This is a genomic window from Agrobacterium salinitolerans (assembly GCF_027498475.1).
Classification (GTDB): domain Bacteria; phylum Pseudomonadota; class Alphaproteobacteria; order Rhizobiales; family Rhizobiaceae; genus Agrobacterium; species Agrobacterium salinitolerans.
Window position 1 is genome coordinate 113,609 of record NZ_JAPZLN010000001.1, and the last position, 57,104, is coordinate 170,712.

The 57,104-nt window shown below is 60.8% G+C and carries 53 protein-coding genes (2 of these 53 running past the window's edge); 21 read left to right on the plus strand and 32 right to left on the minus strand.

All coding sequences use genetic code 11. The features are described 5' to 3' along the window. From O9X91_RS00540 to O9X91_RS00565, 6 genes are all read right to left on the minus strand, one after another. Positions 1-1,086 carry the 5' portion of a potassium transporter Kup gene (locus O9X91_RS00540; RefSeq protein ID WP_269833329.1) on the minus strand. It extends 834 nt beyond the left edge of the window, so only the first 1,086 of its 1,920 coding nucleotides appear in the window; the start codon lies at positions 1,084-1,086; its stop codon lies beyond the left edge, outside the window. Between the two features lie 15 nt (positions 1,087-1,101). Further along, a complete protein-coding gene (locus O9X91_RS00545; protein ID WP_162520479.1) occupies positions 1,102-2,079 on the minus strand; it encodes a magnesium transporter CorA family protein in 978 nt (325 codons plus the stop codon). A gap of 338 nt (positions 2,080-2,417) precedes the next feature. Further along, entirely contained in the window at positions 2,418-3,548 is a 1,131-nt protein-coding gene (locus tag O9X91_RS00550; RefSeq protein WP_269833330.1) for an Mrp/NBP35 family ATP-binding protein, read from the minus strand. Between the two features lie 122 nt (positions 3,549-3,670). Next, positions 3,671-4,894: a CmpA/NrtA family ABC transporter substrate-binding protein gene (locus O9X91_RS00555; protein ID WP_269833331.1), complete on the minus strand. Its 1,224-nt coding sequence runs from the start codon at positions 4,892-4,894 to the stop codon at positions 3,671-3,673. 78 nt (positions 4,895-4,972) lie between these two features. Continuing rightward, the gene (locus tag O9X91_RS00560; protein WP_142912831.1) at positions 4,973-5,713 is read right to left on the minus strand and encodes a helix-turn-helix transcriptional regulator; all 741 of its coding nucleotides are present in this window, start codon (positions 5,711-5,713) and stop codon (positions 4,973-4,975) included. Between the two features lie 211 nt (positions 5,714-5,924). Beyond that, positions 5,925-6,794: an IclR family transcriptional regulator gene (locus O9X91_RS00565; RefSeq protein ID WP_269833332.1), complete on the minus strand. Its 870-nt coding sequence runs from the start codon at positions 6,792-6,794 to the stop codon at positions 5,925-5,927. A gap of 71 nt (positions 6,795-6,865) precedes the next feature. Between O9X91_RS00565 and O9X91_RS00570 the strand changes: the two genes are divergently transcribed. From O9X91_RS00570 to O9X91_RS00585, 4 genes are read left to right on the plus strand one after another with little or no spacing between them, the layout of a single operon-like run. Then, positions 6,866-7,648, plus strand: a complete 783-nt coding sequence (locus tag O9X91_RS00570) for an SDR family NAD(P)-dependent oxidoreductase (protein WP_269833333.1) — start codon at positions 6,866-6,868, stop codon at positions 7,646-7,648. After that, positions 7,648-8,562 (plus strand): 2-dehydro-3-deoxygalactonokinase, encoded by a 915-nt coding sequence (locus O9X91_RS00575; protein ID WP_269834265.1) that lies wholly within the window; start codon positions 7,648-7,650, stop codon positions 8,560-8,562. Before O9X91_RS00570 ends, O9X91_RS00575 begins: the two co-directional genes overlap by 1 nt. A gap of 15 nt (positions 8,563-8,577) precedes the next feature. Beyond that, positions 8,578-9,207, plus strand: a complete 630-nt coding sequence (locus O9X91_RS00580; RefSeq protein WP_269833335.1) for a 2-dehydro-3-deoxy-6-phosphogalactonate aldolase — start codon at positions 8,578-8,580, stop codon at positions 9,205-9,207. A 4-nt stretch (positions 9,208-9,211) separates the two neighbouring features. Next, positions 9,212-10,099, plus strand: coding sequence for an SMP-30/gluconolactonase/LRE family protein (locus tag O9X91_RS00585; RefSeq protein WP_142912828.1), 888 nt, complete (start codon positions 9,212-9,214; stop codon positions 10,097-10,099). Positions 10,100-10,233: 134 nt separating this feature from the next. On the opposite strand, the gene O9X91_RS00590 is transcribed toward O9X91_RS00585, so the two are convergent. Together O9X91_RS00590 and O9X91_RS00595 are read right to left on the minus strand one after the other, a co-directional pair. Beyond that, positions 10,234-11,586, minus strand: a complete 1,353-nt coding sequence (locus tag O9X91_RS00590) for a putative bifunctional diguanylate cyclase/phosphodiesterase (protein ID WP_077982856.1) — start codon at positions 11,584-11,586, stop codon at positions 10,234-10,236. Positions 11,587-11,672: 86 nt separating this feature from the next. Further along, positions 11,673-13,283 carry a response regulator gene (locus O9X91_RS00595; protein ID WP_162520488.1) on the minus strand — a complete coding sequence of 537 codons (1,611 nt, stop codon included), beginning with the start codon at positions 13,281-13,283 and terminating at the stop codon, positions 11,673-11,675. 410 nt (positions 13,284-13,693) lie between these two features. Between O9X91_RS00595 and mutL the strand changes: the two genes are divergently transcribed. Beyond that, positions 13,694-15,526, plus strand: a complete 1,833-nt coding sequence (mutL, locus tag O9X91_RS00600) for a DNA mismatch repair endonuclease MutL (RefSeq protein WP_137410960.1) — start codon at positions 13,694-13,696, stop codon at positions 15,524-15,526. A 139-nt stretch (positions 15,527-15,665) separates the two neighbouring features. Continuing rightward, positions 15,666-15,887 (plus strand): DUF2093 domain-containing protein, encoded by a 222-nt coding sequence (locus tag O9X91_RS00605; protein ID WP_142912826.1) that lies wholly within the window; start codon positions 15,666-15,668, stop codon positions 15,885-15,887. Between the two features lie 111 nt (positions 15,888-15,998). Here O9X91_RS00605 and lpxK read toward each other — a convergent pair whose 3' ends face one another. The 6 genes from lpxK to O9X91_RS00635 form a co-directional block, all read right to left on the minus strand. Further along, positions 15,999-17,045, minus strand: a complete 1,047-nt coding sequence (gene lpxK, locus O9X91_RS00610) for a tetraacyldisaccharide 4'-kinase (RefSeq protein WP_142912825.1) — start codon at positions 17,043-17,045, stop codon at positions 15,999-16,001. Between the two features lie 148 nt (positions 17,046-17,193). Then, the gene (locus tag O9X91_RS00615) at positions 17,194-17,931 is read right to left on the minus strand and encodes an HAD family hydrolase (RefSeq protein WP_142912824.1); all 738 of its coding nucleotides are present in this window, start codon (positions 17,929-17,931) and stop codon (positions 17,194-17,196) included. Continuing rightward, positions 17,925-19,247, minus strand: coding sequence for a lipid IV(A) 3-deoxy-D-manno-octulosonic acid transferase (gene waaA, locus O9X91_RS00620; protein ID WP_077982861.1), 1,323 nt, complete (start codon positions 19,245-19,247; stop codon positions 17,925-17,927). The genes O9X91_RS00615 and waaA overlap by 7 nt, the downstream gene beginning before the upstream one ends. Before the next feature lie 215 nt (positions 19,248-19,462). Then, positions 19,463-19,702, minus strand: a complete 240-nt coding sequence (locus tag O9X91_RS00625; RefSeq protein ID WP_006313175.1) for a DUF4170 domain-containing protein — start codon at positions 19,700-19,702, stop codon at positions 19,463-19,465. A 61-nt stretch (positions 19,703-19,763) separates the two neighbouring features. Continuing rightward, positions 19,764-20,570 carry a 3'(2'),5'-bisphosphate nucleotidase CysQ gene (locus O9X91_RS00630; RefSeq protein ID WP_269833336.1) on the minus strand — a complete coding sequence of 269 codons (807 nt, stop codon included), beginning with the start codon at positions 20,568-20,570 and terminating at the stop codon, positions 19,764-19,766. Positions 20,571-20,663: 93 nt separating this feature from the next. After that, a complete protein-coding gene (locus tag O9X91_RS00635; RefSeq protein ID WP_137409839.1) occupies positions 20,664-22,010 on the minus strand; it encodes a TldD/PmbA family protein in 1,347 nt (448 codons plus the stop codon). 116 nt (positions 22,011-22,126) lie between these two features. Here O9X91_RS00635 and O9X91_RS00640 point away from each other — a divergent pair, with 116 nt between their 5' ends. Further along, positions 22,127-23,950, plus strand: coding sequence for a monovalent cation:proton antiporter-2 (CPA2) family protein (locus O9X91_RS00640; protein ID WP_077982863.1), 1,824 nt, complete (start codon positions 22,127-22,129; stop codon positions 23,948-23,950). A gap of 200 nt (positions 23,951-24,150) precedes the next feature. On the opposite strand, the gene O9X91_RS00645 is transcribed toward O9X91_RS00640, so the two are convergent. The 3 genes from O9X91_RS00645 to O9X91_RS00655 all read right to left on the minus strand — a co-directional run bounded on the left by O9X91_RS00645 (position 24,151) and on the right by O9X91_RS00655 (position 27,748). After that, complete coding sequence (locus O9X91_RS00645; protein ID WP_077982864.1) at positions 24,151-25,077, minus strand: patatin-like phospholipase family protein; 927 nt, start codon at positions 25,075-25,077, stop codon at positions 24,151-24,153. Positions 25,078-25,263: 186 nt separating this feature from the next. Continuing rightward, complete coding sequence (gene rsmD / locus O9X91_RS00650; RefSeq protein ID WP_137409836.1) at positions 25,264-25,821, minus strand: 16S rRNA (guanine(966)-N(2))-methyltransferase RsmD; 558 nt, start codon at positions 25,819-25,821, stop codon at positions 25,264-25,266. After that, the gene (locus O9X91_RS00655; RefSeq protein WP_077982866.1) at positions 25,802-27,748 is read right to left on the minus strand and encodes a pseudouridine synthase; all 1,947 of its coding nucleotides are present in this window, start codon (positions 27,746-27,748) and stop codon (positions 25,802-25,804) included. The genes rsmD and O9X91_RS00655 overlap by 20 nt, the downstream gene beginning before the upstream one ends. 71 nt (positions 27,749-27,819) lie before the next feature. Between O9X91_RS00655 and O9X91_RS00660 the strand changes: the two genes are divergently transcribed. Then, positions 27,820-28,278: a nucleoside deaminase gene (locus tag O9X91_RS00660; protein WP_077982867.1), complete on the plus strand. Its 459-nt coding sequence runs from the start codon at positions 27,820-27,822 to the stop codon at positions 28,276-28,278. A 46-nt stretch (positions 28,279-28,324) separates the two neighbouring features. Here the strand turns inward: O9X91_RS00660 and O9X91_RS00665 are convergent, their stop codons facing one another. The 4 genes from O9X91_RS00665 to O9X91_RS00680 all read right to left on the minus strand — a co-directional run bounded on the left by O9X91_RS00665 (position 28,325) and on the right by O9X91_RS00680 (position 34,198). Continuing rightward, positions 28,325-28,978: a hypothetical protein gene (locus O9X91_RS00665; RefSeq protein ID WP_077982868.1), complete on the minus strand. Its 654-nt coding sequence runs from the start codon at positions 28,976-28,978 to the stop codon at positions 28,325-28,327. A gap of 142 nt (positions 28,979-29,120) precedes the next feature. Continuing rightward, positions 29,121-32,042, minus strand: a complete 2,922-nt coding sequence (gene ileS, locus O9X91_RS00670) for an isoleucine--tRNA ligase (RefSeq protein ID WP_269833338.1) — start codon at positions 32,040-32,042, stop codon at positions 29,121-29,123. A gap of 279 nt (positions 32,043-32,321) precedes the next feature. After that, positions 32,322-33,302 carry a bifunctional riboflavin kinase/FAD synthetase gene (locus O9X91_RS00675; RefSeq protein WP_077982869.1) on the minus strand — a complete coding sequence of 327 codons (981 nt, stop codon included), beginning with the start codon at positions 33,300-33,302 and terminating at the stop codon, positions 32,322-32,324. 47 nt (positions 33,303-33,349) lie between these two features. Then, entirely contained in the window at positions 33,350-34,198 is an 849-nt protein-coding gene (locus O9X91_RS00680; protein WP_142912819.1) for a TIGR01459 family HAD-type hydrolase, read from the minus strand. Positions 34,199-34,566: 368 nt separating this feature from the next. Between O9X91_RS00680 and groES the strand changes: the two genes are divergently transcribed. From groES to O9X91_RS00700, 4 genes are all read left to right on the plus strand, one after another. Further along, positions 34,567-34,863: a co-chaperone GroES gene (gene groES, locus O9X91_RS00685; RefSeq protein ID WP_077982871.1), complete on the plus strand. Its 297-nt coding sequence runs from the start codon at positions 34,567-34,569 to the stop codon at positions 34,861-34,863. Positions 34,864-34,936: 73 nt separating this feature from the next. Further along, entirely contained in the window at positions 34,937-36,571 is a 1,635-nt protein-coding gene (gene groL / locus O9X91_RS00690; protein ID WP_077982872.1) for a chaperonin GroEL, read from the plus strand. Between the two features lie 661 nt (positions 36,572-37,232). Then, positions 37,233-37,652 (plus strand): hypothetical protein, encoded by a 420-nt coding sequence (locus O9X91_RS00695; protein WP_077982873.1) that lies wholly within the window; start codon positions 37,233-37,235, stop codon positions 37,650-37,652. A gap of 152 nt (positions 37,653-37,804) precedes the next feature. Further along, positions 37,805-38,251 carry a DoxX family protein gene (locus tag O9X91_RS00700; RefSeq protein ID WP_142912818.1) on the plus strand — a complete coding sequence of 149 codons (447 nt, stop codon included), beginning with the start codon at positions 37,805-37,807 and terminating at the stop codon, positions 38,249-38,251. Positions 38,252-38,309: 58 nt separating this feature from the next. Here the strand turns inward: O9X91_RS00700 and hisG are convergent, their stop codons facing one another. From hisG to hisS, 4 genes are read right to left on the minus strand one after another with little or no spacing between them, the layout of a single operon-like run. Further along, on the minus strand, positions 38,310-39,002 hold the full coding sequence (gene hisG, locus O9X91_RS00705; protein ID WP_137409830.1) for an ATP phosphoribosyltransferase: 693 nt from the start codon (positions 39,000-39,002) through the stop codon (positions 38,310-38,312). After that, positions 38,999-40,126, minus strand: coding sequence for an ATP phosphoribosyltransferase regulatory subunit (locus O9X91_RS00710; RefSeq protein WP_269826025.1), 1,128 nt, complete (start codon positions 40,124-40,126; stop codon positions 38,999-39,001). Before O9X91_RS00710 ends, hisG begins: the two co-directional genes overlap by 4 nt. 16 nt (positions 40,127-40,142) lie before the next feature. Further along, complete coding sequence (locus O9X91_RS00715; RefSeq protein WP_077983307.1) at positions 40,143-40,511, minus strand: VOC family protein; 369 nt, start codon at positions 40,509-40,511, stop codon at positions 40,143-40,145. 4 nt (positions 40,512-40,515) lie between these two features. Continuing rightward, on the minus strand, positions 40,516-42,039 hold the full coding sequence (hisS, locus tag O9X91_RS00720) for a histidine--tRNA ligase (protein ID WP_269826026.1): 1,524 nt from the start codon (positions 42,037-42,039) through the stop codon (positions 40,516-40,518). Positions 42,040-42,275: 236 nt separating this feature from the next. On the opposite strand from hisS, the gene relB reads away from it, so the two are divergent. From relB to O9X91_RS00735, 3 genes are read left to right on the plus strand one after another with little or no spacing between them, the layout of a single operon-like run. Continuing rightward, entirely contained in the window at positions 42,276-42,503 is a 228-nt protein-coding gene (gene relB, locus O9X91_RS00725) for a type II toxin-antitoxin system RelB family antitoxin (protein ID WP_077983309.1), read from the plus strand. Beyond that, on the plus strand, positions 42,487-42,756 hold the full coding sequence (locus O9X91_RS00730) for a type II toxin-antitoxin system RelE family toxin (protein WP_269826027.1): 270 nt from the start codon (positions 42,487-42,489) through the stop codon (positions 42,754-42,756). Before relB ends, O9X91_RS00730 begins: the two co-directional genes overlap by 17 nt. A gap of 6 nt (positions 42,757-42,762) precedes the next feature. Continuing rightward, positions 42,763-43,527: a hypothetical protein gene (locus O9X91_RS00735; RefSeq protein WP_142912815.1), complete on the plus strand. Its 765-nt coding sequence runs from the start codon at positions 42,763-42,765 to the stop codon at positions 43,525-43,527. A gap of 25 nt (positions 43,528-43,552) precedes the next feature. Here O9X91_RS00735 and O9X91_RS00740 read toward each other — a convergent pair whose 3' ends face one another. Then, a complete protein-coding gene (locus O9X91_RS00740) occupies positions 43,553-44,470 on the minus strand; it encodes a LysR substrate-binding domain-containing protein (protein ID WP_269826028.1) in 918 nt (305 codons plus the stop codon). 81 nt (positions 44,471-44,551) lie between these two features. Here O9X91_RS00740 and O9X91_RS00745 point away from each other — a divergent pair, with 81 nt between their 5' ends. After that, a complete protein-coding gene (locus tag O9X91_RS00745; protein ID WP_089153242.1) occupies positions 44,552-45,595 on the plus strand; it encodes a YeiH family protein in 1,044 nt (347 codons plus the stop codon). Between the two features lie 15 nt (positions 45,596-45,610). Here the strand turns inward: O9X91_RS00745 and O9X91_RS00750 are convergent, their stop codons facing one another. Both O9X91_RS00750 and O9X91_RS00755 read right to left on the minus strand, forming a co-directional pair. Next, positions 45,611-46,054: a hypothetical protein gene (locus O9X91_RS00750; protein WP_269826029.1), complete on the minus strand. Its 444-nt coding sequence runs from the start codon at positions 46,052-46,054 to the stop codon at positions 45,611-45,613. Further along, positions 46,051-46,680 carry a DNA-3-methyladenine glycosylase I gene (locus O9X91_RS00755; RefSeq protein WP_142912812.1) on the minus strand — a complete coding sequence of 210 codons (630 nt, stop codon included), beginning with the start codon at positions 46,678-46,680 and terminating at the stop codon, positions 46,051-46,053. Before O9X91_RS00755 ends, O9X91_RS00750 begins: the two co-directional genes overlap by 4 nt. A gap of 235 nt (positions 46,681-46,915) precedes the next feature. Here O9X91_RS00755 and O9X91_RS00760 point away from each other — a divergent pair, with 235 nt between their 5' ends. Next, entirely contained in the window at positions 46,916-47,692 is a 777-nt protein-coding gene (locus tag O9X91_RS00760; RefSeq protein ID WP_269833339.1) for a L,D-transpeptidase, read from the plus strand. 263 nt (positions 47,693-47,955) lie between these two features. Beyond that, positions 47,956-48,615, plus strand: coding sequence for an outer membrane beta-barrel protein (locus O9X91_RS00765; RefSeq protein WP_142912811.1), 660 nt, complete (start codon positions 47,956-47,958; stop codon positions 48,613-48,615). A 209-nt stretch (positions 48,616-48,824) separates the two neighbouring features. Here O9X91_RS00765 and glcF read toward each other — a convergent pair whose 3' ends face one another. The 3 genes from glcF to O9X91_RS00780 all read right to left on the minus strand — a co-directional run bounded on the left by glcF (position 48,825) and on the right by O9X91_RS00780 (position 53,022). After that, a complete protein-coding gene (gene glcF / locus O9X91_RS00770) occupies positions 48,825-50,126 on the minus strand; it encodes a glycolate oxidase subunit GlcF (RefSeq protein ID WP_191217038.1) in 1,302 nt (433 codons plus the stop codon). 3 nt (positions 50,127-50,129) lie between these two features. Further along, positions 50,130-51,344 (minus strand): FAD-binding protein, encoded by a 1,215-nt coding sequence (locus O9X91_RS00775; RefSeq protein WP_269826032.1) that lies wholly within the window; start codon positions 51,342-51,344, stop codon positions 50,130-50,132. 244 nt (positions 51,345-51,588) lie between these two features. Next, positions 51,589-53,022: an FAD-linked oxidase C-terminal domain-containing protein gene (locus tag O9X91_RS00780; protein ID WP_137409819.1), complete on the minus strand. Its 1,434-nt coding sequence runs from the start codon at positions 53,020-53,022 to the stop codon at positions 51,589-51,591. Between the two features lie 110 nt (positions 53,023-53,132). Between O9X91_RS00780 and O9X91_RS00785 the strand changes: the two genes are divergently transcribed. Next, positions 53,133-54,032: a LysR family transcriptional regulator gene (locus O9X91_RS00785; protein WP_077983323.1), complete on the plus strand. Its 900-nt coding sequence runs from the start codon at positions 53,133-53,135 to the stop codon at positions 54,030-54,032. A gap of 10 nt (positions 54,033-54,042) precedes the next feature. On the opposite strand, the gene O9X91_RS00790 is transcribed toward O9X91_RS00785, so the two are convergent. Continuing rightward, positions 54,043-55,317, minus strand: a complete 1,275-nt coding sequence (locus O9X91_RS00790) for a DUF3422 family protein (protein WP_191217040.1) — start codon at positions 55,315-55,317, stop codon at positions 54,043-54,045. A 395-nt stretch (positions 55,318-55,712) separates the two neighbouring features. On the opposite strand from O9X91_RS00790, the gene O9X91_RS00795 reads away from it, so the two are divergent. Both O9X91_RS00795 and O9X91_RS00800 read left to right on the plus strand, forming a co-directional pair. Continuing rightward, positions 55,713-56,486 carry a FadR/GntR family transcriptional regulator gene (locus O9X91_RS00795; protein WP_142912806.1) on the plus strand — a complete coding sequence of 258 codons (774 nt, stop codon included), beginning with the start codon at positions 55,713-55,715 and terminating at the stop codon, positions 56,484-56,486. Between the two features lie 100 nt (positions 56,487-56,586). After that, positions 56,587-57,104, plus strand: the beginning of a protein-coding gene (locus O9X91_RS00800) for a glycosyltransferase family 4 protein (protein ID WP_162520476.1). The gene runs 829 nt beyond the window's last position; 518 of the gene's 1,347 nt are visible here — the first part of the coding sequence; its start codon is at positions 56,587-56,589; the stop codon falls past the right edge of the window.

Sequence of the window (57,104 nt, forward strand, 5' to 3'; positions counted from 1 at the left end):
GAACAAGAGGATGGTGTTGACGGCCGGAAGGTAAATCTGCCCCGTATTGGTTTCCGAGGTGAAGAGGATTTCCATGCGCGGCAGATAACCGAGATGGATCGCCTGGCGCACGAGCGAAAACGCGCCCGTTATGACCGCCTGGCTGGCGATGATGGTGGCGGCGGTTGCCAGAATGACGGCCGGCAGGATCGCCCATTGCGGGAACATCAGATAGAAGGGATTGGACATCGCCGCCGGGTCTTTCAGCACCAGCGCGCCCTGCCCGAGATAATTCAGCGTCAATGCCGGGAAAACCAGACAGAACCACGCCCACTGGATGGGACGACGGCCGAAATGGCCGAGATCGGCGTAAAGCGCTTCCGCCCCCGTGATCGTCAGGAAGACCGCGCCGAGCACGACGACGCCGTAGAAACCTTCATTGGCCAGAAATTCCACCGCATGCCACGGATTGAAGGCGAAGAGGATGCTGAAGTCATCGGCGATATGAAGAAGACCGGCCAGACCCATGACGATGAACCAGACGGCGGTGATCGGTCCGAAGAATTTCGCCACCGTGCCCGTGCCGTGGGACTGGATGGCGAAGAGGCCGATGAGGATGCCGACGGAAATCGGAATGATTAAGGCGTCCATTTCCGGCGTGACGAGCTTCAGGCCTTCCACCGCCGAAAGCACCGATAGCGCCGGCGTGATCATGGCGTCGCCCAGAAACAACGCCGCGCCGATGAGGCCGAGCACGATGAGAACGCTGCGGTGGGTACCCGCCGTCTTCATCAGCAGCGCCAGCAGCGAGAGCGTTCCGCCCTCGCCGTCATTGTCCGCACGCAGAAGAAGCGTGATGTATTTGAACGTCACGATGATCGTCAAAGCCCAGATCATCAGGGACGTGAGGCCGATGACTTCTTCCTGCGTCACGCCGTCATAGGCGATCGGCCGAAGGGCTTCGCGGAAGGCGTAGAGCGGGCTGGTGCCGATATCACCATAGACGACGCCGATGGAACCAAGGATCGCGGCATAAAGCCCTTTGTTCTGATGCTTGTCATCCGCATCCGGTTTCTCGGCAACATCCTTGTCGACGATTTGAGACATGATGATCCTGGCTCCTCAGAGCCAGCCCTTCCAACGAAAAAAGAGAAACGGAATGATCGCGGACATCACCATCACGATCAGCGCAAGCGGATAACCAAATGTCCAGCTCAACTCCGGCATGAGCTGAAAGTTCATTCCGTAAATGGAGGCCACCAGCGTGGGTGGCAGGAACACCACCGACGCGATGGAAAAAATCTTGATGATGCCGTTCTGCTCGATATTGATGATCCCAAGCGAGGCGTCCAAGAGAAAGGTCAGATTGCCGGAAACGAAGGAGGCATGTTCATTCAGCGACTGGATATCGCGCCCGATCGACTTGCCCTGCTCCCGCGCGCCCTTGTCCTCGCGCACCTGATCGCTGGTGGACAGAAAGGTCTGAAGGCGCGCCAGCGATGCAAGGCTCACGCGGACCTTCGATATCAGCCGGTGATAGGCGGCGATGTTGCCGAGGCGGTCTTCGAGATAGCGTGGCGCCTTGCGTTTGGAACGAGCCTGGCTGCCGAGAATATCGGCGGCGAGATTGTCGATCCCCGTAACCGAGTTTTCGAGAATCTCCGCCGTGCGGTCGACGATGGTTTCGAGCAGCTTCAGGAGCAGCGCCGCGCCGCTGCGCATCTCATGCGGAACGCGCGTGATGGCGGCGGTGAAGAGATGGAAGGATTTCGGCTCGGCGTAACGGATTGTCACCAGACGCTTGCCGGCAAGGATGAAGGCGACGTCGGTGAGGCGGGGATCGTCCGAATCCGCCTTCCACACCAGAGAGGCGGTCATGAACACATTACCGTCTTCCATATAAAGCCGACTGGAAGGTTCGATATCCTTCAGATCCTCACGGGTGGGCAGATCGAGCCCCAGCAGCTTTTCCACATGTTGCTCTTCCGCCCTGTCCGGATCGACGAGATCGATCCAGACGATGTCGTCGGGGACCTGTCCGGAGCCGTCGTCTGACGACAGGCTGATCGCCTCGCAATTGGCGCGATAGGCTTTTATCAATCCGTTTCTCCGCTCCACATTGCAGGCTTCAGCCGCAATGCTGCTTAACATATCCTGTTTGCGCTCGGCAAACCTTTGGACGACACTTCAGGGACCGTCGGAACAGGCGGGATTTTGACAATCTCGCCGGCCCGATGGACCAAGAGCCAAACGGCGCAGGCGTATGCGCCCAAAGCGAGACGCAATCAAGCAATATTTTTTCTCGACAGCATTGCAGGCGAAGCATTTCTGGATCTCAAATCCGGAAATGCTTTCGGATACTCCCGTTTAATCTTATGTTTTCAAACGACTATCGAGGAAGAAGAAACCCTGTCCGGCTTTGCTCCATGGCTGGGGTGTTATTCGAAAACAATCCTCGGGGCGGCTTTTTGCTCGCTTGCACCGATGCGCGCCCAGACTTTTTGCGCGATATCGCGGTAGACTGCGGCCTGCGGGCCATCGGGTTCTGCTGCGACGACCGGCGTTCCGGCATCTGACATTTCGCGGATGGATATGGTGAGCGGCACTTCGCCGAGAAACGGAACGCCGATCCTTTCCGCTTCAGCCTTCGCGCCGCCATGACCGAAAATATCGTAACGCGCACCGGTATCGGGCGCGATGAAATAGCTCATATTCTCGATGACGCCCAGCAGCGGTACTTCCACCTTGCGGAACATGGTGACGCCCTTGCGCGCATCGGAGAGCGCCAGATCCTGCGGCGTGGAAACGATGACGGCGCCGGCGAGCGGCACCTGCTGGGCGATGGTAAGCTGCGCATCGCCGGTGCCGGGCGGCATGTCCAGCACCAGCACGTCCAGTTCGCCCCAGGCCACTTCGCGCAGCATCTGCATCAGGGCGGACTGCACCATCGGCCCGCGCCAGATCATCGCGGCTTCCTCATCCACCAGAAAGCCCATGGACATGACCTTCAGTCCGTAATTCTCCTTGGGGAGGATGATGCGGTCTTCCTGTTGCTTCGGACGGCCGGAAATTTTCAGCAGCCGCGGCAGCGAGGGGCCATAAATATCGGCATCGAGCATGCCGACCTTGAGGCCGAGCGACTGGAGGCCGAGCGCCAGATTGACGGCGGTCGTCGACTTGCCCACCCCGCCCTTGCCCGAGGCCACGGCGATGATGGATTTGACCCCCGGCACGCCGACCTTTGACGAGCCGGGCTGAGTGGTCGGCCGGCCGGTTGCGGCGGCGGGGCGCGCAGGCGCGGGCTGCTGCTGGCCAGGCTTGCGGTCGGCCGTCAGCGCCACGACCGCGCCGACGATGCCCTCAACGCCCTTGGCCGCCTGTTCGGCGGCAAGCCGCAACGGCTCCATCGCCGCAGCCCTGTCGGCCGGGACGGTGATCGAGAAATAGGCCTTCGCATCGGCGATGAAAATTTCCGAGACCATGCCGAGTGCGACGATGCTCTTGCCGCTGCCGGGATAGACCACCGCTTCCAGCGCCTTTTCCACCTGGCTCCTGCTGACATCTGCCATATTCCTGCTCCGCTTCATCATCCGACCGGGTATTGCGTGCCATCCATAGAGAAGCCGGAGCGCTTCGCCAATGCCAAAGCGCGACAACAGTCAGGCATTCGCGACGATTTGACGCTGCGGCTTCAGATCTCGTCGTCCATCTCCAGCGTTTCCGGGTCGAAAACATGACCGTCGAAAAAGAAGTCGGGGCCCAGCACCAGACCCGTGCGCGATGCGCCGACATGAACAGGCTCACGCAACGTGCCCTCAAGCTTCAGATTTGCGCCCGGCACCGGCGCAAAAAGCGGCTTCATCGCTTTGCGGAAAATATCCGGCCGGTAGGCGTTACGGGCCGCCTCCACCATGGCGGGATCGAACCGGTAATCGGCGGAAACCTCGCCCCAGCGCAGCATTTGGCTGAAGAACCACAGGGCCTGACTCTGCCATGGAAAATTGGCGGCCTTGGCGCTCGTCACGAAAAATTCCTGAAAGCGCTGCATGTCCTTCTGCGAGGTGGAAATATAGCCCGTCAGCGCCGGCAGCAGGAATTCACCGTTCTCATCCATATATTGAGGAGCGGCGAGGATGCCGGCCAGTTCCTCGATATTGGCGGTATTGGCGCACCATTCGCCGGCGCGGTAGAGGGCGCGCAGCAGCCCTTCCAGCAGGGCTGGGTTCTCCTCCGCCCAGCGCTTCTTCGCGGCCAGCATCTTTTCCGGCGCATTGCGCCAGATCAACGCCCCGGTGGTGACGATACGCCCCGCGCCGCCGAGCACCACGGCGCTGCCCGCCGGCTCGGCGGTACAGAGCGCATCGACCTTGCCGTTTTCCAGGAGCGCCGGCATGGCCTTCGGCAGCGCCTCGACGATTTCCATATCCCGGCCGAGCAGCACGCCGTAGCTTCCAAGCAGGTAACGCAGGGTATAAAAAGGCGTGGAGACGATATCTTCGACCGCAAAGACCGGAGGATTTCCGCCCGCCGCCCGGCGCGCGGCGCAGACACGGGCCATGGCGCGTCCAAAAGCCGCCGGGTCCGGTAACTTCAGCCCTTCGCGGTAGAGCTCGTTATAAAATCCGTGGGAAACGGTCGTCGCCGATCCGCCGAGGGAAAGCGTGAAAACGCCGACAATATCGGCGGGCAGATCGTCGAGGCCGACAGCCGAGCCGACCGGAACCGGGGCGGGCAGGTGCGCGACGTGAACGCCATCCTCGCCAAGCGCCGCAAGCACGGCGCGGGCGGACTGTTTTCGGAAAAGTTCAAGTTCTATGCCTTCATCGGCAGCAAAGCCTTTTTCGGCAGCGGCTATCAGCACGGCGCAATCGATAGTCGGAGAAAATCCTGCTTTTACCCTATGCCGTTCCGGCAAACGATTTCTCCTTTCCGGTGATTCGAAAAGAGGATCGCCCAGGAAACGGTTTATCACAATGATAAAATTACGGTTTCGCTATTTTATCAGGCCGACCCGCAGCGCTTTTGCGACGGCCTGGGTGCGGTTGACCGTGTCGAGTTTTTTCGTCGCGCGGTTCAGGTAATGATTGATGGTATGTTCCGACAGCATCATGATTTCAGCGATTTCGGCGCTGGTCTTGCCAGCGGCGGTCCAGTTCAGGCAGTCGATCTCCCGCTCGCTCAGTGTTTCGGGGACCCTGAGATCGAGCCGGCGGATTTCAGACAGCCGGGCGAAGACATGGCTGGAAATATATAAAAGCTCGGCAAGCCGGCTGGTGGTCACGGCCGTCCTGTTGCCGGAAAAAGATACCGCGCCGCGTCGCATGGTAATGTCGTGAACGGGAAACCAGACCGAATTGATCATCTCGAAACGTTCTAAAAGGTTGATCACGGTTTTCCTGGCGATTTCTCCCTCGCCTCCGACCAGAAAATCCATTGAGACGGAAAAGGGAACGGTCGATTTTTTCAACTGCGCCATCACCCGGCTGTTTTGCAGCATGCCCTCTTCATCGTAACGCTGCAGAAGCTCCGCCGGCCAGCTGGTGATGATCGTATATTGCGACAATTCGCTCGCCGCTTCCGACGACAGGTCAAGAACCATGAAAGCCTTGAATTCCCAGGCTTCCGTCAGCCGTTTCAGGAACCGGAATATATCGAATTGCGTGTTCAGACCGGCGATCTCGCGAACGCAATCAACACCAATCGACTGAACGGCGGCCGCCTCTGTTTTTTGCATCAAAGCTGTTCTTCGAGAATGAGAAATGCCGCCGCAAAGGCCTGCCCTTGCCCGGAAATTGTTGCGGATGTTACTCACCAAAACGATTCATGCAAACGAAAGTTGAAAACTTAATTCAGAATAGTCGAAAATAATATTGAACGTGCCTGAATGGGTGCAAGGCCGGCAGTTTCACCCCGTAAAATCCATGGGTCAGAAGTCTTCGTTTTCCTCAACCATCCGCCACCGGGGACAATCTGCACGCAAGATCGTCGGAAATTCTGTCGGCGGTTTCGCGCACCAGGGGGCCCCATTTGCGAAGCTGTTCCACATCCACGCGATAGGCCGGACCGGTGACGGAAATCGCCGCGCGAAAATTGCGGCCGGGCGCCCGGACCGGTGCGGCAACGCAGTGAATTCCGATCTCGTGCTCCTGAAGATCAAAACCGTAGCCGTTGTCTCGAATTGTCGCCACTTCCCTCATCAGCGCTTCCGGCGTCGTGACCGTGCTTTCCGTGAAGCGATGAAAATCCAGTTCCGCGGCCAGCTGCGCCAGATCGTCGGCGGAGAGCAGCGACAGCGCCGCCTTGCCCACGCCGGTGCAATAGGCTGGGGAGGTTTTGCCGACCTGCGAATGCATGCGCAATGTGTGCCGGCCCTCCATCTTGTCCAGATAGGTGACCTGTCCGCCGTTCAGCACCGCGAGATGCACCGACTCCTGCGTCACCGCCTGCAAGGCCGCCAGATGGGGTGCCGCGACGCTGCGCAGGTCGTTACCGCTCCAGGCTTTCGCGGCCAGTTGCAGCAACCTCAGCCCCACGGCATAGGTCTGATCGGCAGCGTGATCGACAAGGCCTTCGGCAACGAGATGGGCGAGCTGGCGGTGAACCGTGCCGCGCGGCTGGCCACAAGCTTCGACCACATCGGTAAAGCGCATCGGTTTTTCAGCAAAGGCGATCAGCTCCAGCAGCGAGACAGCTTTGCCGAGCGTGCCCGTCTCAACGCCGGCCTTCCGCTGCGTCAGCGGAACCGCATCAGGCTTTTGACGATTGGGCTTTTTATTATCGGGCATGGCAACATCCACCGTCATCTGCCTTGACATAAGCGTGACGCCAAGAGAATAATTCCATTTAGTAAAATCTAGTTCCAAATATTGGAACGAGCAAGCCTTTCATGGACGAGATGACGCCGATGACGCAAGCCCAATTTCCGGACCTCAAGGATGCGGGCGTGCTCGTCACCGGCGGCGGTTCCGGCATCGGAGCATCGTTGGTGGAAGCCTTTGCGATGCAAGGCGCGAAGGTTTCTTTCATCGACATCGCCGAAGAACCAAGTCTGGCGCTCGTCAAGCGGCTTGCGACAACGGCGCCGCATCCGGTTCACTTCTTCAAGACCGACCTTCGCAATATTGCGGCGATCGGAAAGACGGTGGAGGCGGCGGCCTCCGCCACCGGCGGGATCAAGGTACTGGTCAATAACGCCGCCTGGGACGACCGCCACGACATAGACACGGTGACGGAGGCCTATTGGGACGCCAATCAGGCGGTCAATCTGAAGCAGATGTTCTTCACGGTTCAGGCAGCCCTGCCCTATCTCCGGCAGGCGAAAGACGCGTCCATCGTCAATTTTTCATCCATCTCGTTTCTGCTCAATATGGGCGATCTGCCCTCCTATGCGGCGGCCAAGGCCGGTATCATCGGGCTGACGAAAAGCCTGGCAGGCCGGCTGGGCCCGGAAAATATACGCGTCAACACGCTTTTGCCCGGCATGATCGTGACGGAACGGCAGAAGGAACTGTGGCTGACGGATGAAGGCATCGCTGCCACCACGGCGCGGCAGTGCCTGAAGCGCACGCTCGTCGCTGCCGATCTTTCCGGGCCTTGCCTGTTTCTCGCATCATCGGCATCGAGCGCCATCACGGCGCAATCCATTATCGTAGACGGAGGCCTGTTATAATGTCCGAACCCGCTTTCATCGCCGTTGACTGGGGCACGACCAGTTTCCGGCTCTGGCTTCTCAGCCGATCGGGCGCGGTGCTTGCCGAACGGCGCAGCGCGGAAGGCATGACCACCGCCATGCGGACCGGTTTTGCCGACGTGTTGCAGGCGCATCTTGACGCCATCGGCGCGCCGGAAGATCTGCCGGTTATCGTCTGCGGCATGGCAGGGGCGCGGCAGGGCTGGGTCGAGGCGGGTTATATCGACGTGCCGGCGTCGCTTTCGGCGGTTCCGGGCGGCGCGGTTCGTGTGCCGGGCCAGGCGCGGGATGTGCGCATTCTGCCGGGGCTGGCGCAGCGGGACAAAACCGCGCCCGACGTCATGCGCGGCGAGGAAACGCAATTGCTCGGCGCTCTCGCCTCCTCGGATGCCGGTGAAAAACTCGTCTGCATGCCAGGCACCCATTCCAAATGGGTGACCGTGAAGGATGGCGGCGTGACCGGCTTCGCCACGTTCATGACCGGCGAGCTCTTCGAAGTCGTCTCGAAACAGACGATCCTTTCCCATGCGGTGACCGAGGCCGAAGCCTTTACCGGCGAGCATGAGGCTTTCACGGCGGCGGTGCGCGACATCTATGCCAATCCGCAGCTTGCGACCAATCGCTTTTTCACCCTTCGCTCCGGCCAATTGCTGCACGGCCTCACCGCCACCGACGCCAAGGCCAAGCTGTCCGGTATCATGATCGGGCTGGAAATCGCCGGCGCTCATTCGCAGGCGAAGCGGGAGACGCCGGTGGTTCTGATCGGCTCCGGCGCACTCGGCTCGCTTTATGAAGGTGCCTTCACCGCCCTTGATATCCACTATACGGTCATTGATGCAGACGAGGCCGTGCGGCGCGGATTGCTGGCCGCTGCAAATGCCATCTGGCCATAAGAAGAAAGATCGACCATGCGTATTCCCTTCCCTTCCATCCAATATCCGCTGATCGCCATTCTGCGCGGCCTGAAACCCGAGGAAACCGAAGGCGTCGTCGGCGCACTGATCGAAACCGGCTTCCGCGCCATTGAAATTCCGCTGAACTCGCCCGATCCGTTCCGCTCCATCGAGATCACCGCGAAGATGGCGCCCGCCGATTGCCTGATCGGAGCCGGCACCGTGCTCAGCGTTGAAGACGTGGCGTCGCTGGATGCGGCCGGTGGAAAGCTGATGGTGAGCCCGAATGCCGATGCGGAGGTCATTACCGCTGCGCGTGAAAAAGGCATGGTGACGATGCCGGGGGTCCTCACCCCCACCGAGGCGCTGGTGGCAGCGAAGGCCGGTGCGACCGGGCTCAAATTTTTCCCCGCCAGCATCATCGGCCCCGCCGGCATCAATGCCATCAGGACGATTCTGCCGAAGGATCTGGTCATAGCCGCCGTCGGCGGCGTCTCGGACAAGAATTTTTCTGAATATACCTCGGCCGGTATCGTGGCTTTCGGGCTTGGCACCAGCCTTTACAAGCCGGGCATGACGGCGGCGGAGGTGCGCGAACGCGCCACTGTCACACTTTCAGCCTATGATGCTGCCATCGGAGGATAAGAGCTTGGCCACTGTTTTTCCCTTTACCGGACGCGTTCTGGACGAAACGCCGATGCTGCTCGGCGAAGGCCCGACCTTCGACCCCGCGACCGGCACCGCCTGGTGGTTCAATATTCTCGAGCGTGAACTGCATGAGCTGCATCTCGCCTCCGGCCGCAAGACCGTGCACGCTTTGCCCTTCATGGGCAGTGCGCTCGCCAAGGTCAGCGACAGCAAGCAGCTGATCGCCTCCGATGACGGGCTTTTCCTGCGCGACACGGCAACCGGCGTGCTGACCCTGCATGCCGAGCTGGAAATGGATTTGCCCGACAACCGCTCCAATGACGGGCGCATGCACCCCTCCGGCGCGCTGTGGATCGGCACCATGGGCCGCAAGGCGGAGACCGGTGCGGGCAGCATCTATCATGTCGCGAAGGGCACCGTGACCAAGCTGTTTGCCGGGATCAGCATTCCGAATTCGATCTGTTTCTCGCCCGATGGCGCGACGGGATATTACGTCGACACCAAGGTAAACAAGCTGATGCGGGTGCCGCTCGATGCCGAGACCGGCCTGCCCTCCGGCAAGGCTGAAGTCTTCATCGATTCCACGGGTATCAAAGGCGGCATCGACGGGTCGGTCTGCGATGCCGAAGGGCATATATGGAACGCCCGCTGGGGCGTGGGCGCCGTGGATCGTTACGACACGGACGGCAATCATATCGCCCGATATGAGGTGCCCGGCGGACAGACGACCTGCCCCGCCTTCATCGGCCCCGACGCATCGCGCCTTCTCGTGACATCCGCGCGCGAACATCTCGACGACGACGCCCTTGCCACCAATCCGCAGCATGGGTTGACGTTCGAGCTGGGGGTTGACGTCAAGGGCCGGTTTGAGCCGCTTTACCGGTTGTGAAGCGCGGCATCCGCCAACCTCTTCTCATTCCTGTGCTTGTCACAGAAATGAGGGTTGTGGGGATGCGCCGGCGCGCACAAGCTCGGCTGAGATACTGCTTTCTCCAACAAGAGTAACGACCAAGCCGCACCGCATCAGGAAATATCCGACAATATCTCGCGGTAATTCTCGTGCAGATAACGCTGGGTCGCGGCGGCGTCGGCGGGGCGGCCGTAGAAATAGCCCTGCCCCATGGCGCAGCCGAGTGCGAGCAGCTTTTCCTCTTCCGCCCGTTCTTCTATCCCCTCGGCCACCACCTCGAGATCGAGTCCTTCGCACATGGCGACGATGGCCTTGATGATATGTTCGGAAGGGCGGTCGCTGCTGATACGCGAGACAAAGGCGCGGTCGATCTTCACCTTGTCGAAGGTGAAATCCCTCAGGCGGCCGAGGCTGGACTGGCCGGTACCGAAATCGTCGAGGGAGATGCGAACACCCGCGCTCTGCAATTCGCTGATGATACGCTGCGCGGTATCGGCAGACGTCATGACAGCCGTTTCGGTGATTTCAAGCTCCAGCCGGTGCGGGTCGAGGCCGACACGCGAGAGAATGGACAAAATATTGTCCGCCGTGCTTGGGTCCATCAATTGTGCGGAAGAGAGGTTGAAAGACAGGAAAAGCTCGCGCGGCCAGAACAGGGCCGCCTCCGCCGCCTTTCGGAGCAAAGCTTCCGACAGTGCGTCGATAAAGCCGCGCTCTTCTGCCAGCGGCACGAAAACGGCAGGCGATACGAAGCCGAGATCCGGGTCGTTCCAACGGGCGAGCGCCTCGAAACCGATGACCTTCGCCTCTTCCAGTCTGACGATGGGCTGGAAATGCACGTCGATGGCGTCGGTGATGATGGCGTTTCTGAGCGCCTGTTCCAGCTGCGTGGCGCGCTTCATTTCCTGCGCGATTTCGCGCGAATAGACGGTGATCTGGCCGCGGCCGCGTCTCTTGGAGCGATAAAGCGCTGTTTCAGCGCTTTTCAGCAAATCCTCGAATTCATCGCCGGCGAAGGGATAGATGGCAAAACCGAAGGAGGAGGACAGACGGACGTTGCGGTCGCCGAGATCGTAAGGGGCCGAAAGCACGTCCTTGATCATGTTGCCAATGCGTTCCGCGCCGATGCGCTCAAAGACCAGCGGCAGCACGAAGGCGAACTCGTCGCCGTCATGGCGCGTCACGATCGCGCCGTCGGGAATGCAGGCCTTCAGCCGGTGCGCGACCTGGCAGAGGATTTCATCGCCCGCCTGCACGCCGAACAGATCGTTGATAGGTTTGAAGCCGTCTATATTGGCGATGCCGACCGTGAAGGGCGCCGGATCGCTGGAGCGCTCGCTGGCAAGCATACGAATCTTGTCCCGCAGACGGTAGCGGTTGCCGAGCCCCGTCAGTGGGTCGCTGTAGGCCATCGCCTGCAGCTCGTTCTGGCTGACCTGCAACGTTTGCGGCTCTGCCCGTTTCATTTCTGCATCTCGTGAATCCTGTGTCGCCCGCGGTCACAATGCAGTGCAAGTATTAAAAAAGCCATAGCCTTCCGGCAATGGCAATTTCAGGCCCGTAGCCGCAAGCCGTCCTTGCCGAAAAGCCGCAGGAAAACCGCCTCGACCATGTCCGGGCTGACGGGTTTCAAAAGCATGTCGTCCATGCCGGATGCCCGGCATTTGTCGAGATCGCCCTCGAAAGCGTGGGTGATGACGCCGACGATGGGAATGTGCTTGTCTCCGCCAAGGCTGCGCATGCGGCGGGCGACTTCGAAGCCGTCGATATCGCCCAGCGTCGTATCGAGCAGGACGGCGGAAGGCGGCTGTTCGGCAAAGAGCCGCAGCGCCTCTTCGCCCGAGGTAGCGAGCCGCCAGGAAAGCCCAAGGCCTTCGAGTATCTGCGAAAAGACGATCTGGTTAACCCTGTTGTCCTCGACGAGAAGTATTTCGCAGACACCGCCGGTCTTCAAGATTGCAGGCAGATCATCCGTCATGATCTCCCAGTCTTCGTCAGCGGCTTTCTCCTTCGGGGAGGCAGCGGCGAGATAATGCAGCAGGGAGGCCTCAATCTCCTCTTCCTCGATAGTGACGACGGGCAGGGCATGCGCCGAGGCAATATCGAGGCATGCAACGCTCATTTGGGCATCGACAACCACCACATCGATGCTCACCCCGGCGGAGGCTGCGACCTCGATGAAGGCACGCTGTTCGTCCTCACTCGTCACCGCCGCATGGTCCATGCCGCCCGCCGTCAGCCGGCGACCGGCGGCTTCCGCAAAATGTCCGCTTGCAGAGACGATCAGCACTGCCTTGCTTTTTAATACCCCGCCATGATTGTCCGGCTCTTCGTCCTTGCCATAGGTGGAGGCGACGAAGGGGACATGTTCGAGCGAGGGGATGACGGGCGTGCCGTTGGCGTCGATGGTAGCGAGAGCGGTCACGTCCTCCATCGTCGTTACCAGAAAATATCGGCCGGGCCTGCCCACACGCTGCTTGCGGGTGATGGTCAGCACCTCTTCGCCATTCAGACGCCGCACCCTTTCCGGGATGATGCTCGGCACGCCGCTATCCAGCACCATACGATCGGCGACATCGATCCGTCCGGCAACCTTGCGCGAGTGGAGATCGAAAACGGTACGGCCAAGAATGCTCTCGGGACTTGTCTCGACAAGGGCACAGGCGGATTTGTTGACAGCGGCATAGGCCATGTTCCGATCCTTGACGAAGACGGGAAATGGCAGATTGTCGAGAATGTCCTCGATGAGCTGCACGCGCTCGAGATCGATGCGCCATTGCTCTTCACGTTTCTTCTGTTCGGAAATATCCGCAACGACGCTGATGCCGAGGCCGGACGGCAGGCGGTTCATGACGAAGCGCAGGAAGCGCTCTCCCTTCAGCCGTTCGGTTTTTTCCGATCTTTCCTTCCAGTGCAGCGCCAGGCGTTCGCCGATCCATTCCTCCCGGCCGAGCGGGCGGGTATTGGCGGAAAGACTTTCCGCTTCCAGCAGATAACAATCATATAGCGCGCTCAGATAGTCGCGCAGCCGCGCACCCGGGCCGATAACGGCCTCTTCCAGTGGAAAAAAGCTGAGGAGTTTCCGGCTTGCGAAAATAATGTGATCGTTCCGGTCGTAAACGACTATCGCCGCGCCAAGCGCGTCGCAAAGGGCATCAAGCATCACCGTATGAACGCCCGCGCCAGAGGACGCCAAATCACTCAACTGCAAACTCCCGCCTGTTTTTCAGGGGTCAGGCTTATGTTTCTAGTGGAATCGTCCAGGGCAAATGCCGGGATGAAACGAAAAATTCCGCAAAAGAGACATCAGGGTTTGCAACTTGAAGCAGTCTTGAGGGGAAGATGACGCTCACCCATAGTCGACGTCACACGCCACCCGGCGAAGGCGGCCCCCGTTCCTGCGGTCATTTCAAGCCGCCTCACCATAATCAAGGCCGATTAAAGGCGGATTAACGCTTAGCGCCATGTTGACGGAAATGATCAAATGCCAGACAGGCCGCAAAACATGTGCAAATTTCCGCAGCCCGAGTTTTTTGCTTTCGAAGCCGTAGCGAATCCGCGAAAATGACGATCATGGCCATCAAGCAGCTTTCAGAAACCCTTATCAACCAGATCGCCGCCGGCGAGGTCATCGAAAGACCCTCCAGCGCCACGAAGGAACTGGTGGAAAACGCCATCGACGCGGGCGCGACGCGGATCGAGATCGCGACGGCCGGCGGCGGTAAGGGACTGGTGCGGATTACCGATAACGGTTCCGGCATGTCGCCTGCCGATCTGGAGCTTGCGGTCAGGCGTCACTGCACCTCGAAAATTTCCGATACGCTGGACGATATCCGCACGCTCGGGTTTCGCGGCGAGGCGCTGCCCTCCATCGGCTCGGTCGCCAAGCTGACGATTACCAGCCGGCAACAGGGCGCTGAACAGGGTTCGGTGATTTCCGTCACCGGCGGCAAGGTGTCCGATGTCCGGCCCGCCGCTTCGAATGCCGGCACCATCGTCGAGGTGCGGGACCTGTTCTTCGCCACCCCCGCGCGGCTGAAATTCCTGAAGACGGAACGGGCGGAGGCGGCCGCGATCACCGAGGTCGTCAAACGCATGGCGATCGCCTTTCCGCATATTCGTTTCGTGCTATCGGGCACCGATCGTTCGACGCTTGAAATCCCCTCCACCGGCGATGACCATCTGGCCCGCATGGCGCAAATTCTCGGCGCCGAGTTCAAGGACAATGCGATAGAGATCGACGCCGGGCGCGAGGATGTGACGCTCTCCGGTTTTGCCGGCGTGCCGACCTTCAATCGCGGTAACTCGGCGCATCAATATGTCTTCGTCAACGGCCGGCCGGTGCAGGACAAGTTGCTTTTATCCGCCATTCGCGGCGCTTATGCCGAAACCGTGCCGCATGGGCGATATCCTGTCGCGGTGCTGTCCATCACGCTCGACCCCGCCTTTGTGGATGTGAATGTGCATCCTGCAAAGTCCGACGTGCGTTTTCGCGATCCCGGCCTCATTCGCGGGCTGATCGTCGGCGCGATCCGACAGGCGCTGACGCGCGACGGCGACAGGGCTGCGACGACGGGGGCGAGCCAGATGATGAACGCCTTCCGCCCCGGCTACAGCCCGTCCGGCCTTCGGCCCTCGCCTTCCATAGCAGCCGCCGCGCCATGGTCCGCTGCCACCTCGCCTTCGCGCCCGCTTGCGGTTTCCGGGGACATGCAATTTGCCGAGGCGGTGCAGTCACGTTTTTCCGACATCACCATGCCGACTGCGAGGGCCGAGCCTAGGGACACTGACGAGACCGCCGCAAGCCCCCCGTCTGAACCTTTGCTATATCCGCTCGGAGCGGCGCGGGCGCAACTGCACGAGAACTACATCATCGCGCAGACGGAAAACGGCCTCGTCATCGTCGACCAGCATGCCGCGCACGAGCGGCTGGTGTTCGAACAGATGCGCAATGCGCTGCATTCGAGGCGGCCGCCTTCGCAGGTGTTGCTCATCCCCGAGATCATCGACCTGCCGGAAGAGGATTGCGACCGGCTGATGGATCATGCCGCCGGTTTCGATGCGCTCGGGCTCGTCATCGAGCGTTTCGGGCCGGGCGCCGTCGCCGTCCGGGAAACGCCGGCCATGCTGGGCGAAGTCAATGTGCAGGGGCTGGTGCGCCAGCTCGCTGACGAGATCGCCGAATGGGACGCAGCCTCAACGCTTGCCAACAAGCTGGAATATGTCGCGGCCACCATGGCCTGCCACGGCTCCGTGCGTTCCGGCCGGCGCATGCGGCCGGAGGAGATGAACGCGCTTCTGCGGCAAATGGAAAACACGCCGGGTTCCGGCCAGTGCAATCACGGCCGTCCGACCTATATCGAACTGAAACTTTCCGATATAGAACGGCTCTTCGGCCGTAGCTGACGCCGCAAGCAGGCGGGGCTGGCCTTGCGCCACGCCGCGCTATATAAATTCGAGATACTGGAGCACCCAATTGTTCAGGAAAACGCTGCGCCGTTTCGGACTGGGTGCGCTCACAGGACAGAGCAGGAGACGAAAACGGATGAACAGATTTGAAGGAGGCGGTAACCGCCCCGCCGTCATCGAATATCTCGACGGTGACTTCCGCATCGTCCAGACCGGCTCGCACGTCATCTGCGCCATGACGGCCAAGACCATTCCGCTCGATGAGCTGCGCTACTGGAGCGTGGCGCGGCAGGAGGCCTATGTGGATGCGGCGGCTTCGCTGGAAGCCGAAAAGAAGGCTGGCGATTTGCCCGCGTGAGTTGGGAAGCGGCGCGTTGAGTATTACGCGTCATGTGCCTTCCCTCATCCCTGTGCTTGTCACAGAGATGAGAAGGAAGTGGGTTCACGGCGGTTTATCTTCTTCGGTACTCTAAACCGACGTCCGCGCATTTTCCCGCAGCAAACGCGCGCGGCAGTTTCCCACCGCCGTCTCGATGATCGCCGCGGCCGCGTTGGGGTCGTCGAACACCATGTCGATTTCGATCACCAGACTGTTCCACAGCAATTCTTCCGCCCTGCCGTGGTGTCCGTTAAGCCGCACGGCATCCTTGGCCGTCGTCACCAGCTGCAGATCATCTTTGCCGGCGTCCTGCAAAAGATCGGCGATCTCGTCGTCGCTGAAATGGTGATGATCCGGGAAAGAGCGCTGCAGCACGATGTCGCCGCCGAGCGCCTCGACGGTTCGATAAAACTTGGCCGGGTCGGCGATGCCCGCATAGGCCAGCACGCGTCTTCCCCTGAAATCCTGCGGCTCCTGCGGCGTGATTGCCGCAACGAAGACGGGCTTGGCCGCCTTTGCCGCCTGCCTGACCAGCGCATCGGCCGCGTGGCCTTTGCCGACCTTCAGAAGTCCTGTCATGTGCCGCATCTGTTCAGCAAGCGGCGCCCTCACCGGACCGCCCGGCACGAGATGGCCGTTACCGACGCCGCGCATCGTATCGATGACGACAAGCGCATAATCCAGCGTCAGGCGCGCGCTCTGGAAACCATCATCCATGATGATGAGATCGACGCCTTCTTTCACCAGACGGTGTGCGCCTTCCACGCGCTTGCGGGAAATGACTGTGATCGCCTCCCGTGCCAGAAGCAGCGGCTCATCGCCGACATCGGCGGCGCGGTGACGCCGGGGATCGACAAGGGTGGTGACGTCGAGCGTGCCGCCGTAGCCACGGCTGAGAAATCCGGGTTTCAGGCCCTTGGCGACGGCGGCTCTCGCAATTGCCATCGCCGTCGGTGTCTTGCCGGCCCCTCCCACGGTGAAGTTGCCGATGCAGATGACCGGAACGGCAACGCTTGCCCTCTTCGCCGTTTGCATCCGCCGGCCGGCTATCTTGCCGTAAACAAGCGAGAAAGGAGACAGGAGCCACGCCTGCCATCCCGCTTTCTGCCACCAGAACGGCGGCGCTTCAGAAACCATCTATTCCCGCTCCCGGCCGCGTCGCCCACGGCATTCCGTTCGCCCGTCACATGTCAGGAGGTTGTTTGCCAGAAAAAACCGTAAATTGCAAAAATGGAATAAACGGGTTTGACGGAGCCGCACCCCGCCCGGCGGAAACCCACCGGGTTCAGAGAGCCCGTTCCGGCAAAAGCGCTTCGAGCGCGGTAATGTCATCGAAACAATAATCGGCATCCGCGCCAAGGCTTTCGCGTGAGCCTGTTCCGGTCAAAACGGCGATGCGCAGACCGGCGCCAGCACTCTTTGCCATGTGCAGATCGTGGTTATTGTCGCCGACAACAGCCACGCGTTCCGGCGGGAAGCCTATCGCCTCGCAGAAACCCAGGACCATACCGGGCTGCGGCTTGGTGCCGTAACCGCTGTCATATCCCGCGACAAAATCGAGGTCCTTTTCGAAACCGAAGCGGATGGCGGTCTGGCGGATGGAGTTTTCATTGTCGCTGGAGGCGATGCCAAGCTTGTAGCCCCGCGCCTTCAACCTTGCGAAAAATGCCTTGAGATCGGTTACCGGCACGGATTTATCCGCAGCCTCGGTAAATAACCGGTCGAGGCGCGCCGTCAGTTCCCCGACATCGCAGGGCGAGCCGGCGGCAACCAGACCGGCGGCGATTTCCGCCGTATTGCCGGCGGCCAGCAGGCTGTCCGGCACCACATGACCGGTAACGGGGTCCATGCCGCAGGCGGAAAGAAGCCGGTCGGCAAGAACGGGATCGCCATTGGCCGCGATGGTCGCAAGCTCGCGGTTGACCGGACCCCAGCTGGCGTCATAGCCGAGAAGCGTTCCGTCCTTGTCGAAAAGGACTGCGGCAATCGATTGTGCCGCATCAAGTTCAATATCCGCTACCATGAACCGATGGCGCTCCGCGGTTGCAGCTTGGCGGAAACGGTAAGCGGATTGATATAGGGTTCCAGCGCCTTGACGGTGGAGGACAGCGCACCGCGCATATCCTGAATGACCCGGTTGCCCGCATCGATCATCTTGTAACGCTCATTGTCGTTGACCAGCAGATAATGCACCGCCTTGGCCAACATCTCCACATCGCGGATGATACGACCGCCGCCGGCGCGGATCAGCTTCTGATAGGCCTCGCGGAAATTCTGCACATGCGCACCTGAGAGGACGGCGCAGCCGAGCATCGCCGGCTCCAGCGGATTTTGCCCGCCTTCGGCCGTCAGCGACCGGCCGACAAAGGCAAGTTCGGTCAGCCGCAGGTAAAGCCCCATTTCGCCGATGGAATCGCCGAGGAAAATATCGGTTTCCGGGGTAATCACATCATTGCGGCTGCGGCGGGCGACGGAAAGGTTCATGCCCTTCAGCATGGCTTCCACATCATCGCCGCGCTCGGGATGGCGCGGCACGATGATGGTCAGTTGGCCGTTGCGCGACTTGATCGCCGCATGCACGGTGGCGGCAGCCTTCTCCTCGCCGTCGAAGGTGGAGATGGCGGCCCATGTCTTGCGATTGCCGACCTGCTTGCGATAGTGCTCCAAAAGCGCCTCGTCACAGGGCGGCGGATCGGTATCACCCTTGAGGTTACCCGAAATCACCACCGGCCAGGAGCCGAGATCGCGGAAACGTTCAGCATCGAGATCGGACTGCGCAACCACCAGCGCCAGTTTTGAGAACAGCGATTCCGCAATGTCGTGGCGGGCTTTCCAGCGGTCAAAGGAACGGTCGGAGAGGCGCGCATTGACCCTGATCTGCGGGATGTGCCGGCGCTCCAGTTCCATCATCGTCACCGGCCAGATTTCCGATTCCGCTGTTATGGCGGCATCCGGCGCCCAATAGGTGAGGAAACGATTGACCGCGATCTTGATATCGAGCGGCACATATTGGTGGATCACGTCGTCACCGAGCCGGGTGCGGGTGAGTTCAGCCGATGTGACGGTGCCGGTGGTCAGAAGCACGTAGATATCGCGCTTGCGGATTTCGCGGATCAGCGGGATGAGGGCAAGGGTTTCACCGACACTTGCGGCATGGAACCAGACGAGCGGCCCGCGCGGGCGCTCGGCGCTCGCATAACCGAAACGTTCGAGCCGGCGGCGCTTGTCTTCCTTGCCTTTCGCGGCCCGATAGGAAAGATAGGGCTTGGCGAACGGGTAAGCGGCGATACCGGCAATGCGGTAACCGGAAAGAGCGAAACGTGCGAGACGGCTGCTCATGACATTCTGCCCTTGATCATTCCGCGCAATGCCCTGCCCCTGTTCTGGTTGTTATCGCCGCCTACTTCTTCTCAAATTGCGTCATTTTTTGTCATCGGAAACGAAAGCGCGATCACATTTTCTCGTGTCGCAATACCGTGCCCTGCTGTCTCAAGCAGGAATCACGGGAAAAACCGCCCTCACCCAATAGTATTACAACGCAAGGGGAAAAGGACTCAAATTTTATCGTCGGGATTGAGAAGACGGTGCATATGCACGATAAAATAACGCATATGGGCATTGTCGACCGTCATCTGCGCCTTGGACTTCCATGCGGTCAGCGCAGAAGCGTAATCCGGATAGATGCCAACGATATCGAGTGCGTTCAAATCCCGGAACTGAACATCCTGAAGGTTTTCAAGTTCGCCGCCGAAGACGAGGTGCAGCAGCTGTTTCGGTTTGCCAGTTTCCGTCATGTCTTTATCTCTTTCTTAAACGCTGAGAGAGGCCTTCATCTGCGGGATTTCCCGGCAAACGTCAACCGTCAGACAGATGTGAAAACGCTTTCAAAAGTTCCGGCAGCGCATAATTTGCTGCGGCGCACAATGCGGGGTGGTTTACCTGCCGGCGATTATACATCAGAGGTTTGCCATCAAGGCCGACAAGCTGGCCGCCGGATCGCTCAAGAATGAGGTCGGCGGCGGCGAGATCCCACTCGTGCGAGTTGGCCTTGACCAGCGTTCCGTCAATGCGGCCATCCGCCACCATGGCCAGCCGGTAGGCAAGCGAGGGGACGTGCGGAATGCGCTCCACGGTGTTGCGCAAGGCTTCCGGCAGATGCGCGATCGCTTCCGCCGCTGCGGCAAGATGGAAGGTTCCGCTATTGTCACGGGTTGCCGAGATGGCGGCTCCGTTCTTCAACGCCACGCCGCCTTCCACCGCGGTGAACTCCTCCGCCAGCGCTGGCGCGACGAGCACGCCGACGACCGGCCGACCCTCATGGACCACTGCAACGCTGACGCACCAGGTGTCGCGGCCGCCGATGAAGGCGCGGGTTCCGTCAATGGGATCGACCACGAAGACGGTGGTACGGGACAGCCTGTCTGTATCGTCATCCGTCTCCTCGGAAAGCCAGCCGTAATCCGGCCGGGCGGAGCGCAGGATGGTTTCGAGAATTTCATTGGCGGCGTAGTCGGCCGCGCTGACCGGCGAAAGCCCACCATTCTTCCACCAGACCTCGGGGTCCTTGCGGAAGAAACCCAGCGCCGTCTCGCCCGCCTTGCGGGCGGCTTCAAGCACCAGCCTCAAATCGGAGGCCCAGCGGGCCTCAGCCGTATCGTTCATTTTGCCGTCTTTTCCGCGCGCCTCACACGGCGCGCCCGTTTTTCTCTTCGCACTTGCACATAAAGTGCCCGCGAAAACAACCCGCAGGCCGCCTCACTTGCCAGCGATCGTCATACCTTCGATGGCGAGCGTCGGGGCTGCGACGCCGTATTTGCGGTCGATATCATTGGCCGGCGTCACCCGCATGAACATGTCCTTCAGGTTGGACGCGATGGTGACCTCGGAAACCGCGAAGGTCTTTTCGCCATTCTCGATCCAGAAACCGCTAGCGCCGCAGCTATATTCACCCGTGATCATATTGGCGCCGTGGCCGATCAGCTCGGTGACGTAAAAGCCGGTTCCGACCTGTCTCAGCAGGTCCTCCGGCGAGAGATCGCCCGGCTCCAGCGCGAGATTGGTAGAAGCTGGCGAAACCGCCGTGCCGCCGCGCACACCGCGACCGTTGGTTTCAAGACCGAGTTCCCGCGCCGCGGAGGTGGAGAGGAACCAGTGCTTCAAAACACCGTCCTCGATCATTGTCATCTTCTCGCCGCGAACACCCTCGCCATCAAAGGGACGCGAGGACGGGCCACGCACGATCTGCGGATCGTCGGTGAGATAAAGACCCTTTTTCAGAACCTGCTGGCCCATTTTATCGCGCAGGAAGCTGGTCTTGCGGGCAACCGACGCGCCGTTGATGGCGCCGGCAATCGCACCGACGAAACCGCGAGCGATGCGCGGATCGAAGACCACGGTGATGTTGCTGCCGGTATCGACCTGACGTGGACCGACACGCCGCACGACTTTTTCCCCGGCGCGGCGGCCGATTTCTTCGGCGGCATCGAGATCGGCATAATAAAGACGGCTGTCGAAATCGTAGTCGCGCTCCATCTTGGTGCCTTCGCCGGCGATGACGCTGACGGAGCGGCTGAAACGACTACCCATGTAGCTGCCGGAAAAACCGTGTGAGGTAGCGAGGACGAGGCCGCCCATACCGCTCGATGCGCCGGCGCCGGACGAATTGCTGACGCCTTTGACGGCCAGCGCCGCCTCTTCCGACGCAAGGGCTGCCTCACGCAGCTGATCGGCCGAGACTTCGGTCGCATCGAAAAGCTCGAGATCGTCGTAGGACGTCGCAAGCCGCTCCTTATCCGCCAGGCAGGCAAAAGGATCTTCGGGCGAGACCTTCGCCATGGCGACGGCCCGTTCCGCCAGCGTCTTCAGGTCAAAGCCGGGATTGGCCGAAACGCTCGCCACCCGGCGGCCAACGAAGACGCGCAGGGAAAAATCGTCGCTTTCGGAGGATTCGGTGCTTTCCACCTTGCCGAGCCGCACGCCGACCGACTGCGAGCGGGAGCGGACGACAACGGCATCCGCCTCATCCGCACCGGCGGCGCGGGCAAGATCGACAAGCTGGCTGGCGCGATCGAGAAGTTTGGAAGAATCTATTTCTGAGGACATGAGTTGGCCTTTCATTCCTGTTCCATTTATTGTGCCAGCAACCCCGCATCAAGGGCGAAACGCCGCTTTCTCCATTCGGACGGTATTGTCGCCACCCTATTCGAAAGTCCGCAGCCATGACCGAGCACGACGCTCTCTTTTCCGAACCATTGCTGCTTCTGGCCGGCGCGGTCATCGCGGCCTCGGTTTTCCGCAAGCTCGGGCTTGGCACCGTGCTGGGCTATCTGGTGGCGGGCATCGTCATCGGGCCGTTCCTGCATCTGGTCACCGATGCGAAGGACATCTTCAATGTTTCGGAACTGGGCGTGGTTTTCCTGCTCTTCATCATCGGGCTGGAACTGAAGCCATCGCGCATCTGGCAGATGCGGCGCGATATTTTAGGGCTGGGGATGGCGCAGGTGCTGGTGACCGGCAGCGTGCTGGCGGCGATTGCCTGGTGGGCAGGGCTGATCGACTGGCGCGGCAGCCTCGTCGCGGGTTTCGGTCTAGCGCTTTCTTCCACCGCCTTTGCGCTGCAAATTCTTGCCGATGACGGCGACATGAATACGCGGCACGGCAACCGGTCCTTCTCGATCCTGCTGTTTCAGGATCTCGCCATCGTGCCGCTTCTTGCTCTCGTCACCATTCTTTCCAACCGGCCGGATGTGCCGACGGATTCCATGGTATCCGATCTCATAGCCTCCGTCGTTGCGGTGGCGGGCATGATCCTTGCCGGGCGCTATCTTCTGACGCCGATGTTCCAGATCATCGCCCGTACGGGTGCACGCGAGGTGATGATCGCCGCCGCCCTCTTCGTCGTTATCGGCGCCGCCGCCGTCATGGAAGCGGTGGGCCTGTCGATGGGCATGGGCGCGCTGCTGGCGGGGCTGATGCTGTCGGAATCCTCCTACCGGCACGAGCTGGAGGCCGATATCGAGCCGTTTCGCGGACTGCTTCTGGCGCTGTTCTTCATGGCTGTCGGCATGTCGCTGCATATCCATATCGTCTATGAAAACATCCTGCTCATCCTGATCACAGTGCCGGCGATGATGGCGGTGAAGGCGGGGCTGATCTATGGCCTCTGTCGCATCGCCGGCTCTTCGCGCTATGCGTCGAGCCGCATCGCCCTGCTTCTGGCGCAGGGCGGCGAATTCGGCTTCGTGCTCTTCACCACGGCTGCCGCCTCCGGGCTGTTTCCGCAGGCGACGGCCTCGATCCTCGTTGCGGTCGTCACGCTTTCCATGGCGCTGACGCCGCTTCTGGCGGTGATTTCACGGCGTCTGACCGCGGAGGATGCGGAAGAGGACAAGCTTGAGGAGGATTTCGACGGCGCGGGCGCGGATGTGCTGATGATCGGTTTTTCCCGTTTCGGCCAGATCGCCTCGCAAATCCTGCTCGCTGGCGGGCGCGACGTGACCGTCATCGACAGTTCGGCCGACCGCGTGCGGCAGGCCGCCCGTTTCGGCTTCCGCATCTTTTTCGGCGATGGCACCCGCAAGGACGTGCTGATCGCCGCCGGCATCGAGCGGGCAGATCTGGTTGCGGTCTGCACTCACAAAAAGGAGGTGACCGACCGTATCATCGACATGATCCAGTCGGAATTTCCAAGCGTGCGCATCTATGCTCGCTCCTATGACCGCATCCATTCGCTGGGCCTCAGAAAGAAGGGCGTGGAATACGAAATCCGCGAGACGCTGGAATCCGGCCTGCTGTTCGGCAGGCGCATTCTGGAAGGGCTGGATATGGATGGCGAAAGGGCGTTGGCGATTGCCGACGACATTCGCGAACGCGACGAAGAGCGGTTGCAGTTACAGGCCGTGGAAGGCATCGCCGCCGGCCGGCAGATGCTGCATAACAAGCCGGTACGCGAAGTGAAGCCCGAACCGCTGATGAAGCCGAAGACCAAGGCTGAAAAGTGGGAAGAGGATGCGGAAGACAGCGAGACGGAAGTATCGCTGTGAATTGAGTTCAACTTAGTGACTGGGAGAGCGCCACTTGTTTCTTCTCCCCGCCGGGGAGAAGGTGGCCCGAAGGGTCGGATGAGGGGGCAACGTTGCCGTAACTCTCTACCCTCGCCCCCTCATCCCGCTGCCGCGATCTTCTCCCCGGCGAGGAGAAGAAACGAGTGGCGCCCGCTCGCTCCCTATTCAGGATTTAACGCTCAAGCCTCCACGCCCTGCCCGCGGTGAAACAGCTCCACCTGCATCTCGATATGGCGTTTCAGCTCGTCTTTAATACCGGACGAGGCGTTCAGCACTTCTTCCGACTTCAGGAAGTCGAGCACGCCGAAACGGTGGACCGGGGGGCGAAGGAAAATGTGTGGCGGGCGTAACCTCAGTTTCAGGGCAATCGCCGCCTGCATCATCAGCTGGCTGGCGCCGAACAGACTATCCAGCCGGTTCGGCATGGTGGTGCCGTCACCTTCCGGGCCACCGACGACATCGACGCCGATGACGATATCGGCCCGATCCAGCAGATGTTCATAGGGCACGGGATTGAAGATGCCGCCGTCGATCATGATGCGGCCATCGATGCGCACCGGCATGAACAGTGCCGGAATGGCGGCGGATGCCGCCAGCGCCTGAATGATCTCGCCGCTTTCCACCAACACTTCTGTCTGGGCGTAATAATCCGTCGTTATCACTTTGAGCGGAATGGCAAGCTCGGAAAAATCCTTCGGCAGGGCCTGCGGCATCAAGGCGTGCAGGATGAGTTCGAGGTTGAACTGCCCGAGGCGAAAACCGTCCACCGCATGGCGCATCGATGCCGGGCCGAGGCTCCAGAGCCGGTTGGCGACCGATCCTTTTCGTCCCATGAGTTCAAGCGTGTATTCGCGGATTTCCCGGCCGGTCATGCCGGCCGCCATGCCCGCGCCGATGATGGAGCCTATGGACGAACCGGAAATCGCAACGGGCCGGATGCCGAGTTCGTCCAATGCCTCGATGACGTTGATGTGGCAGATGCCGCGTGCGCCGCCGCCGCCGAGCGCCAGTCCGAAAGTCGGCTCATGGCCACCCGCGCCGTCACCTTCGAGAACCTCTTCCCCGGCGCGGACGATCGTTATGCTCTCGTTTACACCCTGCTCCATGCGAATACCCAAATTCTTTCCACGGCAAAGATTCTGCCTATTGCGCAAACAAGACAAGACCGTGGCATGACGGTAAGGTGTTCCTGTCGGAGTGTTTTCGCTTTTCTTCCAAGCGCGGAAACACTCCAAATCTTTTCTGTCGCATTTCCGGACGGAGAACCGGGCTCCACTTTTCCTGGAAATGCTTCAGGGCTCGTAGCGGTAGAAATGCATTTTCGTATCGCCGAAGATGCGGCTTTCCAGCGGTTTGAATACCGGATCGACCTTCACCGCCACATCGCCGCGCTCTTCGAGAATGGCAAGCGCGCCAGGTGTCAGCCAGCCGCCGCTGTGCGCTGCCGCGAAAGCCTTCTCACCATGGCCATGGCCATAGGGCGGGTCGGCGAAGAGAAGATCGAAGGGCTCTATATTGTTGACGCCGCCGAGCTTGGTGGCATCACGCCGCAGGATGCGGGCGCGGCCATGCAGACCCAGCGCATCGATATTTTCCCAGAGCAGCCCCCTGCCCTCCACGCCGTTTTCGACGAAGAGCGCCACACGACAGCCGCGCGAAAGCGCCTCCAGACCGACGGCGCCGGTTCCGGCGAAAACGTCCAGAACGCGCGTGCCGTCCAGACTTTCCGGATAGGCGTGACTCAGAATATTGAAGAGGCTTTCCCGCGTCCTGTCGATGGTCGGACGAATGGAATTCGATTTCGGCGCGGCCAATGTCCGGCCGCGGAACTCACCGCCTACGATCCGCATTACGTGTCATTCCCCTGCCTCCAGAAGGTTTGCCACCCGGGCCTTTGCCGCCCGGCTTGCCGCCGCCGGGACCGCCGGGGCCTTTGCTCTTGCCTGAGAAACCTGAACGTTCGCCCGATTTTCCGAAAGATGGTTTGCCGAAACCGGGTTTGCCGCCCGGCTTGCCGCCACGCGGCTTGTCGCCCGCCGGGCGCTCGCCGCGTGGGCGATCACCCTCTTCACGGGGCCTGTCGCGGAACGGACGGTCACCGAAGGGTTTTTCACCGCGGGCGGTGCGATCACCGAAACTCTTTTCGCCGCGTGGGCGGTCGCTGCGCGGACGATCACCCTCTTCACGCGGCTTGTCACGGAACGGCCGGTCGCCGAAAGGTTTGCCGCCGCGTGCCGGGCGGTCACCGAAGCTCTTTTCACCGCGCGGACGGTCGCCGCGCGGGCGATCACCCTCTTCACGCGGCCTGTCGCGGAATGGCCGGTCGCCGAAAGGTTTGCCGCCGCGTGCCGGGCGGTCACCGAAGCTCTTTTCACCGCGCGGACGGTCGCCGCGTCCGCGACCACCTTCTTCTTCGCGGGGAGAATCCGAGCGGATCCACTCGCCCTCGGCATCCGCATGCCGCACGACGTTGCGGCGCGCCTCGTCCTGGGCGGAAGGCTTCTTGAAGAGGTTTTCGGCTTCCGCGCGGGCGGAAGACTTGCGCTCCTTGCCGTCACGGGTGGGCCTTGCACCGGGCGCCATCCAGACATTGGCCGTGCGGCTGGTGCCGGCGGGCTGGCGGGGGCGACGGTCGTCGCCCTCATCCTCGCTGCGGCCCTTGGCGGCAAATTTCCCGGCGGGCTTGGAACCGAACTTGCCAGCCGGCTTATCGCCGCGCTTGGTATCCAGCCGTCCAAGCGCCTTTTCACGACGATCCTCGGACTTGCCGCTTTTTTCGAAACGCGGCTTGCCTTCCGGCGCATCGCTCTTTGCCCATTCGGATTTCACGGGCCGCTTCGGCGTGTCGTCTTCTTCATCCTCAACGGGCGCATTGTAGATCGGCGCGTCGAAATTGGCGCCGGCCTGTTCGATGAGACGCGGGCCGAGCTGGTCGCGCAGCATGCGGCCGCGCACTTCCAGCACCTTGCCTTCGGGCAGATCGCCGAGCTGGAACGGACCGTAGGAAACGCGGATCAGGCGGTTGACCTCGAGACCGAGCGCGCCGAGCACGTTCTTGATCTCGCGGTTCTTGCCTTCACGCAGGCCCATGCTGATCCAGACATTGTGGCCCTGGGTGCGGTCGAGCGTGGCGTCGATTGCGCCGTAGAGCACGCCGTCGACGGCAATGCCTTCCTTCAGCTTGTCGAGCGCTGCCTGATCGACCTCGCCATGGGCGCGCACGCGGTAGCGCCGCAGCCAGCCGGTGGTCGGCAGTTCCAGCACGCGGGAAAGACCGCCATCGTTGGTGAGCAACAGCAGGCCTTCGGTATTGATATCGAGACGGCCGATGGAGAGCACGCGCGGCAGTTCACCCGGCAGATTGTCGAAGACGGTCGGGCGGCCTTCCGGGTCGGAATTGGTCGTCACCAGACCGGCGGGCTTGTGGTAAAGCCACAGGCGCGTGCGCTCGGCGCCGCGAATAGGCATGCCGTCGACTTCGATCTTGTCGGACAGCGTGGCGTTCACCACCGGCGTATCCAGCTTGACGCCGTTCAGCGATACGCGGCCTTCCATGATCATGCGCTCGACATCGCGACGCGAGGCGACGCCTGCGCGCGCCATGATCTTGGAAATGCGCTCGGGCTTGGAGCCGCCAACGGTTTCCGGTGCCGGGGCGGCCTTTGCCTCGGTCGGTTTCTTTTCGCGCTCTGCGGCGGGCTTACCGGGGCCTTTCGGCTTCCTGTCGCGGCTAATTGTCTTGCCGCCGTCACGCTTCGGCTTGTCTTTAAAAGTCATTTGCTGTTTGCCTGTTGTTTGGGCTGTCCTATCAGGTCCAAGCACAAGGGTTAAGAGGAAATTGAATCGCAATGGCCGAAAGGACGCATTTCATGGAGCTGGCGCTTGTCGAAGCCCGTGCCGCGGCTGAGCGGCAGGAGGTTCCGATCGGCGCTGTACTGGTTCTGGACGGCCGCGTCATCGCCCGTTCCGGCAATCGCACCCGTGAATTGAACGATGTGACGGCGCACGCCGAAATCGCCGTGATCCGCATGGCCTGCGAGGCGCTGGAGCAGGAACGCCTGCCCGGTGCCGATCTCTACGTGACACTGGAGCCTTGCACCATGTGCGCGGCGGCGATTTCATTCGCCCGTATCCGCCGGCTTTATTACGGCGCGCAGGACCCCAAGGGCGGCGCAGTGGAGAGCGGCGTGCGTTTCTTCAGCCAGCCGACATGCCACCATGCACCGGATGTCTATTCGGGTCTGGCGGAAAGTGAAAGTGCGGAGATTCTGCGGCAATTTTTCAGAGAGAAACGCCTCGAGGATTGAGCGGCGAGCGGGAGAAACAAATTTCCCGCCAGCCATCAGTCATATTTTACTGAAAGGGGTTCCACCAGCTCTTGCCGGTGTTCGCCACGGCCGCTTCTTTCTTGCGGCGCTTTGCCTTCTTCTGCTCCGGCTCACCGAGATCGGTCAGCTGATCCTGCGGAAGGCTGCGATATTCGGCTGGCGGATCGGTCAGGAACTTGCGCTGGGCATTCACCACGGAGCCGCCCTGGGCGTCAGCCTTGGCCTTGCGGAAGGCTTCCCATTTCTGACTTTCGGTCATCTGGCCGGCGGTGCCGTTGCCGGCGAGCAGCGGCGAGCGGTAATGCGGGTTGTTTTTGTTGGCGTCCGCCTCATCGCGCAGACGTTCACGGGTTTCTTCCGGCGATTCGACCCATTGCGGATTGTTTTCGCGGTTCGCCATGTTCTGCTGCGGCGTGGTCAGCTGTTCGGCGCGGGCCTGGGCGGGAACGACGAGGCCCGGGCGGGGGCCGTATTTCAGGTTGCGCTTGCTCTGGTCACCGGTGATCGAGGTCGCGTTGCCGAGGTCGTCGACCAGCTGTTCGGCCGCCGTCTTGCCCGTACCGTAGGTCGGGCTGGTGCAGGCGCCCAGCAGCACGCCTATCGTCGTGACGCCAACAACCGTGCGAAACATGCCCAAACCCTGCGCACTACCCTGCCCAAAAGCCTTCATCATCTTCATTGAAACCCTTCCAGCCGTCCGTCCCACTTCGCCAGACATCGTCTTTCGGCAGGCGGCAGCCCGCATTGCCGTGCAAATCCGGCCATTTTCAGGCAGGTGTACCGGATGAAGAGGCAAAGCGCAATTCATCCGGTCATTTTCGTTACGAGAGTGCGGCTAGCTCACGCAGGGCCGCCGCATCGCGGGCCGAGACGTCGGGATACTCCGGATCGGACCCGACATCGGTGGTGATGCGCCAGGAGCGGGCGCATTTTGCACCTTCCGCCAGCTTCTGTTCGACCACGACCTTCGCCACTTCCGGCAAACGGAAGCCATCGGCCGGGCCTTCATCGCCCACCACCGAGATGGCCGAAGTGATGCAGATTTCGGCAAAATCCTGCCCCTGCAGCGCCGCCAGAAGATCGGCGTCGGCAATGTGGACGACAGGGGCAGCTTCCAGTGAAGAGCCGATACGCTTTTCACGGCGTTCCACTTCAAGCGCGCCAGTGACGACCGTGCGGACCTTGCGGATCTTCTCCCACTTGGCTTCAAGCGCATCGTTTTTCCATTCCGCCGGAATTTCCGGGAACTGGACGAGATGCACCGATTCCGCATCCGGATAGCGCGACAGCCACGCTTCTTCCGTCGTGAAGGGCAGCATTGGCGCGAGCCACGATACCAGGCAATCGAACAGCTTGGCGATGACGGACAGGGCCGCGCGGCGCTTCAGCGACGACGGCGCGTCGCAATAAAGCGTGTCCTTGCGGATATCGAAATAGAAGGCGGAAAGCTCGACATTGGCAAAGTCGATCAGCGCGCGGGTGATCTTCTTGAATTCGAAACCGTCGTAACCTTCGCGAACGACGCCATCCAGTTCGGACAGGCGATGCAGCACCAGCTTTTCCAGTTCCGGCAGATCGTCATAAGCGATCTCCTCGCCCTCGTAATGGGCGAGCGTGCCGAGCATCCAGCGGATGGTGTTGCGCAGCTTGCGATAGGCATCGACATTTGTCTGGATGATGGCCTTGCCGAGGCGCTGGTCTTCCCAGTAATCCGTGGTCATGACCCAAAGACGCAGGATGTCGGCGCCCGACTGGCTCATGACTTCCTGCGGGGCAACGACGTTGCCGAGCGATTTCGACTGCTTGCGCCCCTGCTCGTCCATGGTGAAACCATGGGTCACAACGGCGTTATAGGGCGCACGGCCACGCGTGGCGCAGCTTTCCAGCAGCGACGAATGGAACCAGCCGCGATGCTGGTCGGAGCCTTCAAGATAGACATCCGCCGGCCATTTCATGTCCGGGCGGTCTTCCAGCGTGAAGGTGTGGGTGCAGCCGCTGTCGAACCAGACGTCGAGGATGTCCATGACCTGCTGCCATCTGGCATGGTCGTGGTCATTGCCGAGGAAACGTTCCTTGGCGCCTTCGGCAAACCAGGCATCAGCGCCTTCGGCCTCGAAGGCCTCGAGAATGCGGGCGTTGACGGCTTCGTCGACCAGAACTTCACCCTTCTCATCGGCGAAAACGGCAATCGGCACGCCCCAGCTGCGCTGGCGCGACAGAACCCAGTCAGGCCGGCCTTCGATCATGGCGCGCAGGCGGTTCTGGCCGGAGGCCGGCACGAAACGCGTCTGGTCGATGGCGTCAAGCGAACGAGAGCGCAGCGTCGTGCCGTCGCCGAGTTCCTTGTCCATATAGACGAACCATTGCGGCGTGTTGCGGAAGATGACAGGCTTCTTGGAGCGCCAGCTGTGCGGATAGCTGTGCTTCAGGCGGCCGCGCGCAAACAGGTTATTGGCAGCGATCAGCGCCTTGATGACGCGCTCATTGGCATCGCCCTTCTTGCCGTTATCGTCCATGACACGGGCAGCACCGCCTTCGGCCGACGGGCCGAAACCGGGGGCGTCTTCGGTGTAGAAACCGGCGTCATCGACCGGGAACGGGATTTTGGTATCGATCCCGCGTGCTTCAAGGGTGCGGACGCTGTTCGTCCAGGCATCAAAGTCCTCGCGGCCATGGCTTGGTGCGGTGTGCACGAAGCCCGTACCGGCATCGTCCGTGACGTGATCGCCATCGAGAAGCGGAACCGGAAAGGTGTAGCCAAGCGACGCCAAAGGATGGGCACAGGTGATGGCGGCCAATTCTTCGCTTGTCACATCGCGAACGAACTTAAAGGTCAGCTTCGCCTTGGCCGCGGCCTCATCGGCAAGCTTCCTGGCGAAGATCAGCTTTTCACCCGGCTGCGGGCCGAAATCGTTCTGCGCGCTTTCGACTTCGAACAGGCCATATTCGACCCGCGAAGAGAACGCGATGGCGCGGTTGCCGGGGATGGTCCACGGCGTCGTTGTCCAGATGACGACGGAGGTACCGAGCAGGTCCGTCATAGTGGGACCATCACGCAGTACAAATCTCACCGGGAACTTCACCCAGATCATGTCGCTCTCGACATCGTGGTATTCGACTTCCGCTTCCGCCAGCGCCGTGCGCTCGACCACCGACCACATGATCGGCTTCGAGCCGCGATAAAGCTGGCCCGTCCGGGCGATCTTCAGCAACTCGCCGGCAATGCGGGCTTCGGCGTGGAAGTTCATCGTCGTATAGGGGTTTTCGAAGTCGCCTTCGATGCCGAGACGCTTGAACTCTTCCGACTGAACCTTGATCCAGCCGGCCGCGAAGTCACGGCATTCCTTGCGGAATTCGTTGACCGGAACCTCGTCCTTGTTCTTGCCCTTGGCGCGGTAGGCTTCCTCGATCTTCCATTCGATCGGCAGGCCGTGGCAATCCCAGCCGGGCACATAATTGGCGTCGTAACCGCGCATCTGGAACGAGCGGGTGATGACATCCTTCAGGATCTTGTTCAGCGCGTGGCCGATGTGGATGTTGCCGTTGGCATAGGGCGGGCCGTCATGCAGCACGAATTTTTCGCGGCCGGCGGCGGAGGCGCGCAGCTTTTTGTAGAGGCCCATTTCCTGCCAGCGCTTGACCGTTTCCGGTTCCTTCTGCGGCAGGCCGGCGCGCATCGGAAAATCCGTCTGCGGCAGATAGAGGGTGGAGGAGTAATCCAGTTTTTCTGCGGTGTCGCTCATAATCATACCGTTGTTGCGCGCCGTGTCGGTCGCGCCGTCTCAATTTCAAAGAGGGCAAATACGGAAAGCGCCATGACAAAAGTCATGACAAGCGCCAAAATCCCGGACCTTCCGGCTCGTCAGAGCGGGCGGAAGGCCGGGCCAATAATTCGGCCAATCTGAGTTTTAAACATCAACCGGTATTGGGACATGGCCGGTTGTTTATGCGGTTTTCCGGCAAAAAGGAAGAGAAAAGCGACGGCGTTCTCGGCCGGAACAGTGCTAACCGGCCTTCCCCGGTCAGAACGCGATCCTGGCGTCCAGTTCGCTGAGCGGGCGCACGCCCGATAACATCGCCCTCGCCTCTTCTTCATCGCGCCTGATCTGGGCGACGAGCGGATCAAGACCGTCGAATTTCAATTCATCGCGCAGGTGCCCGAAGAAGGAGACCGAACAGACCTCGCCATAAAGATCGCCGGAAAAATCGAAGACGAATGTTTCGAGCAGCGCCGCACCGTTTTCGGTGACGGTCGGGCGGTAACCGAAGCTCGCCACGCCATCGCGGATCGAACCGTCCGGGCGGCGGAACCGCACGGCATATATGCCGGCCTTCAGCTCCGTTTCCGGCGCCAGCGCCATGTTGGCGGTCGGATAACCCAGCGTGCGACCGAGCTTCTGGCCGCCGATGACTTCGCTTTCCACCGTGAAGCGATAGCCGAGCAGGCCGGCGGCGCCCACCACATCGCCTTCGCACAGAAGCGAGCGGATGCGGCTGGAGGAGACGACATCCGCACCTTCGTCGCGGAAGGCATCCACCAGCGTCACGTCGAAACCGTGGCGTTTGCCGGCCGCCATCAGAAATGCCGGGCCGCCTTCGCGGCCCTTGCCGAAATGGAAATCGAATCCGGTGACAACAGCGCTGGCGTGAAGCCAGTCGACCAGAATGGACTGGACGAATTCCTCCGCCGAGCGCTGCGAAAATTCCCGGTCGAAGGGATATTCGATGACGGAGCGGAAACCGATGGCCTCGAGAATGCGCGCCTTCAGCGGCGCGGGTGTGAGGCGGAAGACCGGCGTATCGGGACGGAAGACGGAACGGGGATGCGGCTCGAAGGTCAAAACCAGCGCGGGCACGCCGCGGGCTTCCGCCAGTTCCAGGGCACGATCCAGCACAGCCCGGTGGCCGCGATGCACGCCGTCGAAATTGCCGATGGCGATGACGCCGCCGCGAAGGGCTTCCGGCAGCGGCTCCTTTTTTTCATTGCGGTGAAAGACGGTCATGGCAATCGATCCATTCCTGCGCCAGCTATTCCTTAGCCGAGACGGCTTCAAGCAAGACGGGGCATCCACCAGCCGGGAGCAGCACCCTGCCCCTTGAGATAGGCGTTGAGAAGCGCCTCGTCCGTCTGGCCGTTCAGCGTATATTCGGCGGCGTGAATGCCGCCGCTGATATAAAGAAGGTTGAGGCCGCTCGCAATCGCGCCCTTCACATCCGTCGGCATGCCGTCGCCGATGGCGAGCACGCGGTCCTTGGCGAAGGCGCCGCGCACTTCCTTGGCCGCCGCAAGGCAGGCCTCATAGATCGGCGCATGCGGTTTGCCGGCAATGCGGACCTCGCCGCCGAGCTGTTCGTAATAGGCCGCCATGGCGCCGGCGCAGGGAATGATGCGCTCGCCGCGCTCCACCACAAGATCGGGGTTGGCGCAGATCATCGGTGCGTTGCGGGCGATGAAGCCCTTGAGCATTTCGGTATAATCTTCCGGCGTTTCCGTCTCGTCGTCGAAAAAGCCGGTGCAGACCACGGACTGCGCTTGTGCCTCGCCAACGACGTCAACATCAAGGCCTTCCAGCAGCGGCATGTCGCGCTCGGGGCCAAGCAGGAAGACCTTTTTCGGGCCTTCCGCAATCAGTCCGCGGGTCACGTCGCCAGAGGTGATGATCCGATCATAAGCCTCATCCGGCACGCCGAGAACGCGAAGCTGGGCGATGACGCCGGGAGCGGGGCGCGGCGAATTGGTGATGAGCACCACCGTCTTGCCGGCCTTGCGCGCTTCGTGCAGCGCAACTGCCGCATCCGGAAAGGCGCTGACGCCATTGTGCAGCACGCCCCAGACATCCGAAAGAATAACGTCGAACCCAGCCGTGATTTCGCCGAGGGTGAGAATGCGATGGGCCATGAGATGCTTTCCGGATGCTTAGAAAAGGGTGAGCGTCACATCGCAAAGCGGGACGCCAATGGCAAGGAAAAAAGCGCCGCCAGGGCGGTCTTTGACCCGCCTGACGCAGCATGAACACAAATACCCCCTAGATACGATGCGGCCGCAACCCGCGAAAAGAATGTCGTCGTAGCACCTGCCCGCACATGGGAAATTTCTGTCATGGAACGCTGATAACCATAAGCCATGAAATTTTTCAGACAGGGCGTTCTTGACTCCGGCAGAAGCCCTCCTTATCTCGGTTCCGCTGGCACTCGATAAACGAGAGTGCTAACACCCATCAGGCGAGTGCAAAAACTCGCGCAGTCATTTGATCGAGGGATTAGACAATGACAAGCACCAACTTCCGCCCGCTTCACGATCGCGTCGTCGTTCGTCGCGTTGAGTCCGAAGAAAAGACCAAGGGCGGCATCATCATTCCCGATACCGCCAAGGAAAAGCCGCAGGAAGGCGAAATCGTCGCCGTCGGTTCCGGCGCACGCGATGAGTCCGGCAAGGTCGTCGCTCTCGACGTCAAGGCTGGCGACCGGGTTCTGTTCGGCAAGTGGTCGGGCACCGAAGTCAAGCTCAACGGCGAAGACCTTCTGATCATGAAGGAAGCCGACATCATGGGCATCATCGGCTGATTTCGGCCAACCCATCCTTCCTTAAATTTCAAGCCGGACCCGTTCCGGCCATTCGAAACCAGGAGTTTTGAACATGGCAGCCAAAGAAGTAAAATTCGGCCGCACAGCACGCGAAAAGATGCTCAAGGGCGTCGACATTCTTGCTGATGCAGTGAAGGTCACCCTCGGCCCGAAGGGTCGTAACGTCGTTATCGACAAGTCCTTCGGCGCTCCGCGCATCACCAAGGACGGCGTTTCCGTCGCCAAGGAAATCGAACTGGAAGACAAGTTCGAGAACATGGGCGCGCAGCTCGTTCGCGAAGTTGCCTCCAAGACCAACGACATCGCCGGTGACGGCACCACCACCGCGACCGTTCTGGCCCAGGCCATCGTTCGCGAAGGTTCCAAGGCAGTTGCTGCCGGCATGAACCCGATGGACCTGAAGCGCGGTATCGATCTGGCCGTCGCTGAAGTCGTCAAGGACCTTCAGGCCAAGGCCAAGAAGATCAACACGTCCGAAGAAGTTGCACAGGTCGGCACGATCTCTGCAAACGGCGAGCGTCAGATCGGCCTCGACATTGCTGAAGCAATGCAGAAGGTCGGCAACGAAGGCGTCATCACCGTTGAAGAAGCCAAGACCGCTGAAACCGAACTCGAAGTCGTCGAAGGCATGCAGTTCGACCGCGGCTACCTGTCGCCCTACTTCGTGACCAACCCGGAAAAGATGATTGCGGACCTCGAAGACGCATACATCCTCCTGCACGAAAAGAAGCTCTCGAACCTTCAGGCCATGCTGCCGGTTCTCGAAGCCGTCGTTCAGACCGGCAAGCCGCTCGTCATCATCGCTGAAGACGTCGAAGGCGAAGCTCTTGCAACGCTCGTCGTCAACAAGCTGCGTGGCGGCCTCAAGATCGCTGCTGTCAAGGCTCCTGGCTTCGGCGACCGCCGCAAGGCCATGCTGGAAGACATCGCCATCCTGACCGGTGGTACCGTCATCTCCGAAGACCTCGGCATCAAGCTCGAAAACGTTACTCTCGACATGCTCGGCAAGTCGAAGAAGGTTTCGATCTCCAAGGAAAACACCACCATCGTTGACGGTGCCGGCCAGAAGTCCGACATCGAAGGCCGTGTTGCCCAGATCAAGGCGCAGATCGAAGAAACCACCTCCGACTACGACCGCGAAAAGCTGCAGGAACGTCTTGCCAAGCTCGCTGGCGGCGTTGCCGTTATCCGTGTCGGCGGCTCGACGGAAGTCGAAGTGAAGGAAAAGAAGGACCGCATCGACGACGCTCTCAACGCGACGCGCGCTGCCGTTCAGGAAGGCATCGTACCGGGCGGCGGCGTTGCCCTGCTGCGTTCCTCCACGAAGATCACCGTCAAGGGTGAAAACGACGATCAGGAAGCTGGCGTCAACATCATCCGCCGCGCCCTGCAGGCTCTGGTTCGCCAGATCGCAGACAACGCGGGTGACGAAGCTTCGATCGTTGTTGGCAAGATCCTCGAGAAGAACGAAGACAACTACGGCTACAACGCCCAGACCGGCGAATATGGCGACCTGATCCAGCTCGGCATCGTTGACCCGGTCAAGGTTGTCCGCACGGCTCTGCAGAACGCAGCCTCGGTTGCTTCGCTGCTGATCACCACCGAAGCCATGATCGCCGAGCTTCCGAAGAAGGACGCTCCGATGCCGGCAATGCCGGGCGGCGGCATGGGCGGCATGGACTTCTAATCAGTCCTGTCACCGGAATTAAGAAAGGGCGGTCTTCGGATCGCCCTTTTTCTTTGCCGGTACCTACGTGATTGACGGAAGGCGGCGCAGCTTAACGGCCTCATCCTTGGGCCGTCCCCAAGGATCTAATCACATCCAATAAAATCAGTCACTTGCAGGTTCTTGGGCCTCTCCCAAGGAGGACGTCGACGCTCTCGCGAGAGATGCCACATGGAATCAACAGGTTGCACAATTCTTAAGGCCGCAGGAGGAGAAGTTCGTGTATTGTCCCGTTTTGGAACAGGCGTGATTTTATCCGGCTATTTTTTGCAGCCCTATGCAATAATGGGGCACATTCACCAGCGAATCGCCACCCCATACGGGGCCGACCTCAACTCGGACCGCCTTACAAGTGCGCTGTTTAGTTGTACTTTTTCGCATGCCTCACGATTTTGAAGAAGAAATACATAATATTTTTGATTTTCTCACTGAGTGGTTGTTGTAGGTAGTGGAAAATAAACTATAAGTCACCCCCCGTAAGGGTTCCGCGCCGAGGCGGCCACGCATTGAAGGGGTTTCGATGTATGGCAAATACGCTCGACTGCGGGTGGCTGTAAGGGTTCAACCTGGCAGTGGCGCTTGAAGCGGCGGTGCTGGCACGTGTTCATGCGGGGGGCGCGATTTGTTTGAAATATCAAGACGCAACGATGCTCTGCCTGCGGCGGTAACAACCACGCCCGATCCCCGGACCCTGTCGCATTTCTTCATGTCGGAGGAGTGGAGCAGCGATCTTTCGAGCGGCGTCATCCGGCTCGGCGAACATGCGTCATTTATGCACGGCCTGCCGCCGGGCGAGTGCGGATTGCTCAGCCTTGTCCGCTGTTACGACCGCGCAGACCACGCCCGCGTGCTGGAACTTTTCGAGCAGGTTTCCACCGCACCCTCACGTTTCTGTTTTTCAACCGGCCTTTCCATCTTGCCGGCGATGCGGCAGCCGGTCATCTGCATGGGTGAATCTTCCGGCTTCGAAAAAGGCCAGCAAGGGCGCATAACCGGACTTTTCCTGTTTCCGCGCTTTGAGGATATTCGCTTCGCCGCCTGAACATAATCCGGATAGACACCCGAGACCGTTCACAAAATGAAGACGATTTGTCTTCTATTGTTCATCTTTATGGGTGGATGATTTTCGGTCATTGATATCTCCAGACATTGCAGTTCAACCGGCGACACGCCGATTATTTACCGGAGATATCCATGTCCACCAGCCAGAACGTTCTCGTTCTCATCGCCCGTCTTCTGCTTTCCTTCATCTTCATCACCTCGGGCTTCAGCAAGCTCGTCGATCCGGCCGGCACGGCCGGCATGATCACCGGCGCCGGCCTGCCCGCCGCAACCGCGCTTGCCTATATTGCAGGCCTGTTCGAACTCGTCGCCGGCCTTGCCATTCTCGCTGGTTTCCAGACCAAGATCGCGGCCTGGGCGCTTGCCGTTTTCTGCATCTTCACCGGTCTGGTTTTCCACAGCGGCACCGTTGCCGTTCCTGGCTGGCCTGAGCCGGCTCTTGGCTGGATCAACACGCTGAACGGCATCATGATGGTCAAGAACATCACCCTTGCCGGCGCTTACATCCTGCTTGCCGCCTTCGGCGCTGGCGCCTATTCCGTCGACGCCAAGCGCGGCGCGGCTGTCGCCCACGCATAAGCCAAATCGATTGCCAATAAAAAGCCGCCGGATCGCTCCGGCGGCTTTTTTTACGTCATCAGACCGCAGCCCTGATGCGCGAGACGATTTCCTGAACCGCCGCATCGCCTTCATGGTCGGGCTTGCGGGCACGCACGAAGCAGGCTTCCGAACGGACGATGATGCCGTCCGAGAGGATTTTCAGGTGGTTGGCCTTCAGCGTCGAACCGGTTGAAGTAATATCGACGATGATATCCGCCTGCCCCGCCGCCGGCGCACCCTCGGTCGCGCCGAGGCTTTCAACGATACGATACAGCTGAATGCCGTGCTGGCGCGAAAAGAACTGCTGCGTCAGCCGCCAATATTTGGTGGCAATGGCGAGCCTTCGGCCATGACGGGCGCGGAATTCGGACGCCACATCGCCAAGATCGGCCATGCTGTCCACATCGAGCCAGATCTCAGGCACGGCGACAACGACATCCGCATGACCGAAACCGAGACGGGCGCAGAATTCCACCTGCGCGTCGGCATTGGTCAGCCCCTCGCGTACAAGGTCCTCACCCGTCACGCCGAAATCCACCGTGCCAGCGCCGATCTCGCGGGCGATCTCGGAGGCTGAGAGATAGGCGATCTCGATATCGTCGCGCCCTTCGATGCGGCCGCGATAGGAGCGGTCGTTACCGACCGACGCAACCTTCAACCCGGCGCGTTCCAGAACGGCGGACGCGTCTTCCTTCATCCGGCCCTTGGAGGGCAATGCGATGGTGATCATGGCTTGTCGCTCCCGCGCACCGTCTCGATGCGATCCAGCCAGAGCGAGAAGCCCACGGCCGGTATTTTTTCCTGTGCGCCGAGAAGCGTGAGCAGCCGGTCGTAACGGCCGCCGCCCGCCAGCACGCTGTCGCTGCCAGCCTCCACCACCTCGAAAACAAGGCCGGTATAATAATCGAGCGGGCGGCCAAAGGCAGCGCCATAGGTGACGGTTTCAAGATCGACACCGGCATTGGCAAGGGCCGCAACGCGTTTATCGAAAGCGGAAAGCGCGCCGTCCAGCTTCAGTTTGGCCTTGGCGGCAAAATCGCCAAGGACCTGCGAGGCCCGAGGCAAAGGCGCCTGCAAGGCGAGGAACTGTTTCAGCAACTCGAAACTCTCATCCGGCAGGCGCGTCGCCGCAAGCGCGAGCTTCTCCCGCAGACGGCGGGCAATTTCGAGCGGTGAGCGGCTGGCATTGGTGGAATAGCCGGTTTCCTGCATCACCGTGTCGAGATAATCGACCAGCACCGCCTCGTCGCCCGTCGCCAGAAGGCCGGCGACCCGCGCGTCGAGGCCGGTCATTGGCTTCGGATGCACAAGGCTTTCCAGCAGCGCGTCCAGCTGCGCCATATCGCCGAAAGCCTGCACCAGCCGCTTCTGCCAGCCAAGCGGCAGGCCAAGGGCGGCAACCACCGCCTCGAATACCTGCTGGTCACCCAGCGTGACGGCGAGCGCCCGGCCCGGCAGCAGGCGCTGCAGAATGCCGGTGGCGTCGATGACAGCGCGGGCATCGGCGGCGGCGATATCGGTATCGCCGAGATCCTCGATGCCGGCCTGATAGAACTCGCTTGCACCTTCACGGCGCTGGCGGAAGACCTCACCCACATAGGAATAACGCTTCGGCGTACCGGTCGCCGTCTCGATATGGCGCAGGCAGACGGGGATGGTGAATTCGGGGCGCAGGCAGAGGCTTGTCCCCGTCTCGCTCTCCGTCATGAAGATACGGCGGCGCAAATCCTCGCCGGCCATATCCAGAAACGGTTCGGCGGGCTGGATGACGGGCGTGTTCACGCGGCTCGTGCGGCGCGCGGCGAATTCTTCCAGTAGCTCTCCGGCAAATTCCGGCATGTCGATCAGGGGCATGGAACGGTACTTTTCGTCACGGTTCGAGCGGCTGCATCATTTCGATGCGGTTTCCGAAGGGATCATGGACATAAAACCGGTGATACCCTTCCAGCGGCTCATCCTCAACCACATGGCAGCCTGCTGTTTCAAGTGTTTTTCGCAAGCTTGCCAGATCATCGACCAGAAGGGCCGGATGGGCTTTCTTCGCCGGGCGGAAATCCTGCTCGACGCCGAGATGCAGTTTTATCGGGCCGCAGGTGAACCAGCACCCGCCGCGCGCGGCCAGATTGGCGGGCTTTGCCTGCTCCGCAAAACCAAGCAGGCCGCCGTAAAACCGGCGCGCTTCTTCTTCGCGGCCCGCCGGCATTGCCAGTTGAACATGGTCGAGCGCAAGGATCGCCATGGCTTCAGCGCCCTTCGGCGGCGCGGCGAACGTCCTCTGCCTGATGCTCCAGAATCTCGCGGACCTTCGCGACCAGCTCGGCTTCCGGCACGCTGACCTGCGCCACCCGCGCCTCGCGCCAGCTGGCATTGTCCTCGATCTCGCCGGAAAGGCGCTTGCCTTCGATCAGATCCTTGATCTGCACCACACCCTCGGCGCGCTCGTCACCGCCCTGAATGATGGCGATGGGGGAGCCGAGACGGTCGGCATATTTCAGCTGGTTGCCGAATTTCTTCCAGTTACCCTGATACATTTCGGCGCGGATGCCCTCGGCGCGCAGCGCCTGGGTAAAGCGCTGGTAACGGCCCATGCTCTCCACATCGCCATCCATGACCGTGACGAGCACCGGGGCGAGCGGCTTGACCTGTCCGAGCTTGCCGAGGTTCTTCAGCGCCGTCATCAGGCGTGAAACGCCGATGGAGATGCCAGTAGCCGGAACCGGCTGGCCCATGAAACGCGAAACGAGACCATCGTAACGACCGCCACCGCCGACCGAGCCGAACACGACCTTTTCGCCCTTTTCATTGGTGACGTCGAAAGTCAGCTCAGCCTCAAAGACCGAACCCGTATAATATTCGAGGCCTCGAACGACGGAGGGGTCGATCTTGATGCGTGTCGCATCATAACCGGCACTGGAGACCAGAGCGCCGATGGTGTTGAGTTCATCAACGCCTTCCTCGCCCTTCGCCGTACCCGCAACCAGTTTTGCAAGATCATCGGCACTATCGGCATAATTCGTGATACCGACGAAAAACAGAACCTTTTCGATCTGCTCGTCACCGAGGCCCGCACCCTTGGTGAAATCACCCGACTCATCCTTGCGGCCGGGACCGAGCAGCAGCTTCACGCCCTCCGGGCCGAACTTGTCGAGTTTGTCGATGGCGCGCAGCACGTTGAGACGACGACCGGCATTGTCCTCACCCCCGAGGCCGATCGCTTCCATGACGCCGTCGAGCACCTTGCGGTTGTTGACGCGGATGACATAGTCGCCGCGGCTGATGCCGAGCGCTTCCATCGTATCGGCCATCATCATGCACATTTCGGCATCGGCCTGCACGCCGGAGGCGCCCACCGTATCGGCATCGAACTGCATGAACTGCCGGAAGCGGCCGGGGCCTGGCTTTTCATTGCGGAAGACATAACCGGCGCGATAGGTGCGGTAAGGCAGCTGGATTTCGTTGAAATTCTCAGCGACATGACGGGCGAGCGGTGCGGTCAGGTCGTAGCGCAGGCTCATCCATTGGTCGTCGTCATCCTGTAGCGAAAACACGCCTTCGTTCGGACGGTCGCTATCGGGCAGGAATTTTCCGAGCGCATCGGTATATTCGAACAGAGGGGTCTCGATCGGATCGAAACCGTAAAGCTCGTAGACCTTGCGGATTTTCTCGATCATCTCATTGGTGGCATGGATATCGGCAGCAGAACGATCCACGAAGCCGCGCGGCAGGCGGGCTTTCAGTTTCTGAGGCTTTTTTGCTTTTTCGCTCATGATGCCGATCCGATATTTTCCTGAAATTATGCCGGTGTTAAAGCGCGCCGCGCTTTAATTTCTGTTTTTGCGCATGTCTTTATACCAAAATCGCTGCGCACTTTTGGGAGACATGCTTTAGAGGATGAAGCCCGGTGCGGCAAGCCGCAAAGGCTGTGGTTCTGCTGGCCCCGCAAGGCAAGTGATGATATATGGGATACGTGTATCCCACTTCGGATCGTAAAGGACCTGCCCCCATGAGCAAACAGACGGCCATCCGCCTGCCTGATGAGACCTATGAGCGGCTGAAGGCCCTGTCTGAGCGCACGGGCCGCACATCCGCTTACTATATCCGCGAGGCGATCGAGAAGCATATCGAGGATATGGAAGACCTCTATCTTGCCGAAGAGGCGACGCGCCGCATTCAGAACGGTGAATCGAAGGTAATAAGCGCCGAGGAGTTCTGGCGTGATCTGGACAATTGAATATCACACGCTTGTCCAGAAAGAGATGCGCAAAATAAACCCGGAAGTGCGCCGGCGTATCCGCAGCTTTCTCCATGAAAGGCTGGCGGCGCTGGACGACCCGCGCCAAACCGGCGTGGCCCTACAGGGTTCCGAACTCGGAAATTTCTGGCGTTACCGGGTGGGCGATTACCGCATCATCTGCGATATACAGGACCACAAGCTGGTCGTTCTGGTGGTCGAAATCGGCCATCGTCGTGAAATTTACCGTTAGGCATTCATGATCCTCGAAGCCCTGCAATATGCCGCCACCCGCGCGGTCACGCCGAAAGAATTCCGGCCGCATGTCCGCTATTCCGTCAACCTCTGGGCGCGCGCCAATCGGTGCGCGAAAGCCTGGGCGGAGCATGAGAACAACAGCCGGCAATTCGTGCTGCAAGCGGCGAGAAAGCTGAAGCAGCGACGGACGGCAGTCGTTCTGGGTTCCGGCCTGTTGCGGGATGTGCCCCACGATGCGCTGGTAGCGATGTTCGATACCGTCGTTCTGGTCGATCTGGTGCATCTTGCCAGCGTCCAGGCGAAGCTGCGGCTGAACGCCAAAAAGAATGTCCGCATCGCCAATCGCGATCTCTCCGGCTTCGATGATCTCCTGGCGGGCCGGACGGCGGAACCGCTCGATTTCCTGCGGCGAGTGCCCTATCTCGATTTCGTCGTCTCGGCCAACCTCCTGTCGCAGCTCGGCACGGGCGCGCAGCATCGGCTGGAGCGGGAGAAAATCGCGACTGTGCCGGACGATCTCCTGCCAAAGCTCATCCATACGCATGTCGATGCACTGGCCGGCCTGCCCTGCAAGGTCTGCCTTGTGACGGATACAGCCTTCGATGTCATCGGCAAGGATGGAAGCGTGCAGCAGCATGAAGACCTGCTGCATGGCATCGAGATTGCCGCGCCTGCTGCTGCATGGGACTGGCCGCTAGCCCCCTTCGGGGAGGAAAGCAGGGATTATCGCATCGTGCATCATGTCATTGCGCGGGAAATGACGTGAGCGTCACGCGCCTTGCGCCTGCGGCCTACAATCCCGCAAGTCCCGCCTTATAATCCTCCGACGCCGCCCGGCTGAGACGCTCCAGCTCCATCGCAGCGCGGCTGGTATGGCGCTCCTTGTGGCGCAGCAGGGCAAAATTGCGTGCCGGCAGATCGATACCGGCGCGGACCAGCATGCCCTGTCGCAGGAAAAGCGACGCGACGGAAGCGGAGACGGCGGTGGCCGCGCCGCCGGAGCGGGCAGCCATCACCACGGCCTCGTTGGATGGCAATTCCAGCATGACGGAGAGCTCACCCGGATCCACACCCATCTGCCGCACCGCCGCCTCAAAGGCGGAACGGGTACCGGAGCCCTGCTCACGCAGCACCCAGGATGTGCCGTAAAGCATATCAAGTGCTGTGAGATAACGGCCATCGGCAAAGGGGTGGGCCGAACCGGTGACGACCAGCAGCTTGTCCGACACGACCGGCTGCACCATCAGTGCCGGCTCATCGATCTTGCCTTCGATGAACCCGACCTCCGCCAGACCTTCCAGCACCGCCTCCGTCACCGTCTTGGTATTACCGATATCAAGCCGCACGGTCACGCCGGGATAGAGTTTCTTGAACTGTATCAGGATTGGCGGCAGCCAGTAGCTGGCAATCGTCTGGCTGGCGCAGACGGTAATTTCGCCGCGCGTCAGCCCGCCCATCTCAGAGAGGATCAATTCGGCATTGCGCACGCGCGCCAGCGTCGCCTTTGCTTCGCCCAGAAACGCCCGGCCGCTTTCGGTCAACTCGATGTTGCGGCCGACGCGATGGAACAGCTCGACATTATAAAAGGCCTCGAGATTCTTGATGGCGGAACTGACGGCGGACGCCGTGAGGCCGATGGCTTCGGCGGCGCGGGTCAGATGTTCGCGTTCGGCGACGGCGATGAAGATGCGGAGTTGTTCGAAGGTCATGGCGTTTCATTCGATTTTATCGAACGATATATGCCATATTATTTGATAGAATAAAACAGGCGACTGCGGCATTGTCTGCCCATGGCACACCATCGCACCCTCGCTCACCCCTTTCAGTTTTCTCTCCGCTGGCTCAGCCCGCTTCTGCCGGGCATTCTCATCTGCGCGGCGGTCAGCTGTGCCGCCATTCTGGCGGAGCGTTTTCAGGTGCGGATTGCCGGTCACGCCTGGCTTGGCGATCTGGTTCTTGCCATCCTGATCGGCACGCTTTTGCGTTCGCTGGTGTCGCTGCCTTCAGTCGCTTCGGCGGGGATAAAGTTCAGTGCCAAGACCCTGCTTGAAATCGCCGTGGCGCTTCTCGGCGCATCCTTGAGCCTTTCCATTCTCAAAGGCGCTGGCGGCTTGCTGATCGGCGGCATCGCGCTGATCGTGGCGCTGTCGTTGGCTGTGAGCTACGCAGCCGGACGAATGCTGGGTCTACCGCCCAAACTCGCAACCCTTATCGCCTGCGGCAATTCCATCTGCGGCAATTCCGCCATTGCAGCTGCTGCGCCCGCCATCGGCGCCAAGCCTGAAGATGTCGCCGCCTCGATTGCTTTTACTGCCGTTCTCGGTGTCGCTGCCGTGCTTTTGATGCCGTTCCTGCCGCAGCTCCTCGGACTCGACGCCACCCAATATGGCATCTTCGCCGGGCTTACGGTCTATGCCGTGCCGCAGGTTCTGGCCGCCACCGCACCGCTAGGAGCCGTGGCCGTGCAGACGGGCACCATCGTCAAGCTCATCCGCGTGCTGATGCTGGGGCCTGTCATCGCCACTCTCTCCGTCATCCACGGCCAGTCCGGCAAGGGACGCCTGAAGCTGCAGCAGATGGTTCCGTGGTTCATCATCGGCTTCGTGCTGATGATCATGGCGCGCTCCTTCGGCCTCATCCCCGAGGTCCTGCTTTCCCCCGTCGCCTCGCTCTCCAACATCCTCACCATCATGTCGATGGCGGCTCTGGGACTATCCGTCGATATTCGCAGCCTTCGCCATGCCGGTGGCAAGGTCATCATTGCCGCCAGCCTGTCGCTCGTGCTGCTGGGTGTTCTGAGTTTCGGTCTGATCATGCTGACCCAGGCCGCCTGAGCAAAAGGCGGGGCGTTATTTTCCGGTGCTGATCGTCAAGGTGTAGTGCGCGCCGAGCCCACGGCGCGGCGATCCCAGGATCAGCGTCGGGCGGATCAGCCATTCCGTATCCGCCTTGGGCGTCAGGGTTGCAGTTTTCCCTTGGGAATCGCTGAAGAAGATCGCGTCCTCATCCGGCGTCGAAAAATCAAAGACCGCCATCAGCACGAATTCGCTGGAAGCTGCAAGCTCGATCTTCACCGTCTGCCCGGCCTTCACCTTCATGCGATAGACATCGCCACGCCCACGCCGTGTCCAGCCGTCCAGCGTCAGCGGTCCCTCCGGCGGCAGGACTACTTCCCTCAGCCTTTCACCGTCATCGAGCCAGATACCGTCGACATTGCGGCCTTCCGCGAAGGAGGCATGCGGCAGGGCGGCGACTGCCAGGGTGAGAGCCAGAAGAAGGGAGGTTACCTTCATGGACGTACAAACTCCCGCCGCATGGCCTCAATCGGCTGGCGGCAATGACAGCCTTCGATATGGTCGTTGACCATACCCATGGCCTGCATGAATGCATAGACGGTCGTCGGGCCGACAAAGGTCCAGCCCCGGTTCTTCAAATCCTTGGAAAGGCGGACGGAGGCGGCGCTGGTGGGGTTGGCCCTTAAAGTCGCATAGTCCAGCCTTTGCGGCCTTTCTGCGGCGGCCGGTTCGAAACCCCAGAAATAACGGGCGAGCGAACCGAATTCATCACGCAGCGCCATGGCGCGGCGGGCATTGTTGATGGTCGAAACGATCTTGCCGCGATGGCGGATGATGCCCTTGTCGGCAAGGCAGCGCTCGATATCGGCGTCACCGAATTCCGCCACCTTTTCGAATTCGAAATTGGCGAAAGCGAGACGGAAAGCCTCGCGCTTGCGCAGAACGGTCAGCCAGGAAAGGCCGGACTGGAAACCTTCCAGGCAAATCTTCTCGAAAAGGCGGCGATCGTCGGTGACGGGATAGCCCCATTCCTCGTCGTGGTAACGGCTGTAATCCGCAAGTCCCTGCTGCCAGAAACACCGCACGAGGCCATCCGCGCCCGTTTCAAGTCCCGCTTCATTCATTCCGCAATCACCCTTCTCACTCCAGCCCGCGACCGGTTCAGACCGCGCACTTACCACTCATTCACCACGTTTCAAAACCGGGTGCTAACCTTAAATACAGCTTTCCCTAATCAAGCGCTTTTTAATGAGCCGCCATTTACGATTCGCTGGCGTCGAGGTGCGAACCTGTCCGTCAAAGCGGGCGAACAGCCCCGCAAATCCATAGTTGCGACATCCCGCAGAGAGAGTCCACCCGATGACGATGAAGTCCGTTTTTCTGGCGCTGAGCCTCGTTTCCACCTTTGCCGTTCCGGCCGCCATGGCCAATGAGCGTTATCGCGAGCGTCCGCCCATTGTCGTCAGCCCCGATCTTTCCGCCCCCTGGGTCACCCAGCTCGGCGGTCGCGGCAATGTTCGCCCCGTGGTTTATCCGCACGCCCCTGCCGCACGCCAGCCGTTCTTCCAGCGGCGTCAGGCCGCCATGCCGCAGCGCCCCAGCTCCGGCGTCACATCGCAGCGCCCGGCAAGGGTGCAGAATGCCGCAGTACGCCCCAACGCGCCGGTGCGCACCCAGATCGCACCGCAATTCCTGCCGCAGATCGTCACCTATACGACCAGTGAAAAACCCGGGACCATCGTCATCGATACGCCGAACCGTTTCCTTTATCTCGTTCTCGCCGATGGCAAGGCCCGGCGGTACGGCGTCGGTGTCGGCAAGCCCGGTTTCGAATGGGCAGGCACCCACAAGGTGACCCGCAAGGCGGAATGGCCGAGCTGGACCCCGCCGAAGGAAATGATCACCCGCGAGGCGAGGAAGGGACATTACCTGCCGGCCTTCATGGAAGGCGGCCCGGCGAACCCGATGGGCGCCCGCGCCATGTATCTCGGCTCGACGCTTTACCGCATCCACGGCACCAACCAACCCTGGACAATCGGCAGCAACAATTCCTCCGGCTGCATCCGCATGCGCAACGAGGACGTCACCGATCTCTATGAACGCGTGAATGTGGGCACCAAGGTCATAGTGATATGATGGCAACGGCACCGCTAATACGTAGGCTTATATTCGGCGTGGCGGCGCATCGCGCTTGAATTGACGTCCCGCAGCGGTACAATCGGCGCTAGATTGATTGAAGGAGACTTGGCGGGGGACGCCAGGCGCCGGACCTCTCTCACAAAGATGACGGAACGGCCTTGAAACGGGTGGTCAACTGACCGCCCGTTTTTCGTTTCTGTCATTCAAATGTTATAAAAAAACGGTTTGGTGAATTACTGATATCAATCTGGATTCACTTCATGCCGCGCCATACTTCATTTGTTTGCGCCCTGCTCTTCAGCGGCGTTTCCTTCTCTGCCGCAATCGCGGGCGAATTTGAAATTTCCGGTTATGGCGGCTGGCAAAGCGCGCCGCACAGCGATGTGACGGTTTCCGACGGGCCTGATTTCCGGGCCGGGTGGGAAGGCAAGTCGTTTTCCAATCCACCCTATTGGGGCGTGCGCGGCACCTACTGGTTCGATGAGGGCCAGCTCAGGAATTTCGGCATCTCGCTCGATTTCACCCATGACAAGGTCTATGCCGACGACGAGACGCTTGCCCGTTCCGGCTGGTCGCATTTCGAATTCACCGACGGCCTGAACCTTTTGACGCTGAATGCGCTCTATCGCTTCCCGCTGGAATCCCTGCCGATCACCCCTTATGTGGGTGCCGGCGTCGGCATCAACGTGCCGCATGTGGAAGTGTATCGCCCGTCAGGCAGGACCTTCGAATACCAGTTCGGCGGCGCAACCCTGCAGGCGCAGGCCGGCCTCAGCTACCGCATCACCGACAACTGGTCGACCTTCGTGGAATATAAGGGCACCTATTCCTTTATCGACGTCGATATCGACAATGGCGGCTCGTTGAAGACCGATATCATCACCAATGCGGTGAATTTCGGCGTGGCGTATAAGTTCTAGCTCTCTTCCGTCATTCATGTGCTTGTCACAGGAATCCAGCCGACGCGCGTCTGCGCGGCGGGGAGAGTCCTTCAAGCCCAAGACTTGGGCTGGCTGGATCCCTGTGACAAGCACAGGGATGAGGAGAGAACAAAGAAAACCCTCACGACCCAATCTTTGCGGCACACGTCATGGCGCGCTGGATCACTGCCTTATCGGCACACGGCGTTCTAAACCGAAAGCCTCGCCGGTTTCGGCCCGCCATAGGCCCAGTCCAGCAGCTCCACCGTGTGCAGGATCGGCATATCCGTGCCGGTTCCGATCTGCGTGATGCAGCCGATATTGCCTGTGGCGATGACATCCGCCTTTGTGGCTTCGATATTTTTCACCTTGCGCGCCTTGAGTTTGCTGGAAATTTCCGGCTGCAGGATGTTGTAGGTTCCGGCCGAGCCGCAGCACAGATGTCCTTCCGCCGGGTCACGCACGGTAAAACCTGCCGCTTTCAAGAGCTGTTTCGGCGCCAGCGTGATCTTCTGGCCATGCTGCATGGAGCAGGCGGAATGATAGGCCACCGTCAGACCCTGGTTCTGCTTTTGCGGCAGATCGAGGGTGGCGAGATATTCGGTGATGTCCTTCGCCAAAGCCGAGACCCGCGCGGCTTTTTCGGCATAGGCCGGATCGAGCCGCAGCATATGGCCGTAATCCTTGATGGTGGTGCCGCAGCCGGAAGCGGTGATGATGATGGCGTCGAGACCGCCGCGTTCCATCTCGCGCGTCCAGACGTCAACGTTGCGCCTTGCGGAGGTGAGCGCCTCTTCCTCGCGCCCCATATGATGCACGAGAGAACCGCAGCAGCCCTCCCCCTTCGGCACCACGACCTCAATGCCGAGCCGCGCCAGCAGGCGCAACGTCGCCTCGTTGATGCCGGGATCGAGCACCGGCTGGGCGCAGCCGGTGAGGATTGCCACGCGTCCACGTTTCTCGCCTTCGGCCGGCCGCTCTCCCGGACGGGTCGATGCGGAGGCCGCAGGCACGGCGACGGGGGCGAGAGCGAGCATGGATTGCAGCGGCTTCAGCGCCGGAACCTTGGCAAGCAGACCGGAGAAAGGCCGCGCCAGCCGGGCCAGATGCAGGGCCAGCCGGAAACGGGCTGGATGGGGCAGGACGGCAACCAGAAGATTACGGATCAGCCGATCCCTGAAGGGGCGCTTGTATGTCTGTTCGATATGGGCGCGAGCATGATCGACCAGATGCATGTAATCCACGCCGGAGGGACAGGTGGTGGTGCAGGCAAGGCAGGAAAGACAGCGGTCGATATGGGTGACGACCTCGCGGTCGGCCGGGCGACTGTTTTCCAGCATGTCCTTGATGAGGTAGATGCGGCCGCGCGGACTGTCCAGCTCGTTGCCGAGCGTGACATAGGTGGGACAGGTGGCGGTGCAGAAGCCGCAATGCACACATTTGCGCAGGATTTTTTCGGATTCCGCCACATGCGGATCGGCCAGTTGTTCTGATGTGAATGATGTTTGCATGGTTCAGACGGCCCCTTCCATCGTTACGGCCATCTTGCCGGGATTGAAGATGCCCGCCGGATCGAGCTTCTCCCTGATACGCGCAGAAAGCAGCGCTTCCGCCGCCGGGCGCGGTTCGAAGGCCGCGACCGTGGCGCGCGCCGCATCACTTGCCCTCACCAAAGTCGCGTGGCCGCCGCCAAGCGCCCGGATCGCGCCCCGCAGCAAATCCGCCTCGGGGTCCGCCTCCATCTGCATCCAGACAAGGCCGCCCTGCCAGTCGTAAAAGGCGTCTATGCCCGCCTCCATGCGCAGCGCCGCAACAAGCTGATGCCCCACCGAAGGCGCGACCGATACTTTCCACAAGGGCTTCGCCGCCCGCCCGGCATAGGGTGCGACATCGCGCACCTGACGCCACAAAAGCCTGCTCTCCTCGGCCTCCAGCAGCGCCCACGGCCCGACCCGGTCCATGACGGAAAGGAGTTTGGCCGTGCGCGCCTCCACCGAAGCCGCAAGGCCTTCCAGACGCAGGATGGTCGCCGGGCCGTCCGGCAATCCGCCATCGATGAAACGGGAACGAACGCTTTCCGGCAGATGCGCCGCGCCGGAAACCTCGACGCTCATCGCCATCGCCGCCGCCATGATGCGCGTCGCCGCTTCATCGTCGAGACCGGAAACGACGACGGTTTTTTCCACCGGTGGTTTCGGCAGCACGCGGAATGTGACTTCGGTGAGGAAACCGAGCGTGCCGAAAGACCCAGCCAGGAATTTCGAAAGATCGAGCCCGGTGACATTCTTCATCACCCGGCCGCCGGCCTTGATGACCTCACCGCTGCCATTGACGAAACGGATACCCAGCAGGCTGTCGCGGGCCGCACCGGCCACATAACGGCGCGGGCCGGAAACATTGGCGGCGAAGACGCCACCAATGGTCGGCTCACCCTCGGTGCCCATGATCGGGCGGTGATCCATCGGCTCGAAGGCCATCATCTGACGGTTTTCAGTGAGAGCCGCCTCGACGGTGGCGAGCGGGGTGCCGGCCTTGACGGTCATGACCATTTCGGCGGGCAGATAGGAAACGATGCCGTTCATCGCGCGGGAAGAGAGTGCTTCATCTGCCGTGACAGCATTGCCGAAACCGGAGCGGGTGTTGCCGCCGATGATTTTCAGTGCGGATTTTCGCGCGGCGTGGTCGCGGATGATGTCGGCGACCTGGGTTTCTGCATAGGGGGTCAGCATGGGGTGGCGGGCTCCGGGCATGGGATAGCGACGTTTGTGTGGGAAACACTGCGCTCGGAGCAAGAGACAGCCCCCTCTGCCCTGCCGGGCATCTCCCCCTCAAGGGGGGAGATCGACAAGCGGATGGCACCCTGCCAATGAAACGAGCGAGGGCGGCATATCGATCTCCCCCCTTGAGGGGGAGATGCCCGGCAGGGCAGAGGGGGGTAAGCCACACTCTCCAACGTCAAAAATCCCACACCCATCATCCCCTCCCCTCCAGCGGAAACACCTTGGAAGGGTTCATCAGCCAGTCCTCATCGAAAGCCGCGCGCACCGCCATCTGCTGGGCAAGATCGGCCTCGCCATACTGGTGGCGCATCAAATCCCGTTTCTCGATACCGACACCATGTTCGCCGGTGAGACAACCGCCGGCATCGACGCAGAGCTTCAATATTTCATTGCCTGCCTCTTCCGCACGGGCTGCGTCCTCCGGATCGTTGGCGTTGAACAGGATGAGCGGGTGCATGTTGCCATCGCCGGCATGGAAGACATTGGCGACGCGCAGGCCGAGCCGGTCGGTGATTTCGCTTGTCTTTTTCAATACATAAGAAAGTTGCGAAAGCGGCACCGTTCCATCCATGCAGATATAATCCGCGATGCGGCCGGTCGCGCCGAAGGCGGATTTGCGGCCTTTCCAGATTGCCGCCGCTTCCATCGCCGACTGGCATTCCTTCACCGTCTTCACGCCATGTTTTCGGGCAATCGCCACGATGTCAGCCAGCATGGCATCCATTTCCGCCTCGGAGCCTTCGACCTCGACGATCAGCAGCGCGCCGACATCCAGCGGATAGCCCGCTTTGGCGAAGGCCTCGCAGATTTCGATGGCCGGCTTGTCCATGAATTCGATGGCGACCGGGATGATGCCCGCCCCGATGATATCGGCCACGCAGGAACCGGCCTCCTCGGACGTCTCGAAGCCGAACAGCACCGGTCGCGCGCCTTCCGGCCTGGCGATCAGCCGCACCGTCGCTTCCGTGACGATACCGAGCTGACCTTCCGAGCCGCAGACGAGGGCGAGCAGATCGTAGCCGGCCGCATCGAGGTGCTTGCCGCCCAGTTCCAGCACTGTGCCATCGACAAGCACCATTTTCACGCCAAGCAGATTATTGGTGGTGACGCCGTATTTCAGGCAATGCGCGCCGCCGGAATTCATGCCGATATTGCCGCCGATGGTGCAGGCAAGCTGCGAGCTGGGGTCCGGCGCGTAAAAGAAACCTTCAGCACCTGCCGCATCGGAAATGGAAAGATTGGTGACGCCCGCCTGCACCCGCGCTGTACGGTTATAAAAATCCAGTTCGAGGATCGAGGCCATCTTGGAAAGGCCGACCACCACCGCATCCTCTTGCGGGATCGCCCCGCCGGAGAGCGAGGTGCCAGCCCCGCGCGGCACAACCGGTATGCCGTAACGGTGACAATATGTCATCACCGCCGCCACCTCCTCCGTCGTTTTCGGTAACGCCACGGCCAGCGGCAGGCGGCGATAGGAGACGAAGGCGTCGGTTTCGAAAGGCACGAGTTCGCGCGGTTCGTGCACAAGACAATCCGCCGGCAGAATATCCTTGAGGTCCGCTATGATGCGGTCACGCCCCGCGACGACTTTCGCGCGCGGCTCCAGAAACTTGATCGGCTGCGTCACCGCCCCTCCTCCATGCCATCTTACCAACTGGTATTCTTTCTTTACCACTTTGAAACGACGCAATCAAATGTTATGGATTTTTTCCATTCTGGAAACAATCGAGGGCAACTATGACGAATCTGGGCGATCTGGAAGTCTTCGCAAGCGTTGCCGCCTCCGGCAGCATGTCGTTGGCCGCAAGGGAGCTCGGTTATTCGCCCGCCGTCATTTCCAAGCGCATCAAGCGGCTGGAAGAAAAGCTGGGCGCACGGCTTTTCCAGCGCACCACGCGGCAAATCTCTTTGACCGAAGCGGGACAGGGCTTTTACGAGCGGGTGCTTGCCGTGCTGGAAGGGCTGGAGGAGGCCGAGGATTTCGTGTCCGGCCGCGCCAATACGGTCAACGGCACACTGAAGGTTTCCGCGCCGACCTCCTTCGGGCGCATGCATATCGCGCCGCATCTGAAGGGTTTCATGGAGCGGCATCCGGATCTTTCGGTCAATCTGGTGCTGAGCGACGAATTCATCGACATCATCGAGGGTGGTTACGATCTGGCGATCCGTATCGCCGATCTCAATTCCTCCAGCCTCGTGGCTCGCAGGCTGGCGCCTGTGCGTCGCATGCTTTGCGCGTCAGCGGACTATGTGGCTGCCCACGGTATGCCGACAACAATCGAGGACTTGAAGAAGCACCGCTGCCTGCCTGCCCATAATAACGATGTCTGGCGGCTGGAGGGACCGAGCGGCGCGATGAGCATTCGCCCGGAGGGGATGCTTATCACCAATTCCAGCGAGGTGATCCGCGAGGCGGTGATATCAGGGCTCGGCATTGCGCTGCGCTCCACCTGGGATATCGGCCATGAATTGCGCAGCGGCAAGCTGGTGCAGGTTCTGCCGGGTTATGAGGGATCGCGAAACGTCACGCTCTCGGCGGTTTATCCGAGCCGGCAGTTCCTGCCTGCCAAGGTGCGGCTGTTCATCGACTATCTCGCCGGGCTTTATGGGCCTTCACCCTATTGGGAGCAGGGCTGACATCCTGATTTCAATGCCCGCCCTCGGCATGGGAGCGGCGGATGCGGCGCACCACCCACCAGACGCCAAGCACTGCGAAGGGAACGGAAATGCCGGTGACGACGGTCGGGTCGACCGGCAGCACGTCATGGCTGACTGCCTTGGTGAGATAACCGATAAGGCCGACGACATAATAGGAGATGGCGGCGACCGAGAGGCCTTCCACGGTCTGCTGCAGGCGAAGCTGCATGGCGGCGCGTTTGTTCATGGTGTTCAGCAACACCGTATTCTGCCGTTCCAGTTCCACATCGATCCAGCTTCGAACCAACGCCGTGGCGCGATAGAGCTTGCGCGACAGGTTGGCCTGCCGCTCCTCCACCGACTGGCAGGTGCGCATGGCGGGCGCCATGCGCCGTTCCAGAAAGCTACCCATGGTCTCATGGCCCTGTACCGGGGTTTCGGCGAGCGCCCGGATGCGTTCGCGCACGATGCCGTCATAGGCGCGGCTGGCGCCAAAACGATAGAGGCTGAGCGCGGCATTGGCCTCCAGCTCCGCGGCAAGCCGGGTCATTTCCGCCAAGAGCGCATCGGCCTCGTCGCGCGCACCGTTTTTCATGCGCTGGGTTATACCCGTCAAACCGTCCTCGATGCGGCGGATTTCCGGCGACAGCGTCTGCGCCATCGGCAGGCCGAGCATGGCAAGGGTGCGATAGGTCTCGATATCCAACAGCCGCTGCACCAGCGCACCGCGGCTGTAATCGCTGAGGCCCCGGTCGATCACCAATATCTGCGTCAGCCCGTCGCGATCCTGCCGGAAATCGGTGAGGATCGCCGCCTGACCGTCACGCACGTCACTGTGACAGAGGCTGGTCGGCTCGAAGATTGTCTCCGCCTGAGACGCCACGCCATTTTCCGGGCGGATTTCAAGCCGCACACCAGAGATCAGCGAGCCGGGCGGCGAAAAGCCGTCACCGAAGGGATCGCCGGCAATCTCGCCGCCGAATTTTTCCGGCGCGGGGCCATCCCAGAACCAGGTCGAAAATTCGGTATGCCGCTCCCAGCGCAAGGTGCCCTGCCCCCAGGGCATGGCATGGTGACGGGCATCGCGCTCCGGCGGCGCAACACCTCGGCTGCGCGACATTTCCGCGATGACCGAGTGATGCACGGCGGAACCGCCATCCATCATGAAGGCGAGCTGGACGATGATGCGCGAGGGTGCGAGAAGCACCGTCGGCCGCGCATGAACCTCCCCGAGCGCCAGCGATCTTTCCGGCGCGCTTGCGAAAGCAAATCTACCTTTGGCCATGGCAATATCGTCCCCGCCTGTTGCGCTGGTTTCATTGGAGCATTTCCAGGAAAAGTGGACCCCGGTTTTCCGTCCGGAAATGCGCAAAAATAAAGAGTTAGAATGTTTTCGCGATTCGAAGAAAAGCGAAAAAACTCTAAAACATCGATCACGATGAAAACACCGCAATCGACGCCGCTGTCATTGTTTTGATCCACCTGGCGGAAAAATCCGCCCTCGTCGCCCTGTCCTGCTGCTGCTTTAACAAAAGCCAATTCGAAAAGGCAGATGCCGTGTTGCCGCAGGCATGGCGCGGATGAGGCGCGGAACTGGATAGAATATTTGACCAGTGCGCTGCTTCGCTGATAATTTGCCCCATCGAAATACGGGGCGGGATTTCGCCGGAGACTTCTGCGATGGACGAAACGCTTTTTGCGCGCATCGAGCACAGCCGCACATCGCAGGAGGTGATCTTGCGTTTCGAGGAACTGATCCTCGATGGCATATTGCGGGACGGCGACAGGCTGCCCGGCGAGCGCGAACTGGCGCAACGCCTCGATGTCTCGCGGCCCATCCTGCGGGAAGCGCTGAAGGAGCTTGAGACCCGTGGCCTCCTTACCAGCCGGCATGGCGGCGGCACCTATGTCGCCGATATTGTCGGCCCGGTCTTTTCCGATCCCTTGAGCGCGCTGATCACCCGCCACAGCCGGGCGACGCGGGATTTCCTCGAATATCGCCGCTATATCGAAGGCATGACCGCCGAACTTGCCGCACAGCGGGCGACGGAACCGGACAGGCGCAACCTTGCCGCCATCGTAGACAGAATGCGGGAAGCGCATGAGGCGGGCCGTTTCGAAGAGGAGCTTGCGGGCGATGTAGAGTTTCACAACGCCATCGGCGAGGCGGCGCATAATATCGTGCTGATGCACACGTTACGGTCCTGCTACCGGCTTCTGAGCGACGACATCTTTTATAATCGCCATCTCATCTTCACCGTGTCCAGCGCCCATGATGAGGTGCTGAGACAGCATATCGCAATTCACGATGCGATCGCCGCCGGCGACCCGGCAGCGGCAAGGGCGGCGGCGGAGACCCATATCGACTTCATCGTGGAGACGACATCCAAGGCCCACCAGGCGCGGGAATGGGACCGAATTTCGCGTCTGAGGCAGCAGCAGCGCAGCGGTTGAAAACACTATCCGGCAAAATACGGCATCTTTTTTCAGTTTTTGATGGAACCTTTTGTGCCCTTCGGTCTTTTTATCGGGTTAATTGGAAAAATTTACCAAGATGGGACCCATGACGACCACGAGCGAAACTGAACGCTATCCGCGGATAGCTCTCATATCGACGCATGGCTATGTCGCCGCGCACCCGCCACTCGGCGCGGCGGACACCGGGGGGCAGGTTGTTTATGTGCTTGAGCTTGCACGCAAACTCGGACAGCTCGGTTATACTGTCGATCTTTACACCCGCCGTTTTGAAGACCAGCCGGAATTTGATGAGGTGGACGAGCGCGTCCGCGTGGTGCGCATTCCCTGCGGCGGCCGCGATTTCATTCCCAAGGAATACCTGCACCGCCACCTGATGGAGTGGTGCGAAAATGCGTTGCGTTTCATCAAGAAGAACGACCTGAATTATTCTTTCATCAACAGCCATTACTGGGATGCTGGTGTGGCGGGGCAGCGGCTCTCCGAAGCGCTGAAAATCCCGCATCTGCACACGCCGCATTCGCTCGGCATCTGGAAAAAGCGCCAGATGGAGACCGATTATCCGGAAAAGGCCGATACGTTCGAACTGGAATTCAA

Coding starts and splice junctions, on each gene's coding strand:
- ileS (WP_269833338.1), bottom strand. CDS start 32,042: ATGAGCGACACCGCAGAAAAACTGGATTACTCCTCCACCCTCTATCTG.
- O9X91_RS00550 (WP_269833330.1), bottom strand. CDS start 3,548: ATGGCAGATGTCAGCAGGAGCCAGGTGGAAAAGGCGCTGGAAGCGGTG.
- O9X91_RS00635 (WP_137409839.1), bottom strand. CDS start 22,010: ATGTCCTCAGAAATAGATTCTTCCAAACTTCTCGATCGCGCCAGCCAG.
- O9X91_RS00605 (WP_142912826.1), top strand. CDS start 15,666: ATGAACAGATTTGAAGGAGGCGGTAACCGCCCCGCCGTCATCGAATAT.
- O9X91_RS00575 (WP_269834265.1), top strand. CDS start 7,648: ATGTCCGAACCCGCTTTCATCGCCGTTGACTGGGGCACGACCAGTTTC.
- rsmD (WP_137409836.1), bottom strand. CDS start 25,821: ATGCGGATCGTAGGCGGTGAGTTCCGCGGCCGGACATTGGCCGCGCCG.
- waaA (WP_077982861.1), bottom strand. CDS start 19,247: ATGAGCAGCCGTCTCGCACGTTTCGCTCTTTCCGGTTACCGCATTGCC.
- O9X91_RS00640 (WP_077982863.1), top strand. CDS start 22,127: ATGACCGAGCACGACGCTCTCTTTTCCGAACCATTGCTGCTTCTGGCC.
- O9X91_RS00715 (WP_077983307.1), bottom strand. CDS start 40,511: ATGGCGATCCTTGCGCTCGACCATGTTCAACTGGCAATGCCGGCGGGC.
- O9X91_RS00795 (WP_142912806.1), top strand. CDS start 55,713: ATGGACGAAACGCTTTTTGCGCGCATCGAGCACAGCCGCACATCGCAG.
- O9X91_RS00710 (WP_269826025.1), bottom strand. CDS start 40,126: ATGCCCCTGATCGACATGCCGGAATTTGCCGGAGAGCTACTGGAAGAA.
- lpxK (WP_142912825.1), bottom strand. CDS start 17,045: ATGGTTTCTGAAGCGCCGCCGTTCTGGTGGCAGAAAGCGGGATGGCAG.
- O9X91_RS00595 (WP_162520488.1), bottom strand. CDS start 13,283: ATGCTTGATGCCCTTTGCGACGCGCTTGGCGCGGCGATAGTCGTTTAC.
- O9X91_RS00740 (WP_269826028.1), bottom strand. CDS start 44,470: ATGACCTTCGAACAACTCCGCATCTTCATCGCCGTCGCCGAACGCGAA.
- O9X91_RS00655 (WP_077982866.1), bottom strand. CDS start 27,748: ATGACTTTTAAAGACAAGCCGAAGCGTGACGGCGGCAAGACAATTAGC.
- O9X91_RS00700 (WP_142912818.1), top strand. CDS start 37,805: ATGTCCACCAGCCAGAACGTTCTCGTTCTCATCGCCCGTCTTCTGCTT.
- groES (WP_077982871.1), top strand. CDS start 34,567: ATGACAAGCACCAACTTCCGCCCGCTTCACGATCGCGTCGTCGTTCGT.
- O9X91_RS00645 (WP_077982864.1), bottom strand. CDS start 25,077: ATGGAGCAGGGTGTAAACGAGAGCATAACGATCGTCCGCGCCGGGGAA.
- O9X91_RS00565 (WP_269833332.1), bottom strand. CDS start 6,794: ATGTCAAGGCAGATGACGGTGGATGTTGCCATGCCCGATAATAAAAAG.
- O9X91_RS00785 (WP_077983323.1), top strand. CDS start 53,133: ATGACGAATCTGGGCGATCTGGAAGTCTTCGCAAGCGTTGCCGCCTCC.
- hisS (WP_269826026.1), bottom strand. CDS start 42,039: ATGAGCGAAAAAGCAAAAAAGCCTCAGAAACTGAAAGCCCGCCTGCCG.
- O9X91_RS00790 (WP_191217040.1), bottom strand. CDS start 55,317: ATGGCCAAAGGTAGATTTGCTTTCGCAAGCGCGCCGGAAAGATCGCTG.
- O9X91_RS00660 (WP_077982867.1), top strand. CDS start 27,820: ATGGCCGAAAGGACGCATTTCATGGAGCTGGCGCTTGTCGAAGCCCGT.
- O9X91_RS00625 (WP_006313175.1), bottom strand. CDS start 19,702: ATGACGGAAACTGGCAAACCGAAACAGCTGCTGCACCTCGTCTTCGGC.
- groL (WP_077982872.1), top strand. CDS start 34,937: ATGGCAGCCAAAGAAGTAAAATTCGGCCGCACAGCACGCGAAAAGATG.
- O9X91_RS00675 (WP_077982869.1), bottom strand. CDS start 33,302: ATGACCGTCTTTCACCGCAATGAAAAAAAGGAGCCGCTGCCGGAAGCC.
- O9X91_RS00775 (WP_269826032.1), bottom strand. CDS start 51,344: ATGCTGACCCCCTATGCAGAAACCCAGGTCGCCGACATCATCCGCGAC.
- relB (WP_077983309.1), top strand. CDS start 42,276: ATGAGCAAACAGACGGCCATCCGCCTGCCTGATGAGACCTATGAGCGG.
- O9X91_RS00680 (WP_142912819.1), bottom strand. CDS start 34,198: ATGGCCCATCGCATTCTCACCCTCGGCGAAATCACGGCTGGGTTCGAC.
- O9X91_RS00760 (WP_269833339.1), top strand. CDS start 46,916: ATGACGATGAAGTCCGTTTTTCTGGCGCTGAGCCTCGTTTCCACCTTT.
- O9X91_RS00755 (WP_142912812.1), bottom strand. CDS start 46,680: ATGAATGAAGCGGGACTTGAAACGGGCGCGGATGGCCTCGTGCGGTGT.
- mutL (WP_137410960.1), top strand. CDS start 13,694: ATGGCCATCAAGCAGCTTTCAGAAACCCTTATCAACCAGATCGCCGCC.
- O9X91_RS00570 (WP_269833333.1), top strand. CDS start 6,866: ATGGACGAGATGACGCCGATGACGCAAGCCCAATTTCCGGACCTCAAG.
- hisG (WP_137409830.1), bottom strand. CDS start 39,002: ATGATCACCATCGCATTGCCCTCCAAGGGCCGGATGAAGGAAGACGCG.
- O9X91_RS00580 (WP_269833335.1), top strand. CDS start 8,578: ATGCGTATTCCCTTCCCTTCCATCCAATATCCGCTGATCGCCATTCTG.
- O9X91_RS00590 (WP_077982856.1), bottom strand. CDS start 11,586: ATGAAACGGGCAGAGCCGCAAACGTTGCAGGTCAGCCAGAACGAGCTG.
- O9X91_RS00745 (WP_089153242.1), top strand. CDS start 44,552: ATGGCACACCATCGCACCCTCGCTCACCCCTTTCAGTTTTCTCTCCGC.
- O9X91_RS00735 (WP_142912815.1), top strand. CDS start 42,763: ATGATCCTCGAAGCCCTGCAATATGCCGCCACCCGCGCGGTCACGCCG.
- O9X91_RS00765 (WP_142912811.1), top strand. CDS start 47,956: ATGCCGCGCCATACTTCATTTGTTTGCGCCCTGCTCTTCAGCGGCGTT.
- glcF (WP_191217038.1), bottom strand. CDS start 50,126: ATGCAAACATCATTCACATCAGAACAACTGGCCGATCCGCATGTGGCG.
- O9X91_RS00615 (WP_142912824.1), bottom strand. CDS start 17,931: ATGGTAGCGGATATTGAACTTGATGCGGCACAATCGATTGCCGCAGTC.
- O9X91_RS00750 (WP_269826029.1), bottom strand. CDS start 46,054: ATGAAGGTAACCTCCCTTCTTCTGGCTCTCACCCTGGCAGTCGCCGCC.
- O9X91_RS00560 (WP_142912831.1), bottom strand. CDS start 5,713: ATGCAAAAAACAGAGGCGGCCGCCGTTCAGTCGATTGGTGTTGATTGC.
- O9X91_RS00630 (WP_269833336.1), bottom strand. CDS start 20,570: ATGAACGATACGGCTGAGGCCCGCTGGGCCTCCGATTTGAGGCTGGTG.
- O9X91_RS00665 (WP_077982868.1), bottom strand. CDS start 28,978: ATGAAGATGATGAAGGCTTTTGGGCAGGGTAGTGCGCAGGGTTTGGGC.